The 55,944-nt window shown below is 59.8% G+C and carries 59 protein-coding genes, 2 tRNA genes and 1 pseudogene (1 of these 62 running past the window's edge); 26 read left to right on the forward strand and 36 right to left on the reverse strand.

The annotated features are described in order from the left end of the window. Positions 1 to 439: 439 nt before the first annotated feature. The 5 genes from HX814_RS11800 (at position 440) to HX814_RS11820 (ending at position 5,284) form a co-directional block, all read left to right on the forward strand. Positions 440 to 733, forward strand: coding sequence for a hypothetical protein (locus HX814_RS11800; protein ID WP_003219143.1), 294 nt, complete (start codon positions 440 to 442; stop codon positions 731 to 733). Between the two features lie 246 nt (positions 734 to 979). After that, positions 980 to 3,694 (forward strand): magnesium-translocating P-type ATPase, encoded by a 2,715-nt coding sequence (gene mgtA / locus HX814_RS11805; protein WP_102606048.1) that lies wholly within the window; start codon positions 980 to 982, stop codon positions 3,692 to 3,694. A 59-nt stretch (positions 3,695 to 3,753) separates the two neighbouring features. Next, positions 3,754 to 3,957: a hypothetical protein gene (locus tag HX814_RS11810; RefSeq protein WP_256343952.1), complete on the forward strand. Its 204-nt coding sequence runs from the start codon at positions 3,754 to 3,756 to the stop codon at positions 3,955 to 3,957. Between the two features lie 31 nt (positions 3,958 to 3,988). Then, positions 3,989 to 4,336, forward strand: coding sequence for a DUF2493 domain-containing protein (locus tag HX814_RS11815; protein WP_003217865.1), 348 nt, complete (start codon positions 3,989 to 3,991; stop codon positions 4,334 to 4,336). A gap of 144 nt (positions 4,337 to 4,480) precedes the next feature. Beyond that, positions 4,481 to 5,284 (forward strand): hypothetical protein, encoded by an 804-nt coding sequence (locus HX814_RS11820; RefSeq protein ID WP_177008535.1) that lies wholly within the window; start codon positions 4,481 to 4,483, stop codon positions 5,282 to 5,284. 156 nt (positions 5,285 to 5,440) lie between these two features. On the opposite strand, the gene HX814_RS11825 is transcribed toward HX814_RS11820, so the two are convergent. Further along, positions 5,441 to 6,160 (reverse strand): tellurite resistance TerB family protein, encoded by a 720-nt coding sequence (locus tag HX814_RS11825; protein ID WP_087693913.1) that lies wholly within the window; start codon positions 6,158 to 6,160, stop codon positions 5,441 to 5,443. 123 nt (positions 6,161 to 6,283) lie between these two features. Between HX814_RS11825 and HX814_RS11830 the strand changes: the two genes are divergently transcribed. Continuing rightward, a complete protein-coding gene (locus HX814_RS11830; RefSeq protein ID WP_134326561.1) occupies positions 6,284 to 6,811 on the forward strand; it encodes a DinB family protein in 528 nt (175 codons plus the stop codon). Position 6,812: 1 nt separating this feature from the next. Here the strand turns inward: HX814_RS11830 and HX814_RS11835 are convergent, their stop codons facing one another. Then, a complete protein-coding gene (locus tag HX814_RS11835) occupies positions 6,813 to 7,268 on the reverse strand; it encodes a GFA family protein (protein ID WP_102606044.1) in 456 nt (151 codons plus the stop codon). A 77-nt stretch (positions 7,269 to 7,345) separates the two neighbouring features. Then, positions 7,346 to 8,185, reverse strand: a complete 840-nt coding sequence (locus HX814_RS11840; RefSeq protein WP_177008536.1) for an SDR family oxidoreductase — start codon at positions 8,183 to 8,185, stop codon at positions 7,346 to 7,348. Positions 8,186 to 8,285: 100 nt separating this feature from the next. Between HX814_RS11840 and HX814_RS11845 the strand changes: the two genes are divergently transcribed. Both HX814_RS11845 and HX814_RS11850 read left to right on the forward strand, forming a co-directional pair. Further along, positions 8,286 to 9,251 (forward strand): AraC family transcriptional regulator, encoded by a 966-nt coding sequence (locus HX814_RS11845; RefSeq protein WP_177008537.1) that lies wholly within the window; start codon positions 8,286 to 8,288, stop codon positions 9,249 to 9,251. Between the two features lie 99 nt (positions 9,252 to 9,350). After that, positions 9,351 to 9,635 carry a hypothetical protein gene (locus tag HX814_RS11850; protein WP_003207761.1) on the forward strand — a complete coding sequence of 95 codons (285 nt, stop codon included), beginning with the start codon at positions 9,351 to 9,353 and terminating at the stop codon, positions 9,633 to 9,635. A gap of 1 nt (position 9,636) precedes the next feature. Here HX814_RS11850 and HX814_RS11855 read toward each other — a convergent pair whose 3' ends face one another. The 10 genes from HX814_RS11855 to deoR all read right to left on the reverse strand — a co-directional run bounded on the left by HX814_RS11855 (position 9,637) and on the right by deoR (position 19,579). Next, on the reverse strand, positions 9,637 to 10,272 hold the full coding sequence (locus HX814_RS11855; RefSeq protein ID WP_008435048.1) for a LysE family translocator: 636 nt from the start codon (positions 10,270 to 10,272) through the stop codon (positions 9,637 to 9,639). Between the two features lie 208 nt (positions 10,273 to 10,480). Continuing rightward, complete coding sequence (locus HX814_RS11860) at positions 10,481 to 10,672, reverse strand: hypothetical protein (protein ID WP_023658809.1); 192 nt, start codon at positions 10,670 to 10,672, stop codon at positions 10,481 to 10,483. Between the two features lie 87 nt (positions 10,673 to 10,759). Further along, on the reverse strand, positions 10,760 to 11,443 hold the full coding sequence (locus HX814_RS11865; RefSeq protein WP_102368995.1) for an HAD-IA family hydrolase: 684 nt from the start codon (positions 11,441 to 11,443) through the stop codon (positions 10,760 to 10,762). Between the two features lie 10 nt (positions 11,444 to 11,453). After that, positions 11,454 to 12,482, reverse strand: a complete 1,029-nt coding sequence (locus HX814_RS11870) for an ABC transporter permease (RefSeq protein WP_003207754.1) — start codon at positions 12,480 to 12,482, stop codon at positions 11,454 to 11,456. Next, positions 12,479 to 13,975 carry a sugar ABC transporter ATP-binding protein gene (locus HX814_RS11875; protein WP_003207752.1) on the reverse strand — a complete coding sequence of 499 codons (1,497 nt, stop codon included), beginning with the start codon at positions 13,973 to 13,975 and terminating at the stop codon, positions 12,479 to 12,481. Before HX814_RS11875 ends, HX814_RS11870 begins: the two co-directional genes overlap by 4 nt. Continuing rightward, entirely contained in the window at positions 13,968 to 14,954 is a 987-nt protein-coding gene (locus HX814_RS11880) for a sugar-binding transcriptional regulator (RefSeq protein ID WP_003207750.1), read from the reverse strand. The genes HX814_RS11875 and HX814_RS11880 overlap by 8 nt, the downstream gene beginning before the upstream one ends. Further along, positions 14,951 to 16,471 (reverse strand): ribulokinase, encoded by a 1,521-nt coding sequence (locus HX814_RS11885; protein WP_087693921.1) that lies wholly within the window; start codon positions 16,469 to 16,471, stop codon positions 14,951 to 14,953. The genes HX814_RS11880 and HX814_RS11885 overlap by 4 nt, the downstream gene beginning before the upstream one ends. A gap of 93 nt (positions 16,472 to 16,564) precedes the next feature. After that, a complete protein-coding gene (locus HX814_RS11890; protein ID WP_023658808.1) occupies positions 16,565 to 17,581 on the reverse strand; it encodes a galactitol-1-phosphate 5-dehydrogenase in 1,017 nt (338 codons plus the stop codon). A 93-nt stretch (positions 17,582 to 17,674) separates the two neighbouring features. Then, complete coding sequence (locus tag HX814_RS11895) at positions 17,675 to 18,649, reverse strand: substrate-binding domain-containing protein (RefSeq protein ID WP_003207745.1); 975 nt, start codon at positions 18,647 to 18,649, stop codon at positions 17,675 to 17,677. 171 nt (positions 18,650 to 18,820) lie between these two features. Further along, positions 18,821 to 19,579, reverse strand: coding sequence for a DNA-binding transcriptional repressor DeoR (gene deoR, locus HX814_RS11900; RefSeq protein WP_008435058.1), 759 nt, complete (start codon positions 19,577 to 19,579; stop codon positions 18,821 to 18,823). A 143-nt stretch (positions 19,580 to 19,722) separates the two neighbouring features. On the opposite strand from deoR, the gene deoC reads away from it, so the two are divergent. Next, on the forward strand, positions 19,723 to 20,403 hold the full coding sequence (deoC, locus tag HX814_RS11905; protein ID WP_003207741.1) for a deoxyribose-phosphate aldolase: 681 nt from the start codon (positions 19,723 to 19,725) through the stop codon (positions 20,401 to 20,403). A 138-nt stretch (positions 20,404 to 20,541) separates the two neighbouring features. Here deoC and HX814_RS11910 read toward each other — a convergent pair whose 3' ends face one another. From HX814_RS11910 to arr, 5 genes are all read right to left on the reverse strand, one after another. Continuing rightward, on the reverse strand, positions 20,542 to 20,943 hold the full coding sequence (locus tag HX814_RS11910) for a TonB family protein (protein ID WP_003207740.1): 402 nt from the start codon (positions 20,941 to 20,943) through the stop codon (positions 20,542 to 20,544). Positions 20,944 to 21,075: 132 nt separating this feature from the next. Continuing rightward, a complete protein-coding gene (locus tag HX814_RS11915) occupies positions 21,076 to 21,498 on the reverse strand; it encodes a hypothetical protein (RefSeq protein ID WP_177008538.1) in 423 nt (140 codons plus the stop codon). Between the two features lie 104 nt (positions 21,499 to 21,602). Continuing rightward, entirely contained in the window at positions 21,603 to 21,971 is a 369-nt protein-coding gene (locus HX814_RS11920; protein WP_008435061.1) for a VOC family protein, read from the reverse strand. A gap of 48 nt (positions 21,972 to 22,019) precedes the next feature. Next, positions 22,020 to 22,226: a DUF1737 domain-containing protein gene (locus tag HX814_RS11925; RefSeq protein ID WP_177008539.1), complete on the reverse strand. Its 207-nt coding sequence runs from the start codon at positions 22,224 to 22,226 to the stop codon at positions 22,020 to 22,022. Positions 22,227 to 22,297: 71 nt separating this feature from the next. Continuing rightward, entirely contained in the window at positions 22,298 to 22,714 is a 417-nt protein-coding gene (arr, locus tag HX814_RS11930; RefSeq protein WP_023658807.1) for an NAD(+)--rifampin ADP-ribosyltransferase, read from the reverse strand. A 92-nt stretch (positions 22,715 to 22,806) separates the two neighbouring features. On the opposite strand from arr, the gene HX814_RS11935 reads away from it, so the two are divergent. Further along, positions 22,807 to 23,265 (forward strand): GNAT family N-acetyltransferase, encoded by a 459-nt coding sequence (locus HX814_RS11935; protein ID WP_177008540.1) that lies wholly within the window; start codon positions 22,807 to 22,809, stop codon positions 23,263 to 23,265. A gap of 51 nt (positions 23,266 to 23,316) precedes the next feature. On the opposite strand, the gene HX814_RS11940 is transcribed toward HX814_RS11935, so the two are convergent. After that, positions 23,317 to 23,634 carry a hypothetical protein gene (locus HX814_RS11940; protein ID WP_032899360.1) on the reverse strand — a complete coding sequence of 106 codons (318 nt, stop codon included), beginning with the start codon at positions 23,632 to 23,634 and terminating at the stop codon, positions 23,317 to 23,319. A 291-nt stretch (positions 23,635 to 23,925) separates the two neighbouring features. Continuing rightward, the gene (locus HX814_RS11945) at positions 23,926 to 24,825 is read right to left on the reverse strand and encodes a LysR family transcriptional regulator (RefSeq protein ID WP_102370266.1); all 900 of its coding nucleotides are present in this window, start codon (positions 24,823 to 24,825) and stop codon (positions 23,926 to 23,928) included. A 183-nt stretch (positions 24,826 to 25,008) separates the two neighbouring features. Here HX814_RS11945 and HX814_RS11950 point away from each other — a divergent pair, with 183 nt between their 5' ends. Next, the gene (locus tag HX814_RS11950) at positions 25,009 to 26,019 is read left to right on the forward strand and encodes an NAD(P)-dependent alcohol dehydrogenase (RefSeq protein ID WP_177008541.1); all 1,011 of its coding nucleotides are present in this window, start codon (positions 25,009 to 25,011) and stop codon (positions 26,017 to 26,019) included. 251 nt (positions 26,020 to 26,270) lie between these two features. Then, positions 26,271 to 27,089, forward strand: coding sequence for an exodeoxyribonuclease III (gene xth / locus HX814_RS11955; RefSeq protein WP_102368989.1), 819 nt, complete (start codon positions 26,271 to 26,273; stop codon positions 27,087 to 27,089). A gap of 73 nt (positions 27,090 to 27,162) precedes the next feature. On the opposite strand, the gene HX814_RS11960 is transcribed toward xth, so the two are convergent. Further along, positions 27,163 to 28,191: an alpha/beta fold hydrolase gene (locus HX814_RS11960; RefSeq protein ID WP_177008542.1), complete on the reverse strand. Its 1,029-nt coding sequence runs from the start codon at positions 28,189 to 28,191 to the stop codon at positions 27,163 to 27,165. A 219-nt stretch (positions 28,192 to 28,410) separates the two neighbouring features. Here HX814_RS11960 and HX814_RS31495 point away from each other — a divergent pair, with 219 nt between their 5' ends. Both HX814_RS31495 and HX814_RS11965 read left to right on the forward strand, forming a co-directional pair. Further along, positions 28,411 to 28,545 (forward strand): hypothetical protein, encoded by a 135-nt coding sequence (locus tag HX814_RS31495; protein ID WP_023658805.1) that lies wholly within the window; start codon positions 28,411 to 28,413, stop codon positions 28,543 to 28,545. Between the two features lie 82 nt (positions 28,546 to 28,627). Then, entirely contained in the window at positions 28,628 to 29,455 is an 828-nt protein-coding gene (locus HX814_RS11965) for a hypothetical protein (protein WP_177008543.1), read from the forward strand. A gap of 165 nt (positions 29,456 to 29,620) precedes the next feature. Here HX814_RS11965 and HX814_RS11970 read toward each other — a convergent pair. Both HX814_RS11970 and HX814_RS11975 read right to left on the reverse strand, forming a co-directional pair. After that, positions 29,621 to 29,707, reverse strand: a tRNA-Leu gene (locus HX814_RS11970). Between the two features lie 822 nt (positions 29,708 to 30,529). Further along, complete coding sequence (locus HX814_RS11975; RefSeq protein ID WP_102368911.1) at positions 30,530 to 31,138, reverse strand: LysE family translocator; 609 nt, start codon at positions 31,136 to 31,138, stop codon at positions 30,530 to 30,532. Between the two features lie 216 nt (positions 31,139 to 31,354). Between HX814_RS11975 and HX814_RS11980 the strand changes: the two genes are divergently transcribed. From HX814_RS11980 to HX814_RS11990, 3 genes are read left to right on the forward strand one after another with little or no spacing between them, the layout of a single operon-like run. Continuing rightward, on the forward strand, positions 31,355 to 32,494 hold the full coding sequence (locus HX814_RS11980) for a merozoite surface protein 3b (RefSeq protein ID WP_102368910.1): 1,140 nt from the start codon (positions 31,355 to 31,357) through the stop codon (positions 32,492 to 32,494). Continuing rightward, entirely contained in the window at positions 32,494 to 33,681 is a 1,188-nt protein-coding gene (locus HX814_RS11985) for a DUF6384 family protein (RefSeq protein ID WP_177008544.1), read from the forward strand. The genes HX814_RS11980 and HX814_RS11985 overlap by 1 nt, the downstream gene beginning before the upstream one ends. 4 nt (positions 33,682 to 33,685) lie before the next feature. Continuing rightward, a complete protein-coding gene (locus HX814_RS11990) occupies positions 33,686 to 35,059 on the forward strand; it encodes a hypothetical protein (protein ID WP_177008545.1) in 1,374 nt (457 codons plus the stop codon). 34 nt (positions 35,060 to 35,093) lie between these two features. Here the strand turns inward: HX814_RS11990 and HX814_RS11995 are convergent, their stop codons facing one another. Next, positions 35,094 to 35,417 (reverse strand): helix-turn-helix domain-containing protein, encoded by a 324-nt coding sequence (locus HX814_RS11995; protein ID WP_003207700.1) that lies wholly within the window; start codon positions 35,415 to 35,417, stop codon positions 35,094 to 35,096. Positions 35,418 to 35,497: 80 nt separating this feature from the next. Further along, positions 35,498 to 36,016, reverse strand: coding sequence for a DUF1993 family protein (locus HX814_RS12000; RefSeq protein ID WP_003207698.1), 519 nt, complete (start codon positions 36,014 to 36,016; stop codon positions 35,498 to 35,500). Positions 36,017 to 36,161: 145 nt separating this feature from the next. On the opposite strand from HX814_RS12000, the gene HX814_RS12005 reads away from it, so the two are divergent. The 3 genes from HX814_RS12005 to HX814_RS12015 all read left to right on the forward strand — a co-directional run bounded on the left by HX814_RS12005 (position 36,162) and on the right by HX814_RS12015 (position 38,065). Then, on the forward strand, positions 36,162 to 37,118 hold the full coding sequence (locus HX814_RS12005) for a glycoside hydrolase family 6 protein (protein ID WP_177008546.1): 957 nt from the start codon (positions 36,162 to 36,164) through the stop codon (positions 37,116 to 37,118). Between the two features lie 6 nt (positions 37,119 to 37,124). Next, on the forward strand, positions 37,125 to 37,445 hold the full coding sequence (locus HX814_RS12010; protein ID WP_177008547.1) for a hypothetical protein: 321 nt from the start codon (positions 37,125 to 37,127) through the stop codon (positions 37,443 to 37,445). A 239-nt stretch (positions 37,446 to 37,684) separates the two neighbouring features. Further along, a complete protein-coding gene (locus HX814_RS12015; protein ID WP_003207691.1) occupies positions 37,685 to 38,065 on the forward strand; it encodes a DUF1090 family protein in 381 nt (126 codons plus the stop codon). Positions 38,066 to 38,232: 167 nt separating this feature from the next. Here HX814_RS12015 and HX814_RS12020 read toward each other — a convergent pair whose 3' ends face one another. The 3 genes from HX814_RS12020 to HX814_RS12030 all read right to left on the reverse strand — a co-directional run bounded on the left by HX814_RS12020 (position 38,233) and on the right by HX814_RS12030 (position 40,905). Then, complete coding sequence (locus HX814_RS12020) at positions 38,233 to 38,727, reverse strand: hypothetical protein (protein WP_087693941.1); 495 nt, start codon at positions 38,725 to 38,727, stop codon at positions 38,233 to 38,235. Positions 38,728 to 39,148: 421 nt separating this feature from the next. Further along, positions 39,149 to 39,685, reverse strand: coding sequence for a spore coat protein U domain-containing protein (locus HX814_RS12025; protein WP_177008548.1), 537 nt, complete (start codon positions 39,683 to 39,685; stop codon positions 39,149 to 39,151). Positions 39,686 to 39,948: 263 nt separating this feature from the next. After that, positions 39,949 to 40,905, reverse strand: coding sequence for a GlxA family transcriptional regulator (locus HX814_RS12030; protein WP_218168931.1), 957 nt, complete (start codon positions 40,903 to 40,905; stop codon positions 39,949 to 39,951). A gap of 173 nt (positions 40,906 to 41,078) precedes the next feature. On the opposite strand from HX814_RS12030, the gene HX814_RS12035 reads away from it, so the two are divergent. The 3 genes and pseudogenes from HX814_RS12035 to HX814_RS31500 all read left to right on the forward strand — a co-directional run. Beyond that, complete coding sequence (locus HX814_RS12035; RefSeq protein WP_256343953.1) at positions 41,079 to 42,011, forward strand: alpha/beta fold hydrolase; 933 nt, start codon at positions 41,079 to 41,081, stop codon at positions 42,009 to 42,011. A gap of 121 nt (positions 42,012 to 42,132) precedes the next feature. Continuing rightward, positions 42,133 to 42,471 carry a hypothetical protein gene (locus HX814_RS12040; protein ID WP_008435088.1) on the forward strand — a complete coding sequence of 113 codons (339 nt, stop codon included), beginning with the start codon at positions 42,133 to 42,135 and terminating at the stop codon, positions 42,469 to 42,471. Between the two features lie 28 nt (positions 42,472 to 42,499). Further along, positions 42,500 to 42,638 (forward strand): annotated as a pseudogene (locus HX814_RS31500) (DUF159 family protein); the annotation flags it as partial. A gap of 25 nt (positions 42,639 to 42,663) precedes the next feature. On the opposite strand, the gene HX814_RS12045 reads toward HX814_RS31500, so the two are convergent. From HX814_RS12045 to HX814_RS12065, 5 genes are all read right to left on the reverse strand, one after another. Further along, positions 42,664 to 42,846: a hypothetical protein gene (locus HX814_RS12045; RefSeq protein ID WP_023658797.1), complete on the reverse strand. Its 183-nt coding sequence runs from the start codon at positions 42,844 to 42,846 to the stop codon at positions 42,664 to 42,666. Continuing rightward, positions 42,843 to 43,994: a PepSY domain-containing protein gene (locus HX814_RS12050; protein WP_177008549.1), complete on the reverse strand. Its 1,152-nt coding sequence runs from the start codon at positions 43,992 to 43,994 to the stop codon at positions 42,843 to 42,845. The genes HX814_RS12045 and HX814_RS12050 overlap by 4 nt, the downstream gene beginning before the upstream one ends. 69 nt (positions 43,995 to 44,063) lie before the next feature. After that, positions 44,064 to 46,166: a TonB-dependent siderophore receptor gene (locus HX814_RS12055; RefSeq protein ID WP_003207678.1), complete on the reverse strand. Its 2,103-nt coding sequence runs from the start codon at positions 46,164 to 46,166 to the stop codon at positions 44,064 to 44,066. 643 nt (positions 46,167 to 46,809) lie between these two features. Continuing rightward, a tRNA-Cys gene (locus HX814_RS12060) sits at positions 46,810 to 46,883 on the reverse strand. Positions 46,884 to 47,097: 214 nt separating this feature from the next. Beyond that, the gene (locus HX814_RS12065; RefSeq protein WP_177008550.1) at positions 47,098 to 49,395 is read right to left on the reverse strand and encodes an acylase; all 2,298 of its coding nucleotides are present in this window, start codon (positions 49,393 to 49,395) and stop codon (positions 47,098 to 47,100) included. Positions 49,396 to 49,638: 243 nt separating this feature from the next. Between HX814_RS12065 and HX814_RS12070 the strand changes: the two genes are divergently transcribed. Then, complete coding sequence (locus HX814_RS12070; protein ID WP_032899365.1) at positions 49,639 to 50,016, forward strand: hypothetical protein; 378 nt, start codon at positions 49,639 to 49,641, stop codon at positions 50,014 to 50,016. A gap of 1 nt (position 50,017) precedes the next feature. Here HX814_RS12070 and HX814_RS12075 read toward each other — a convergent pair whose 3' ends face one another. Continuing rightward, positions 50,018 to 50,212: a hypothetical protein gene (locus tag HX814_RS12075; RefSeq protein WP_003207574.1), complete on the reverse strand. Its 195-nt coding sequence runs from the start codon at positions 50,210 to 50,212 to the stop codon at positions 50,018 to 50,020. 173 nt (positions 50,213 to 50,385) lie between these two features. Between HX814_RS12075 and HX814_RS12080 the strand changes: the two genes are divergently transcribed. Together HX814_RS12080 and HX814_RS12085 are read left to right on the forward strand one after the other, a co-directional pair. Further along, positions 50,386 to 50,523, forward strand: coding sequence for a hypothetical protein (locus HX814_RS12080; RefSeq protein ID WP_003207572.1), 138 nt, complete (start codon positions 50,386 to 50,388; stop codon positions 50,521 to 50,523). A 313-nt stretch (positions 50,524 to 50,836) separates the two neighbouring features. Continuing rightward, complete coding sequence (locus tag HX814_RS12085) at positions 50,837 to 54,199, forward strand: membrane-targeted effector domain-containing toxin (RefSeq protein WP_256343954.1); 3,363 nt, start codon at positions 50,837 to 50,839, stop codon at positions 54,197 to 54,199. Between the two features lie 47 nt (positions 54,200 to 54,246). Here the strand turns inward: HX814_RS12085 and HX814_RS12090 are convergent, their stop codons facing one another. Beyond that, positions 54,247 to 54,999, reverse strand: a complete 753-nt coding sequence (locus HX814_RS12090; RefSeq protein WP_172834573.1) for an ABC transporter permease — start codon at positions 54,997 to 54,999, stop codon at positions 54,247 to 54,249. 14 nt (positions 55,000 to 55,013) lie between these two features. Continuing rightward, positions 55,014 to 55,944 carry the 3' portion of an ABC transporter substrate-binding protein gene (locus HX814_RS12095; protein WP_010171568.1) on the reverse strand. It continues 269 nt past the right edge of the window, so the window shows 931 of its 1,200 coding nt (coding positions 270-1,200); its start codon lies off the right edge, out of view; it ends in the stop codon at positions 55,014 to 55,016.

Genomic DNA, 55,944 nt, shown 5'->3' on the forward strand with positions numbered 1-55,944 from the left:
GATCTTGGGCGCCCCGTTAAACCACGCTGGCCGAACGCAGGCTTCGGAACCCCGCAATAAGTTATCCGGCTATTGTTACTTCACCTGCCCGCCACACACCGGCCACTTATCAATAAGCACACTTGATATTGCAACTTCCCCCAACCTTCTATCTGAACAAACTCTGAACCAGTAACAATTTAAGTCATTAAACGTTGACATCCGGCAACTGCCTGAGTAAATTCCCCGTGCCTGCAACTCAGGGCCATTTTTCAACCTCACAAAAGAAGCCAATGGACACAGTATCTAGTCGTTGTCCGATCACCGTGAATGCGGCGAATCGGGCGCCAAACCCAGAAAAAATGACGGGACTCGCCTTTCCGGCCGAGTAAGCTGCGCTAGAGCCTGACGCTCCAACGTAACTGCCTCACCGGATGCCAGTCCGGTCCCGAGGTGTGTTATGACCTTTCAACTGATTGTTTTACCTGATCTGCGTACGCTGGCTAACGCCCTGCGTGCCAAATTGTGCCGCGAGCCCGTAGGCTTTTCCCCTACCCGCAGCACCTTTGTGACCTCATCCCCCCGCGTGTGCCCGACTCCCCGGGCACACTGGCGTATCTGCCCCACCACCGGCCACCTGGTCCAGCAATGGGATCACGCCGACCCTCAAGACCCACAGAGACGGGACGTTTCCAGCCTGGTCGCGCAAGCGAGCCTGATGCTGAGCCTCTACGTGGACGCTCGCGCGGCATAAGCCAGCTGGAAACAGCAACTTCCTGATTATCCGTTACTTGATTAGCTGGAGTTCTCTATGGACGAAGCCAGTAGTAGCCCGCTGCGCGTTAGTTAACTAACGCGCTGTTAGCGGGCCTGTAGAAAGTTACCCAACACTTTATTTAAACCGATCGCGAAGTCAGCGACTCGGCATGCTTTCGCTCGCCTGTCATCAGGTAAGTACCGGGTATGTTTTGTCGAAAAATTGGCGACAGGAGTACACACAATGAGCGCAGTAAAAAACCCGAAACTGCACAAGAAAAACGGCACGGATACCGACACCAAGCTGTCGATGCGCGCCGCCCGCGAAGCCCAGAACGGCCTCTCGGCAACCCTCGCCAATGTCCGGGCAACCAAGGATGGCCTGACCGAACTGGATGCCTCTGCTCGCCTGCAACGTGAAGGCTACAACGAGGTGGCCCACGACAAGCCGCCTCACGCCATCGTGCAATTCCTCCAGGCCCTGAACAACCCGTTCATCTACGTGCTGCTGACCCTCGGCGCCATCAGTTTCTTCACTGACTACTGGCTGCCACTGCAGGCCGGTGAAGAAGCCGACCTGACCAAGGTCATCATTATCATGACCATGGTCATGCTCAGCAGCCTGCTGCGCTTCTGGCAGGAGCATCGTTCGGCCAAGTCCGCCGAGGCCTTGAAGGCCATGGTGCGCACCACCGCCACGGTGTTGCGTCGCGAGCAAGTGGGCTCCAAGCCGACCCTGCGGGAAGTGCCGATGCGCGACCTGGTGGCCGGCGATATCGTGCAACTGTCTGCCGGCGACATGATCCCGGCCGACATCCGCCTGATCGAGTCCCGTGACCTGTTCATCAGCCAGGCCGTGCTGACCGGCGAAGCCTTGCCGGTAGAGAAGTACGACACCCTCGGGGATGTGACGCAAAAATCCGCCACGTCCACGGCGGCCGACCAGGGCAACCTGCTGGACCTGCCGAACATCTGTTTCATGGGCACCAACGTGGTCAGCGGCCGGGCGAAAGCCGTGGTGGTTGCCACCGGCCCGCGCACCTACTTTGGCTCCCTGGCGAAGGCGATTGTCGGCTCCCGGGTGCAAACCGCATTTGACCGCGGGGTGAACAGCGTCAGCTGGCTGTTGATCCGCTTCATGCTGGTAATGACGCCGATCGTGTTCTTCCTCAACGGCTTCTCCAAGGGTGACTGGAGCGACGCGTTGCTGTTCGCCCTGGCAGTGGCGGTAGGCCTCACCCCGGAAATGCTGCCGATGATCGTCAGCGCCAACCTGGCCAAGGGTGCAACCGCCATGGCCAAGCGCAAGGTGGTGGTCAAGCGCCTCAACGCGATCCAGAACTTCGGTTCGATGGACGTGCTGTGCACCGACAAGACCGGCACCCTGACCCAGGACAAGATCATCCTCGAGCACCACGTCAACGCCTTTGGCAACCGTGATGATTCGGTGCTGACCCTCGCCTGGCTCAACAGCCATCACCAGAGCGGCATGAAGAACCTGATGGACCAGGCGGTCGTACAGTTCTCAGAGCAGAATCCGAAGTTCCAGGTGCCGTTTGCCTACAGCAAGGTGGATGAGTTGCCGTTCGACTTCATCCGCCGTCGCCTGTCGATCGTGGTCAAGGACGCGCAAAACGATCACCTGCTGGTGTGCAAGGGTGCGGTCGAGGAGATGCTGAGCATTTCCACCCACGTGATGGAAGGCGACGTGGCCGTCGAGCTGGATGATCGGCGTCGCAACGAGTTGCTGGCGATTGCCCAGGACTACAACGAAGACGGCTTCCGGGTGCTGGTGCTGGCCACCCGCAACATTCCCCATGCACTCGCCCGCAAGCAGTACACCACGGCCGATGAGCGCAACCTGGTGATCCGTGGCTTCCTGACCTTCCTTGATCCACCAAAGGAAACCGCTGGCCCGGCGATCGCTGCCCTGCGCGAAATTGGCGTGGCGGTCAAAGTGCTCACCGGCGACAACGCCATCGTCACCAGCAAGATCTGCCGCCAGGTCGGCCTTGAGCCAGGCGTACCGTTGCTGGGGACGGAAATCGAAGCGATGGACGACGCCACCCTCAAGCTGCGGGTCGAGGAGCGCACGGTGTTCGCCAAGCTGACGCCGCTGCAGAAATCGCGGGTGCTCAAGACCTTGCAGTCCAACGGCCACACCGTGGGCTTCCTCGGCGACGGCATCAACGACGCTCCGGCCTTGCGGGATGCCGACGTGGGCATCTCGGTGGACAGCGCGACGGACATTGCCAAGGAATCCGCCGACATCATCCTGCTGGAAAAGAGCCTGATGGTGCTGGAAGAAGGCGTGCTGAAAGGTCGCGAGACCTTCGGCAATATCATGAAGTACCTGAACATGACCGCCAGTTCCAACTTCGGCAACGTGTTCTCGGTGCTGGTGGCCAGTGCGTTCATCCCGTTCCTGCCAATGCTGTCGATCCACCTGCTGCTGCAAAACCTGATGTACGACATCTCCCAGCTGGCCTTGCCGTGGGACAAGATGGACAAGGAATACCTGGCCAAGCCACGCAAGTGGGACGCGAAAAACATTGGCCGCTTCATGATCTGGATCGGGCCGACCTCGTCGATCTTCGACATGACCACCTTTGCCCTGATGTGGTACGTGTTCTCGGCCAACAGCGTGGAAATGCAGACCCTGTTCCAGTCCGGCTGGTTCATCGAGGGGCTGCTCTCGCAAACCCTGGTGGTGCACATGCTGCGCACCCGCAAGATCCCGTTCTTCCAGAGCAACGCCGCATGGCCGGTGATGATGATGACCTGCATCGTGATCGGGCTGGGCATCTACGTACCGTTCTCGCCGCTGGGCGCGATGGTTGGCCTGGAGCCGCTGCCACTGGCGTACTTCCCATGGCTGGTGGGCACCCTGGTCGCCTACTGCTGCGTGGCACAACTGATGAAAACCCTCTACATCCGCCGCTTCAAGCAGTGGTACTGATCAACCGCCCCTGAAAGCGCTGGCTATCGGTAGATAGCCAGTGCACGCGGAGACAGACAATGAACACACTTATGAGCTACCTCGACAACGCTGCTCGCGCGCTGCTGGTGTTCGGCCTCGCCCAGGCGGCCAAAGCGGTGATGGTGCTGGGCGTACGGCTGTACGCGCGCAACGTGCTCAGCGCCGTGGAAATGCGCTTCATGCTGGGTTTTTCCAGCAGCTTGAACAGCACCTGCATCCGCTTGCTGCGCCCGCGTCGATAAATGGCAATACGCACTACAAGGAAAGATCACCATGCGCGTCTTGATCTGTGCAGGTCGTCATTACGCCGATACAAAAATGTCCCGCCAGGTGCTGGACGCCTACCACCGCCTGCGCCCGGTGCAGGTATTGATCCACGGTGGCAGCCAGTTCCTGGGCAGCGACGTGGAAGACTGGGCCCGGGAAACCGGAGTGGATGTGGTGCGTTACCCACCCAACTGGCAACGCCATGGCAAGCAGGCCGAACGCCATCGCAACCAGTTCATGCTCACCGACAGCCGGCCCGACGTGATCATCGCGCTGCCCGGTGGCGACGACACCTCGGAACTGGTGAGCCAGGCCAGGGCCAGTGGCATCCATGTGCTGACTGTAGACAGCTGAATCAACCCTTATTGGAGTATCCAGGCATGAACGAAGAACCCCGTTGTAGCGGTACCCCGTTGCACACTTTTTTCTATTTGAAACACGGCGCGTCCCTGCCAAGTCCGGTCGGGGCGCGCCACCGGCTGTTGATCGAGGTTCACCATGTACAAGAAACACACCCCTGACGGTTTCGCCAAATACCGCAACCGCACCACCCACGTTACCTTCCATCCCCTGCCCGCCTCCAAGCTTCGGGCAGTGCGGCGCAACCTGATTTTCGTCGGCGTGACCGCGGGCATCATGCTGGTGCTCAGCCTGATGTCGAATGCCCATGCGGCCGGCGGCTCCTACGTGGTCGACGATGGCGCAATCAACGCCCCGGGCGAATGCAATGTCGACGCCTGGTTCACCGCCAACCGGCACGCGGGCTCAACCCACAGTGAAACCCTGGCGCCGGCCTGCACTTCCGCTGCCATTGCGTGGTTGCAGTGGACTGCCGCCGTGTCCCGGGCCAACCATGATGGCGACGGCGAAACCCAAGTGAATCCGCAGCTCAAGGCGCAGTTGTGGGCCCGGGAAGACCTGGGCCTGGAACTGGCCGCGTCTGCCGGCGTGCATTACGCGCTGAACCGCCAGCACTCGTTTGATGGCGCGGACTTGAATGTGCCGTTTACCTGGCAGCCCATGGAGGCCCTGCGGCTTAACTTCAACGCCGGCTGGAGCCACGCTTATAACGACGGCGACCAGACCCATCGGCCGACCTGGGGCACCGGGTTTGAATACAGCCTGATGGACTCACTGACACTGATCGCCGAACGCTACGGCCAGCAAGGCGGCGACCAGGCGTGGCAAGCCGGGCCGAGGATGCATATCGGCAAGAATGTGGACGTGGACCTGGTGGTAGGACGCAGTTTGATCGGGGATCAGCATCAATGGCTCACGACGGGTGCCACACTGCGGTTCTAACCCGCAGACGATGACCCCTGTGGCGAGGGAGCTTGCTCCCGCTGGAGTGCGAAGCGCTCCCAAAGATTCCGGGGCCGCTACGCAGCCCAGCGGGAGCAAGCTCCCTCGCCACAGCAAGCTCCCTCGCCACAGGCTTGGTATGACCGTAATAGCGATTTAAACCTGCCCCTTGGCCTGCTGCTCCAGGTGCACCTGCAACGCAGGATCAATCTTCAACTGCGCCGCCAGCTCATCCAGATAATTGCGCTCCGCGTCCCGCTGGTCATCCACCAGCAGCACACTGACCAGGTACACCTCCGACGCCACCGCCGGGTCGCCGGCAAACTCGGCAAAATCCGCCGCATTCAACGGTTTGGCCACCTCGGCATCCAGCCACGCCTGCAATTGCGGGTCATCGGTGTGCTTGCCGATCTCGGCCGAGATCATCTGCTGCTCCCGCTCATCAATCTCGCCATCCGCCTTGGCTGCCGCGATCAATGCACGCAGCACGGCGTGGCTGTGTTCTTCGACCTGCGCGCCAGACAACTGGTCAACCGTCTGCAACGCCTGCTGCGGCGCCGACGCCTGTTGCCGCTGCCAGGCCTGATACGCCTGGAACGCCATCATCCCCAACGACGCCAGCGCCGCGTAGTTGGTGCCGCCGGTGCGCCCCTGAGGCGCCGCACGGGTTCCGCCAAGCATGCCGCCCAGGCCACCGAGCAAGCCACCAAGGCCGCCACCGCCTGAAGCCGAAGCAGCGCTGCCGCCCAGCAAACCGCCAAGCAAGCCGCCCAAACCACCGAGCCCGCCCTGAGACCCGGGTGCAGCGCCGCCCTGCTGGCTGGACGAGGCCTGGCCCGCCCGCAGCAATTGTTCCAGTAGATCGCCGGTATTCATGGTGTCACCCTCCCAGGGCGCAGAGTTCCAGATCAACAACAATAGCTGCGCTGCGCGAGAACACCATGACCGCCCGGCAGGCTCGCATTATCATGGCGACGCCCCCCCATCGAGGAACCTCACGTGACCCGTACCGAGCAGATTGCCTTGATGGCGACCTATAACCAGTGGATGAACCGCAAGGTGTATGAAGCGGCCCACGGCCTGAGCGACGAAGACTTGATTGCCGACCGTGGCGCGTTCTTCGGATCGATCCTTGGCACGCTGAACCACCTCGCCCTGGGTGATCGCGTCTGGCTCAAGCGTTTCGCCGAGCATCCGGCAGGCTTTGCCGCGCTGGTACCGTTAGACGCGTTGGGGTTGCCGCCACGTCTGAATCAACTGGCCTTCGCCGATATCCGTGAACTGTCGGCCCACCGCGCCTGGCTCGACCAGCTCATCATCGACTGGGTGCAGTCGATCAGTGAGTCGGACCTGGATCAGCCCCTGCAGTACCACAACATGGCGGGCACGCCCATGAACAAGAATTTTCATGCCCTGCTCGTGCACTTCTTCAATCACCAGACCCACCACCGGGGCCAGGTGACAACGCTGCTGACCCAGGCCGGGCGCGACGTGGGCGACACCGACCTGCTGGCGCTGATGGACTAGTTCAACCGCCGCTGTACTCGGCGTACGCCTGTATCAGCGCGGGGAAACTCTCCCTCTCCGGGAGCTGCGCAAAGCTGTGCTGTGCCGGGGTAGTCGCCCACGGCAGCTTTTCACTGGTCCAGGTTTCAATGAATGGCACATAGCCGCTGGCGTCATCCAGCATGGTGGGGCGCAGGTTGATCAGATCTTCCACGCCATTGGGGCGGGAAAACATCCAACTCATGCAGTGGGGGCAGCAGTAGTGGCGGTCTACGCCATGCAACCCGCCGATCACCGGGTTGCCCTGGGTGATGGTGAATCCGTGGCTGGGGATCAGCGCGCTCAGCGAGAACGCGCTGGATGACATCTTCTGGCACCCGGTGCAGTGGCACGCCATGGTGATCAATGGTTTTTCGGTCACGGTAAAACGCACCCGGTCACAACGGCAGCCGCCTTCCTGGGACTCTTGATTGCTCATCTTCCACTCCAGTCACATTGTGTGTGTGACCGGAGGATAAACGAGCGGGTGCGTCGCGAACAGCGATGCCGGTTTCGTTACGGCACAAAGAAGTCCGTCGAAAATGCCAGGTCCTTTTGCGCTTCCAGTGCTGCCAGACGGTCGCTGAGCTGCTTGTGCATCACGGTGTAGGCGTCTGGCCCCAAGGCAATGCGCTTGGGCGCAGGGTGCTGGTCGACGCTGGCAAGCATGATCGCAACCATCTTGGCGGGGTCACCCGACGACACCGTCGTGCCGCCTTCGATCATCCGCCGTGCGTGGCTGGAAGGAGAACGGTCGTAGTCTTCCAGGCGTGGCGCCAGTTGCGCGCTGCGGTAGCGAAAACCGGTGCGGGCGCTACCGGGTTCGATGAGGGTGCAGCCGATGTTGAAACAAGCCACTTCCTCGCCCAAGGCGTCGACAAAGCCTTCAATTCCCCACTTGCTCGCATGGTACAGCGAACCACCCGGGAAAACGGCCTGCCCGCCCATGGTGGACAGTTGCAGGATCCGCCCGCCACCCTGGGCCCTGAGGTGGGGCAGCGCGGCGCGCAACAATTGAATGGAACCCAGCAGGTTGGTACCCAATTGATGCTCGATCTGCTGATCGGTCATCTCTTCTGCGGCGCCGAAAAGGCCGTAGCCTGCGTTACTGACCACCACCTCAATGGACCCCAGCGCCTTGAATGCCTGATCGACCACCCGGCGAATCGCCGGGGTATCAGTCAGATCCAACTCGGCCAGCCACAGCCTTTCGCCATGAAGCGCTCGCAGGTCCGCCATGCTCGCCAAATCCCGGACCGTGCCCGCAACGCGCTCCCCCCGTGCCAATAATTGCTCGGTCATCTCGCGTCCAAAGCCACTGTTGGCTCCGGTGATCAACCAAGTGCGTAATGTCATGATCAAACCCTCTGTAGTGACATTGGAGACCCCAGCATATTCATCCGACCTAGACGATGAATGCGCTAGACTCCAGTTTTTATAAGCAATCGTCTAAATCATGACTGATCCATTTTCCGAGTTGCTCACCTTCATGCAAGCCCGCTCCGTGATGTCCGCCGGCCTGGTGGCGGGCGGACGCTGGGCGATCGCCTTTCCACCGGCTACCCAATTGAAGTTCTGGGGCGTGTTGCGAGGGACGTGCTGGCTGAAGATCAAAGGCGAAAGCACGCCCATTGCGGTAAACGAAGGCGATGTGTTTCTACTGTCGGCCGAAAGGCCCCATGTCATGGCCAGTGACCTGAGTGCAACACCGGTGGATTTGCAACAGATCCTCGACAAGCGAGTGGGTGCCCTGGCGTATCACGGCGATGGGGATGAGTTCTTCATGATTGGCGGCAAGGTGGAACTCAGCCCTGACTCCGAACACCTGCTACGTGCAGCACTGGCGCCCTTCATCCATTTGAATGCCAGGACCCATGCGCTCGAAACACTGCATTGGTTGCTCAATCAACTGGTGCGTGAACGGGAGCATGATCGTCCGGGTGCAGCAGTGGCCTCATCGCAACTGGCGCACCTGATGTTCATCGAAATTCTGCGTTTGCATTTCGAAACCGCACCGCCGCTGTCCGGCAGTTGGCTGCGCGCCATGACCGACAAACGCCTGGCGCCGGCGCTGCGCCTTATCCATGGCGAGCCGGGCGAAACCAGGCCGTTGGAGGTACTGGCCAAGGCGTGTGCAATGTCGCGAGCCAGCTTTGCGGCCTACTTCAAGGACGTCGCCGGGGTCTCGCCGATGGCCTACCTCACCCAGTGGCGCATGCGTCTGGCAGCGCGGGCGCTGGCTGAGGGCAAACGCTCGTTGATCGAGCTCGCGCTCTCGCTGGGCTACAACTCCCAGAGCGCATTCAGCCATGCCTTCAAACGTGAGATCGGGCGCTCGCCGTTGCATTACCAGCAGGCGCTACGGGTGTCGACGGAGGCGCAATACCCTCAAACGAACGCATGGAGCAGCGAACTGTCATAAAAGACAGAGCGGTGAACATCAGCCAATGGCTGCCCCGCCCTGCCCGCGCGCATCAGCAGATTACCGATGCGACGCATCCCCCAAGAAGGAGACGCTTACATGGTCATTCACTTCAAGGTCGCCGGGCATCTTGCCTGCGGTCATCACGGCAACAACCTCCCTTCCAGCACCGAGCTGAATCGGGTCAAGTGCCGTACCTGCCGTAACACCGAAGTCTTCAAGGAAGCCCGCCGCACCCAACGCAACGCCGCTCGGCGTGCCGCGCGCAAGTCCAAAACCGCCCATGCCGCCGGTGACTGGCGCAGTGCCTGGACCCAGCGCCTGACCGACCTGCCAGGCCGTCAGCGCCTGCCACGCGGGTTCCACGGCCAGCCATTCGTTTAAGTTACGCAGCCGGGGCACGACGGTAAGCGGCCAACAGCACGCCCATCGTCATCAACAACCCACCCGCCCCACGGTTGAAATGCTGCAAATGTGCGGGCCGCAGGCGACTGAGCAAGCGTGCCCCGCATACCGCGTAGAACATCATGATGCTGACATTGAGCACGCACAGCGCCAGCAACAGGCACGCGTACTGCGGCAGTTGCGCCTGGGTGCTGTCGACGAATTGCGGCAGGAATGCCGACATGAACAACAACGCCTTGGGATTGGAAATCGCCACCAGGAAACTGCGGGTGAAAATACTCGCCGAGCGGGTGCCGCCGTCCTCACCTTCGCCCACCGATGGCAACGCCGCCTGGGGTGATCGCAACATCTGCCAGCCGATCCAGATGAGGTACGCCGAACCGATCCATTTCAGCGCCTGAAACAGCCCTTCGCTGGCCGCGAGCAGCAATCCCAGGCCACACGCCACCGCCGTCACCAGCAACGCGTCGGCCAACACCGCCCCGGCCATGCCCCAGAACGCCGCCTGCAAACCATGGCGCGAACCATTTTGCAGGGCCAACAGAACCGTCGGGCCAGGTATCGCGATAATCGCGGCGCTCATCATGACGAACAGAAATAAGGTTGCCAGGGACATGACAGGTTCCTACGGGCTGATCAGCTGCGAATCATCCCAAAATATCCTCTGTGTGGCGAGGGAGCTTGCTCCCGTTGGGCTGCGCAGCGGCCCCAAAATCCTGGGAGCGCTTCGCACTCCAGCGGGAGCAAGCTCCCTCGCCACCGGTCATGTGTTGCTCAATTGGGTGCCAATAAAAAGCCCCGGATTGACCGAGGCTGTTGAGGGCTCATGCATCATTGGCGACCGGCCTCGACCGTGCCTTGTAACCCGGTAGCGCCGCGGCATACGCCAGCGCCTGCTCACGGGAACCGAAGGATGCCAGGCGATCAGCCTTGGTACAGACGCGCCACGGGCCGCTGTTGACCTGCACGATGTCATAACCGTTGAGATGCAGCTTGTTCAGCATGGGAGTGCTCATAGTCACCTCTCTCTCCAGAGATAATCCAGGTGTTTGCCCGGTCTACCATACACCCGCTGACGACGAGGCAGCCTACCGAACGTCGAGTCAGCGGTAGGCTGGCAACCCCCATCGCGCGAGGTCAAACGCCTCCAGGCTCAGCAGTCTTCCATCCGCATGCAGGAACTTCTCCTGCGGCATCGCCGGGTCCGGGATGGCCACGGCGTACATCCCGGCCGCCTTGGCCGCAGTGATGCCAAATGGCGAATCCTCGAACACCAGGCATTCAGCGGGCGTCACTCCCAGTCGCTCGGCAGCCACCAGGAAGATATCCGGCGCCGGCTTGGCAGCGCCTACCTGAGGGTCATCGGCGGTGACGATGGCATCGAACAAGCAGAACCAGTCGCGGTGCAAGGTGGTTTTCAGTTCGAAATAGTGCCGCGACGAACTGGTACCCACCGCAATCGGCACACCGTGGGCCGACAAATGCCGCACCAGCGCCTGGGCCCCGGCCATGGCCGCCGCCTGGGGGAACCGCGCATTCATCAATGGTGTGCGTTCCTGCAAGAACGTCTCGGGGCTCATCGGCAAGCCCACGGCCTGCACGATATAGCTGGCCAGTTCATAAGCCCCCAGGCCGATGGTGTTCTGCTTCATGCTCCAGTCAAAGGTGCGGCCGTAGCGGTCGGCAATCAGTTGGGTGACTTCGGTGTAGATGCCTTCGGTGTCGAGCAGCAGGCCGTCCATGTCGAAGATCACGGCCTTGATCGGCGCGGGTAGCGGTGCATTCATCACGGTGTCCTCAGGTGCGCCCGGCGTAATGGTCGATCAAGCGGTTGAGCAAAATCGCCAGCACGATGATCACCCCGGTGATCGCCATCTGGTAGAACGAGCCCAGCCCCAGCAGGTTGAAGATATTGCGCAACACCTGCAGCAGCATCACCGCCACCGCCGTGCCTACCACGCTGCCGCGCCCGCCGAACAGGCTGGTGCCACCCAGCACCACGGCGGCAATTGCATCCAGTTCCAGGCCCTGGGCAGCGGTCGGTTGGCCGACGTGCAGGCGTGAGGTCATCAACAAGCCGGCGAATGCTGCCAGGCCGCCGCAGATGGCGAACACCGCAATCGTCACCGCCCGCACCGGCACGCCGGACAGCCGCGCAGCCTCCAGGTTGCCGCCGGTGGCCAGCACATACTCGCCAAACACCGTGTAGCGCAGCACCAGCCAGGCGATGACGGTGATCAGGATAAAGATCAGCCCCAGCACCGGAAACGCAATGCCAGCGCTGGGCCAGATGTCGATCATGGCCGAGCCGAACGAGGTGAAGCTGGCCGGCAATCCGCCAATCGGCGCACCGTCGGATGCCAGGAAGGTGGCCCCGCGCAGCGACACCAGCCCGGCCAGGGTGATGATAAAACTCGGCACCTTGCCAAACACCGTGAGGCTGCCCATCAAGGTGCCGATGGCCAGTCCCACCAGCAACGTGGCCGGCACTGCCAGCCAGCCGCTGACCTGCTGCTGCAGGAGCACCGCCACCAGGATCCCGCCGAAGGCACACAGGCTGCCCACCGACAGGTCGATATTGGCCGTAAGGATAACGAAGGTCATGCCGATGGCGATGATCCCGACAATCGCCCCCTGCTGGAACAGGTTGGCGATGTTGCCGAAGGTCAGGAAGTCGTCCGACAGGAACGTCGCCACCACCACCGCAAACAGAAAAATGAACACAAAGTTGTAGCGCATCACCCACTCCAGCACCGCACTGCGACGGCGGCTGGTAAGGGTGACGGGCTTATCGAAAACCGGGCTTGGGTTGCTTGCAATAGTCATGGTTCTACACTCGTTCTACCGATAAGGATGGCCTGGTCGATCTGGTCGCGACTGGCAGTCAAGGGGTCGAAACACAGCGCGTTGCGCCCCTCATGCATCACCCAGATGCGGTCGCAATTGACGTACAACTCGTCCAGCTCGCTGCTGGCGACCAGCACCGCCGCCCCTTCCTGCGCCAGGCTGCGGGCCAGGGCATAGAGGTCGGCCTTGGCGCCGACATCCAGGCCACGACTGGGCTCGTCCAGCAGCAACAGGCGCGCGCCGTCGATCACCCACTTGGCCATGACCACCTTCTGTTGATTGCCGCCGGAGAGCTGGCGTACCGGTTGCTCAAGGTTGTCGAGCTTGGTCTGCAAGCGCTGCAGCACCGGGCCGGCGCGGTCCTTGGCCTGGCGATGGGAGAACCAGTTCAAGTGCCGGGTATGCACCAGGCAGGCGTTGCGGTAGATCGGCGCATCCAGCAGCAGGCCTTCGGTCTTGCGGTTTTCCGGCACCAACCCGACGCCCTGGCGGATCGCCTGGCGCGAAGTTTGCGGCTGATAAGGCTGGCCAAACAGTTCAACATCGCTGTCGTTGCGCCCCACGCCAAACAAGGCTTTGAGCAACGTGCTGCGCCCTGCCCCGTTAAGCCCGGCAAGCCCGACAATTTCGCCCTGACGCACTTCCAGCCCCTGCACGTCCAGGCCCTGCTCGCCTTGCAGCCGGCGAATATTCAGCGCCAGGTTGTCCCGCGGCGCCTGACGCGGGCTGCGTTCCAGCAGGTCGCGGTGCTCGCCGACCACGGCGGCGATCAGCGCCTGGTCGTCGATCTGCGCCAGCTCGTGGGTTTGCAGGGTTCGCCCGGCACGCAGCACCGTGACCCGGTCGCCGATCTCGCGAATTTCATTCAAGCGGTGGCTGACATACAGCACCGCCACACCCGCCGCAGTGATCTCGCGAATCACCTGGAACACCCGCTTGAGTTCGGTCTCGTTCAGCGCCGCCGAAGGCTCATCCATCACCACCAGCCGGGCCTCACAGGTCAGTGCCCGGGCGATGGCCGCCAATTGCTGGTTGGCAATCGACAGGCTGCCCACCCGGTCGGAACTCGAGAAGTTGGCCCCGACCCGCAACAGTGCGGCCTTGGCCAACGCACTGCGCTTGCCCCGGGAAATAATCCCGAAGCGCTGGGGCGCATAGCCGAGCATCAGGTTCTCTTCGACGGTCATCTGCGGGATCAGGTCGAGCTCCTGATAGATCATCGCGATCCCGGCCTGGCGCGCCTGTTGCGGATTCTTCAGTTCCACCCGCCGGCCCGCCACCGACATCTCGCCGCCATCCGGGCGATGGGCGCCGGCGACGATTTTCAACAGGGTACTTTTGCCCGCGCCATTAGCGCCCAGCAGGCAATGCACCTCACCGGGCCGAACGTCGAGGGAGGCATCGGTCAGCGCCACCACATTGGGCGGAAAACGCTTGCTGACATGACGGATATCCAGGGCCAACTCACTCATGATCCTGCTCCAGCAAATAGCGGGCGGTGGCCGCGTCGGTGGCCAGCACATTGACATAGCCGGCCTTGACGCTGGCGTGGACGATGCGGTGCTTTTGCGCGCCAACGCACACGGCAATGGACCAGGCCTTGTCGCGCAAGGCGGCCAACGGCAGGCCCAGGGTGCGGGCGTCGAGTTCGGGCATCACCGGTTCACCGTCCATGCCGATAAAGCGGCCCATGATGTCGCCGACGGCGCCCAGGCGTTCCAGCTCTTCGAGCAATGGCCGGTCGATGTAACCCGACTCCATCAACACCGAATGATCAGACAACTCCCCCAGGCTGAAACACGCCACCGGCGCCTGTTGCCCGAGGCGCAATACCTGGGCGATCACCGGGTCCTGCTCCAGCGCCTCGCGGGTATGCGCATGCCCGAGAATCGCCGGCACCGGCAGCAACGTGGCCTGGCCACGGGCAGCCTGGGCGAAGCGCTCGGCGACGTTATGGCTGGACTCGCCCATCGAACGGGTATTGATCGCGCCGTTCAGCAGCACCACGTTGACCCCCTCGTTCCAGCGCGGCACCAGCCACTGGGCCATTTTGGTCAGGGTGCGGCCCCACGACACGCCGATCAGCGCCGGCATCGGCTGCAAGTTGCACAGGTAACGGGCGGCGGCCTGGGTCACCACGTTCAGCGCGGTGTCGGCATCTTCCACATCCAGCACCAATGCTTCACGCAGGCCGAAACGCCGTTGCAAGGCCACTTCCAGCTGCGGCAAGCGCGCCGAGCGAGCGACGATATCGATGCGCACCACCCCGCAATCCCGCGCCTCGCGCAGCAAGCGGCTGACTTGCCAGCGGGTCAGGCCGGTCTCTCGGGAGATATCGCTTTGGGTCTTTTCCAGGTCGTAATACAGCTTGGCCACCTGGACCATCAAGTCATCACGCTGGGAATCGGCCGACAACCGCGTGGCAAACGTTTCTTCAGGATGGGCGCTCATGCTGCCGGCCTTACGCCGAGCGTGCGGTTCGCCGGTGGCTTGCAACTGATGGGCGCGACGCTGTCGGTGGCGGCGCGATAGCGGCCCAACAGCTCGATGTATTGCTCGTGGGCGTAAGGGTCGGGCTCGATCAGCCGGCCGATGGTGGTGAAGTCGGTAGCGGCTTCCTGCAAGGTGCCGAACTCGCCGAGGGCGCAGGCGGCAGCGGCGGCGGTGCCGATCAGGGTGAGGTTGTCGTGGGGCACCATTTCGAACGGCACACCGGTGGCATCCACCGTGGCCTGCAACCACAACGGGTTCTTCTGGAAACCACCGGCGGCGACCACCCGGGTGATCTCGATGCCCTCGGAGCGCCAGGTGTGAAAGATGTTCGCCGAGCCCAGGGCAATCGCTTCCACCGAGGCGCGGTACAGGTCATGCCGGTCATGGTTCAGCGACAGGCCCATGATCGCGCCGCGCATGTCCGGTGAGCGGTACGGTGTACGGTTGCCCATCCAGTAATCGAGCACCAGCAAGCCGGTGGAGCCGGGCTGCAGTTCTGCGGCCTGGCGGATCAGGCGCTGGTGCCCGGCATCGTCGAGGCCGAACATCTTTTGCGCCAGCCAGTTGAGGATCGAACCGGCGGAGACTTGCCCGCCTTCCATCAACCATTGGCCGTCGAGCAAGGCGCCGGGGTACGGGCCCCAGATGCCCGGTACGTCGATGCGTTGCGGGGTGTGCATCAGTTGCACCACCGAGGTACCGCCGATAAACAACAGCTCGCCGGCGCCAGTGGTGCCGGCACTGAGCATTGCCATGTGGGCGTCGATTCCGCCCTGGGCCACCAGGGTGTCGCGGCTCAGGCCCAGATGATTGGCGGCATCGGCGCTCAAAGGGCCGATCCGGCCACCGACCTTGATCACTTCCTGAGGGAGTTTTTGCGCCAGTTCAGGCACGCCCAGTTCGGCGTACAATTCCACCGGAAAACGCTGCTGCAGGGTGTCGTAATTCCACTTGCAACTGGCATTCAATTGGGAGGCGACCCAGCGCCCGGTCAACTGAAAGTTGATCCAGTCCACGGCCTCGCAAATACGCTCGGCGCGCTGGTAAACCTGAGGCTCGTGCTCGGCCAGCCACATGGCCTTGGGCACCAGCCATTCCACCGCGTCACCGCCCTGGTTCATCATCGGGTGGCTGACGTGGGCCGTGCGCGCCGACTCGGCAGCGGCGCGGCAATCCATCCATAACAACGCCGGGGCCAGGGGTTGGCCGTCCGCCTGGGCAACCACCACGGTGGAGGCTGTGGTGGCGACGCACACCGCCGCCACCTGCGGGTGCCCGGCCTGGGCCATCAACTGCCGGCAGGCCTTGCCCAGCGCCGACCACCAGTCCGCCGGCGCCTGCTCGGCCCAACCCAACTGCGGGTATTGCGTGGCATACGGCGCCTCGGCGACGTGTACCAGTTTGTGGCTGTGCAGGTCATACAAACCAGCCCGCACCCCACCTGTTCCGAAATCCAGTCCCAACAACAAGGTCATCGGTAGTTCTCCTGCGTCTTGTAACAACGCTTTTTGTTTTAAGCCCGGCAACGCACAGCGTCGTCGGGCTTGGCGACACACAGCTGACGCGGCTCAGGGACGGAAAATTACCTTGGCCGCGACTTCGCTGCGATCGGCATAGCGCTTGAACATCGCCGGCAATTCATCCAGCGGCAAGTCGTGGGTAATCATGAACTGCCACTGCAATTCACCGGAAGCCAGCTTGTCGATGGAGGCCGTCCACTCATCGCCCGGGAACGGTGCCGAGAACGAGTTCCAGGCGCCGTGCAGGGAGATTTCCTGGCGCAGGAAGTGCGAGAACGTCGCAGTGCTGAGGGCCACGTCACTGGTGGGAATGCCGATAAACACCACATGCCCGCCAGCCTTGGTCAGTTGAACGGCCTGGTTGATCGAGCTGGGATGGCCTGCCGCTTCAATCACCAGTTGGCAACGGGGCAACTCGGCATCCGCCGCGCCGCTGAGCAGGGTGTGGGTGGCGCCGGCTTCGCGGGCCATGGCGAGTTTCTCTTCGGCGATGTCGATGGCGACGATGTCCTTGGCCCCCATGATCCGCAGCCACTGGATCGCAAACAGGCCGATCGGCCCGCAACCTACCACTGCCCCGCTCTGCCCGGCCTTGAAGTCGGCTTTCCAGATCGCATGCAGGGCAATCGCCGCCGGGTCCACCAGGGACGCGGCAATCGGGTCCATGCCTTGGGGCACCTTGATCAGGTTGCTCAGGGGCACATTGACGTACTCGGCATACGCGCCGTCGCGCCGGCTGCCGAAGTAATCGTAGCGCTCCGAGCGGGACGGAAAGCCTCGGGCATATTGGTCGCTGCTGACGTCCGGGATCATCGGCGGCACTGTCACCAGTTCGCCGATGGCATAGCCTTCGACACCGCTGCCGATCTCTTCGATAAAGCCTGCGAATTCATGGCCGCAAATCAGCGGCATCACATGGGCGCCCTTGCTCAGCATGCGCGGGATATCCGAGCCGCACACGCCGCAGGCGGCGACCCGAACCAGCGCGTGGCCGGCCTTGACCGCAGGTTTTGGAACATCTTCGACCCGGATATCGCCCGGTTGGTACATGACGGCAGCTTTCACAGTGAATTCCTCTGTTGAGTGACGAGTGCGTTCGAACAGGCACCTCCCGCAAGAGGTGCCCGCAAAAATCCATAGCGTGGCGGCGCAGATCCGTCAGAGCGCGCCGGGGCGGTATTCGCCGAAGGTAGAGTCATGCTTGACCTCGGCCACGTTGGCCTTGGTCACCACCTGGGTGCCGGCGTCGACAAAGTTCGGCACCGACTTGCCGGCCGCCAGGGCCCGCGCCGCCTCGATGGCGACCTCGCCCAGGTAGCGTGGGTCGTTGAGGGCGGTGGCCACGTATTGATCGCCGCTCTGGATGGCATTCAAGGCCTCGGACAAGCCGTCGATCCCGGCCACGAGGACGTCTTTCTTGCCGCTTTCGGTGAGCACTTGCAGCGCGCCCATGGCCATGTCGTCGTTATGCGCGATCACCGCCTTGAGGTCCGGGTGCGCTTGCAGCAAATCCTGCATTGCCGTGACTGCGTTGGCGCGCATGTACTCGCTGTAGGGGCCGTCGATGATCTTGAAGTCGGTGCCGGCCAAAGCGGTGTGGAAGCCCTTGCGGCGTTCTTTCATTACCGTACCGCCGGCGTCGCCCTGGATCTCGATGATCTTGCCCTTGGTCACACCGCGCTGCTTGAGCGCGGCGAGCAGCGCCTTGCCGGACAGCTCGCCCATCTCGGCATTGTTACGGCCAATGGTGGTGGCGACCGGGGCATTGATTGCGCGGTCGACGGCAATCACCGGCACCTTGGCGCGTTTGGCGGCGTCGAGGGCCGCGCCCACGGCGTCGGGGTTCACGGCATTGATGATGAGGATGTCGACCTTGCGGGTCAGCAGGTCCTGGATATCGTTGTTCTGCTTGCTGATATCGCCGTTGGCGTCGAGGAAGATCAGCTCGTCGCCGCCCTTGGCCGCTGCAGCCTTGGCGCCGTCGCGCAGTTGTACGTAGAAGGGAGATTGCAGGGTGACCTGGCTGAAACCGATCTTCAGATCCTTGGCCTGGGCGTTCAGCGCCAGCGCCGAGGCCGCGACAGCCAGTGCAAGGGCCAGCACATGAACAGGTTTACGGGCTATCTGGAGCATGGTGATTCCTATTTTTATTGTTGTCAGGATTCGGGCACGGCCTTCAGGGAGGTCGTGCTCACAAATGTGAACCGCGATCACATTTGAAAAACTATGCCTTGCTCCCGAGAGTGTCAAGGCCAATTTGTTAAATTCCGAACAAATGAAATAAAAATCACAATGCTGTTTGAGTCAGATCAGCAGGATCGCCCCGCTGTCCCTGATCACCTGCTGCTGTGCCGCCTCGAGCCCGGGGTCGCTGATCACCCGCTGGAAGTCCGACAGCTCGGCAAAGTGTGCCGCACGTACTTCGTCGAACTTGCTGTGGTCGGCCACCAGCACGCAGGTCTGCGCCCGCGCCATGACCCGGCGCTTGACCTCCACTTCGTTGAGGTTGTAGCAGGTCACACCGTGGGCGGCGCTGACGCCGGCCGCGGAAATGAACGCCCACGCCACACGGATGCCATCCAGGATGCCCGCCTCGGCATGGCTCTCGAAGACCATGTTGCGCCGATGAAAGGTGCCACCGCAGAGGATGATGGTGCAGTGGGGCTTTTGCTGGAGCTTGAGCAATACGTTGAGGGAATTGCACAGCGCGGTGAACTCCAGGTCATCCGGCAACGCCTCGATAATGAACGGCGTGGTGGTGCCGCAATCGATAAACACCGTGTCGCCGGGGCGCACCAGGCTGGCGGCCAGCACGCCGATCTGACGCTTCTCGGCGACGTGGCGCTGGTCCTGTTCGGCGACCTGGTAATCGGGCTCCGGCGGCCCGCTGCGGGTTACGTGCCCGCCCAACAGGCGCAGGCCCTGGGGGCTGTCTGCCAGGTCGCGGCGCAGGGTCATTTCCGATACGCCCAGCAATGCGGCCATGTCACGCAAGTGAATCGCCGACTCGCCCTGCAAGGCCTTGTGCATGGCCCGAAATCTTTCGCTTTTCTTTGAATCCACTGCGTTCCAACCCTCGTTGAATGCGTGCCCTTGATCAGGGCAGTCACAAATTCCATTTACAATGTTATTTATTTCACATTTAATGCATCCAACTTAACACAAACCGGCTTTTCCCAGCACCTCATCCTTACAGGACACTTGCCATGCCGACTGATCCGTTGCCGCTCGCGGCCTATATCGACCACACCCTGCTGGCCGCCGATGCTTCCCAGGCGAGCATTCGCCAACTGTGCGCCGAGGCCCGCGAGCATGGCTTCAAGTCCGTGTGCGTCAACAGCGCCAACGTGCCGCTGGCCGCCGAATGCCTGCGCGACGCCGCGCCGTTGGTCTGTGCCGTCGTCGGCTTCCCCCTGGGTGCGGGCTTGAGTGCGGCCAAGGCTTATGAGGCAAAGCTTGCGATCGAGGCCGGTGCAGGCGAGATCGACATGGTGCTGAACATCGGCTGGCTGAAGGATGGCCTGCTGGACCAGGTACGCGACGATATTGCCCAGGTGCTGGCGGCCTGCGGCGCGGTACCGCTGAAAGTCATCCTCGAGACCGGCCTGCTCGATGACCAGCAGAAAACCCATGCCTGCAGCCTGTGCCGCGAGCTGAACGTGGCGTTCGTCAAGACCTCCACCGGTTTCGGCCATGGCGGCGCGACATTGGCGGATGTGCGCCTGATGCGTGGCGTGGTGGGGGCGCAGATAGGCGTGAAGGCGTCGGGCGGCGTGCGCGACCTGGCGACGGCCCAGGCGATGATCGAAGCCGGTGCTACGCGCCTGGGCAGCAGCTCCGGGATCGCCATCGTCAGCGGCGCAAAGGCGGCCGCGGGCGCCTACTGAGTTGAGTGCAGCGCTGGCGCCCTTTCACAACCCTTTCACAGTCGGGCGCCTATGGTCATCTCAGCTCCTGGTGAAAACCTTTAAGCCCGCGCTCCCCATCGCGGGCTTTTCTTTGCCCGGAATTTATCCGCAGGTCAGCTACAGCCGGCGTGGCGGTGAGCCGGCGCAGGCCACGCCCTCCAGGCAGAATACAAACGGGGCTACCACTTGAATTTCGCCTTTGAGCAGCATTGAGGGTGGAGGCGCAGGCACTGGCGACGCCGCCGGAACGAATCGCTCCACGGCGCTGACGAACAGATCCGAACCTGTATGGCTGATGACTTTGTGGCGTATCAGGTTGCCTTTGGCGTCGACCACGAATTCAACCCTGACCAGGCCGGTCAATCCTTGCAGGCGAGCTTCTTCGGGGTACGACTTGAAGTGATTGAGGTGAGTGAGCAACTGGTATTCCCATAAGCGTTGTTCTGCCAGTTGTTCCCGGGTGGGGCCGCTCGTGCAGGCACAAAGCAGTAAGACAAGTGCGATCCAGCTGTATTTCATAAACGCAGTTCCGTTGACGTTTGGTGTGCAAGGTGAGGCTAATCAAGGCTCGGTGCGTCAGCGTGTTATCCAGGTCGAACAGAATGGCCCGTGGGTACACGAATGCTTCTTGTGGAAAACCAAATCTGCCTCTCAGGCGGTGGTACTGACGATGGAACCGGTACCGCTTCCACCGTCGGAAGTCAGTGCCTGCAACAACGCCGAAGACGCAGACTGCAATGCAGCTGCCGTTGCGGCAATCTGCGCCTGGGCGGCAGCCACGGCGGCCGCTTTGGCGTCTGCGCTTTGATTGCTGGCCTGGGCCTTTTGCATGTTTTGCTGCTGCTCTTGAAGCTGCTTTTGCAACTCCGCAATCTGCTTTTTCAGCGCCTTGACGGTGTCGGACTCCTGCGACGTGGATGCCGCCTGGCCGCCACCTGCAGCGGGCGCACTTTTGGCACCCCTGTCCGGGTTGAGACTCAAGGTTCCAGAGTCTTCGGTCTTGGAGCTATCGCTGACGCTGGCCGGACTTGGGTTGGCGGGTACTGAAGCGAGACTGCTGACGTTCGTGATCATGTCAAATATCCAATTCCGGTATCGATGTTAATTGATCGGCGCTTAAGCTGATTACTTTAACCCGTTATCGACCCTACCGAACCTGGCGACAACAGCGGACCAATTCAGCGGCAAGGTCTCGAAAAGACGTTGACCAGGCTTCCATCCGGATCACGCAGCAATACCGAAGTGTTGCCCCATGGCATGACCGTCACCGGCATCACCACGTCAGCCCGACCGATACGCAGCAGGACGGCCTCCACATCGTCCACTTGAAACTCCAGGATCGCCGAACGGTTGCTGGCGGCGACTGCCAGTCCATCGTTGTGAAGGCGGACCAGGCGCTCATCGGCTATGGCCAGGACGACGCCGTCGAGGTGAATTTCAGCGAACCCGTCAGCCAGGTGCCTTGGCTCGACAGTCGAGAGGTTGTGATAGAACTGAACGAGCCGTTCAAAGTGGTTGGTAACGAGACGAACAGACGAGAATTTCATCATTTGACCTGACAGGAGTGAGAGAACTCACCTTAATTCAAGCCCGCGTCAGTTCCTGACAGTAGTGTTCTTATCGGCGTTCCAAACCACAGCCTGTGCCACCACCACGTACTCGCCATTGAAGGTTGCCGCTGGCGAGCCGTAAAGCTGGTAACCCAGCGCAAGCGCTTCAGAGACCCGGTGACAGAAGGAGGCATCGTCCTTGCCTGTCAGGATCCGATAGGTAGGTAGGCCTTCAGGAGGGGAATTCTGCATGGGAGCACCTGCTGGAACAGTTAAGGAAAGCCACTTGACGATCGGGTGACGCCGGCTTGTGCCCGATGATATCAGTCAATGATCACGTCGCGACCCTCGGCCTTCAAGCGCGCGAGATTGTCCTTCATCTGCTGCAACCGTTCAGGCGGATGCCCGTGCCATTTCGTGACCTCCGCCACGACGCGCAAAGGGTCAGTGGAGCGATAGGAAAGCGTGGGATTGCCGGGAAACTTCTTATCCGTCACGTTGGGGTCATCCATGATTGCCCCCGTTGGCTCCACAACATAAATCCGTTCCCGCCCACTGCCGAGCGCCAGCTCAGCCCCCCAGATGGCGGCATCCAGCGTGCCCGCAAAGTAAACCCAGGACAGTGCTTTACCTTCTGTAAAGTTGGACGGGTAGCCGACGCGGATCAGATCGCCCGGCTCCAGGTCGGCCCGGGTACCGTGAAAGAACTGACGGATGAACATGCCAGCGGTATTTGACATGGGCTCGTTGCTCCGTGGATGAATGTTATGTTTGGATGCGAATGCCCCCATCGGCTGGGTTCCTCTATACCACCGCACCTCAGGAAACCGTTGTGACGAATCTGACCATACGACGCGCCAGTATCGACGACTTGCCTTTCATTGTTTTGCTGCTGGCAAATGACTCCCTGGGGGCTGTTCGAGAAGATAGCAGTCTTCCGCTTCAGAGTTCCTACACACGAGCGTTTGAGGCCATCAACGCAGACCCGAACCAGTTTCTTGCCGTCGCTGTGGCTGATGAAGAGGTGGTCGGTACTCTCCAACTTTCTTTCATTCCGAATATTTCTCATCGGGGCGCATGGCGAGCTCAAATCGAAGCCGTCCGCGTGCACGAGCGAATGCGTGGGAGCGGATTGGGCCGGCAATTCTTCGAATGGTCGTTTGAGCAAGCACGTCAGCGCCACTGCCAACTGATCCAGCTTACCTGTGATCGTACGCGGCCAGATGCTCATAGGTTTTATGAGTCCCTGGGGTTCTTGCCAACCCACACAGGCTTCAAGATGAAGCTGTGACCATTTGAGGCGAGCTGGCCCGGCGTTTGATTGCCGGGCCGGAGGGCGGAGTCAAAGCAATACAGTAGCAAGCATGCCCAAGGCGCCGAGGACAAACCCGATGAGTGCGCCACGCCCTGGTGCTTCATGGAACAGCGCCCAGACCACCACGGGCTCAAGCAGCAACAGGGAGGTGACTGAGACCACGGTGACGACCCAGATATCACCGACCGCCACGTACCCCAGCCAATACGCACCCAACAGGCAAAGCCCGGCAAAACACATCAGCACAACGGGAAGGACGAACGCCTCCCATGAACCATGCCCTGTCTGGGCAAGCCTGGCGGTTACCACCTCGCTGTAGATTGCACAAAACTCCCCCACCACCATCAACCCTAAAGCAGAAACTCCGAGTAGTTCTTTGGACATATCAAAAACTCCTTCGTATTCAACGCAATATTTTTCAGCTCCCAGCGAGCAATGCCGCTGCCCAGGAGCGTGTTGCAGTGATACGAAGCAGCCTTGAACAGGCCTGAATTACCGAAGTGCTTTTCCATGCTCATGTCCTTCAAAGGGTGAGTCTCAGCGCCCGGAAAAGGGCGCTCGCTGCGATCATACGTTCCGACAGCCCGCCTGAACAACCTGCCCCCTCTCGGTCTGCCGCGAAGTGCTTCTGCAGGATCAGTGAGCGTTGAACCAGTCGGGGTGCACAACCGGAAAGTGCTTTTTCAGCCAATCCACAAATGCATTCACCTGGGGTGCAAGATGGGATCGGCTGGGGTAAAGCACGGAAACCAGGCGCGGTGTCGGACGAAGTGCGCCGAGTACTTCAACCAGTTCTCCACTGGCGAGGTACGCCCCGACGGTAATCCCCGGTGCTTGAATAATGCCGAAGCCTGCAACGCCGCATTGAACGTATGCGTTGGACTCGTTCACGGTGATACCGCCGCGTGGAGTGTGTGGATGGTCCTCGCCCGCCATCGAGAAGTGCCAAGGCAGCGGCCTGTTGTTTTGACCCGAAAGAAAGCCGACGCACCGGTGGCCGGCAAGGTCCGCCAGGGTTTCCGGTACCCCGTAGGCCTGGAGATAACTTGCAGATGCACAGGTCACCATGATTGCGCTGCCTATTTCCCTGGCTACCAGGCTGGAATCCGGGAGATCACCGATTCGCAATACGCAATCGATGCCTTCCGCCACCAGGTCTACCCTGCGGTCGGTCACGCCGAGTGCCAGTTCGATCTCGGGAAATGCCTCGGTAAATTGCCTGAGGCTTTCCATGAACCCGTGCTGGGAAAACGCTGTGGGAATATCAATCCGAAGCCGCCCACTCAGCGTCGAGCCACTGCGGTCGAACATGGAAGTGGTTTCTGCGATGGTGGCCAGAATCTCTTTGACACGCTCGTAAAATCGTTCGCCCTCAGCCGTCAGCTTGACTTTACGCGTCGTGCGCTGGAACAGGCGCACACCCAGGGACGCCTCCAGTTCCTGAATAGTGCGCGTGACATAGGGACGGCCGGTCTGCGTCGCCTCCGCGACTTTTGTGAAGCTGCCCAACTCCGCCAGCTTGGCAAATACCTGCATCGACTGTAGAAGCGCCATACGTCTCGTCCCCGGGAAGCCGGTGAAGGGTTGATTGTTACTCTCCAGAATAACAATGCTGTTGGATTCTGCCCATTTATGCCGCGCTGCGAAACCTCAACAATGGCCCCAACAACAAGGAGGCACTTGCCTCCCCTGCCCATTCACCGTTGCTGGAGACAGAAAATGAAAGCGTGGCTTCTGAAAGATTTCGGTTTGGACAACCTGGTACAAGGGGACGCCGAGACCCCCGTCCCCAAGGCGGGAGAGCTACTGGTAAAGGTGGGGGCCGTTTCGCTGAACTTCCGGGACAAGGCCATCGTCGATGGCATCTACGAGCCCCACAAGGTGCCCAAGCCATTGATTCCCGTCAGCGACGCGGCAGGCGTTGTCGTAGCAACAGGTGACGGTGTCAGCCGTTTCGCTATTGGCGACCGGGTCAACTCGCATCTCTACTCCCGCTGGCTGGACGGCATGCCTGGGCCGGATGAACCCGACTACTGCTTCGGCTCGCCTTTGCCCGGCGGCCTGGCGCAATACATGATCATCCATGAGGACAGCGCAGTACGTGTCCCCGACAACCTGTCGGATGAGGAAGCCGCGACTCTTCCGATTGCCGCATTGACGGCCTGGTACGCGCTGGTTGATTTCGGCCAGGTCGAGGCGGGCCAAACGGTGCTGGTTCAAGGTACCGGTGGGGTTTCGGTTTTCGCTGCGCAAATCTCAACCGCCCTCGGCGCCAAGGTTATTGTCACCTCCAGTCGGGATGAAAATCTGGAGGCTATGAAAAAACTGGGGGCGGTCGCCAGTGTGAACTATCGCACGCATCCTGGCTGGGCAGAGGAAGTCCTGAAACTCACCGATGGCAAGGGCGTGGACCTGCTCCTGGACGTCGCAGGCGGAGATGGCATCAATCAATCGATCGCCGCGACCAGGGTCGGTGGACGTATCGCCCAGATCGGATTCCTGACGGGCCAGACGTCTGCATTGAACCTGATGCCGATGATATTCCGGCAAACAACCATTCGCGGCATTGCCGTAGCGCCGCGCTCATCGTTCGACCGCATGAACGCGTTCCTGAGCGAGCACAGGATTCGCCCGGTAATCGACCGTGTGTACGCCTTCGATCAAGCGCGCCAGGCATACGAACACTTGGCCAGGGGCGCCTTTGGCAAAGTGGTCATCAAGGTCGGGTAAAGTCGACCGCCGGGCGTTTCACACAGGCAGGTGATTGCTGCGGGATTTGCCCAGGCGGTTCACGAATGACACCAATGGTCGTTCAAAGACCGGTTCCTGTTATTTATGGAGCAACGCAGGTTTGGTGTAGTCGAAAAGAGGCTTTGCGACTAAACCGGTATAGGGGACATCGCCAAATGAGCAAGGGTAGGCCCCCTACCCCCACGGTGGCCGAACACCCGGCGCACCCGGCACATTGAAGGACCGACGCCATGCAGAACCTCAAGATCGCGACATTCAATGTCAACGGCATAAAGACGCGACTGCCCAACCTTCTGCAGTGGCTGGAAAAGGAGCGCCCGGACATCGTCTGCCTGCAGGAACTGAAGGCGCAAGACAACGCGTTCCCCGCTGGAGAACTTGAGGCGGCGGGCTATGGCTCATTGCACCATGGCCAGGCATCCTGGAACGGAGTGGCAATTCTCGCGCGGGATTCCGAACCTCTTTTGATCCATAAGGGCCTGCCGGGAGCCAAGGACGACTCGCAGTCTCGATACCTGGAAGCGGCTGTCCATGGCGTGATTGTCGGATGCCTGTACCTGCCCAACGGCAACCCTCAACCTGGGCCAAAATTTGATTACAAGCTCGCGTGGTTCGAGCACCTGATCTCCCACGCTGCAACACTGCAGGCCAGCGAACATCCGGTGGTCCTGGCCGGTGACTACAACGTGGTGCCCACCGACCTGGACATCTACAACACCCGCTCATGGCTCAAGGATGCCCTCCTCCAGCCAGAAAGCCGTGAGTGCTTTCAAAGGCTGCTTTCCCAGGGCTGGATCGACTCGCTGAGGCACCTGTACCCGGAAGAGCGGGTGTACACGTTTTGGGATTATTTCCGTCAGCATTGGCAGAAGAATTCCGGGCTGCGCATCGATCATCTGCTGCTCAACCCGGTACTCGCGCCGTACCTGAAAAACGTCGGCGTAGATGCATGGGTACGGGGTGAAGAGCATGCCAGTGATCATGCGCCGACGTGGATCGAGATCTCATCACGGCAAACCCGGTCAAGAAAGAAGCCAAAACGCAGTTGATCACAAGCCACGACGCAGACTATCGGCACGCGTGCCGGTCCCCGACTCACCCATCCCAAGGTGTGATCCGGGCTTACTGATGGGGCACGAATTTCGCGAGCATCAGCCAGCGACTTATGGCCGCAACGAGTTCGGTCTTGCACTCCACCGGCAGCCAATGCCCGCCAGGCAGGCTCGTCACTGTGAGGTCTGCGCAGGCCGCGCGCATTGGATCGCCCAACTGATTGCCGTTGATGGTATTCATCGGGTCGTAATCACCGTTCACAAACAGGACGGGCATGGACAGGCGGCCGCCATTGGGTGCGCGATGGGCGTATTCGATGTTGGCATCGTCGTTCAGATACCACGCGCAGGGCGTGCGGAAACCATGCTCCTCGAACGTGCGTACCAGTGCCGCGAAGTCCGTCTCGGGCCAGAGCGCCGGGTCTGGTGGGGTCGGGGGAGCCCGGTGCGCTTCGCCAAACCGCCCGCCTTTGCGGGTCACTTCGGCATTGGAGGCGACCCTGGCGATGCTTGCAGGATCGCCTCTTCGATAAATCGACGCCAGCGATGCTGCTTTGTCCGCGTCAAGATCAGCCACGGCGGACGCAAAATGCGTGTTGTAGTAGCGGTAATAGTCCCATTGGCCGTCTGGATACTGGTCGACCGGGTAAATCCCTCGGTCAACCAGCGGTATGAGCGTCGCCAGCGCGTTCGTGGAAGGAAAGTACGGAACCGAAACCAGCACAACGCCGCGGCTGCGCCAAGGTTCATGGGCGACCAGTTCACCGGCCACGACGCTGCCCCAATCGTGGCCCACCCAGATGGCGGGCGTTCCACCGAGATGGTCATGCAGCTCTGTCATGTCTGCCACGATGTTTTCAATCGTGTACGCATTGATCGCGGCCGGCGCCGAAGAGCCGCCATAGCCGCGCATATCGGGTGCGACACAGTGCCAGCCTTGGGCAGAGAACGCTTCCATCTGTGCACGCCAGATCAAACCGAGTTCGGGCCAACCATGCAGGAACATCATCAATGCCCCATCGGCAGGTCCCGATTCCAGATAATGCGTTGTGTGACGGGGCGTACTGAAGACGCGCGAAGGCAGCTTGAAAGTGGACATAGGATCTCCTCATGTCATTCCGGCGCGATGTCTCACTGTAGGTCACCTCGGGTGAATGAGCACCACTGCCCGCATATTTTCAGGTCGCGCTTATCCTGGGAGCGGGAGCAAAAGAACTAAAGCAACCACACGTCAATCAACGTTGTAGAAAATTTGAATTAGCCAGTTGCCCGGCCGGTCAAGAATTATGAACGCAGTAAATCTGACGAGGTAACAGCAATGACTATCCAGGCAGAGACACTCGTACAACTGACCGAAGCCCTGCAAGAGCGAGGCATGCATCTGGTTTCAGATGTTCACTTCACCCGCGCGCCCTATCGGCAGAATCACCTCTGGGTCTGCACCGTAGCGTAACGATCCCTTATGATGCATGCCTGCCAGAAGGTCGCCAACCGCGACAGATGGATCAATGCGAACACTCTTATGGATAAGCCCGATGCGGATCAACGTTCTGACAATTTCCCTGGCCACCTTGATGATGACCGGGTGTGCCAACCATGGCGCCAAGCCTTCGACGCACGCGCTGGCGACTCAAGATAACGTAGTTGGCATCTGGGCCATGGTTCCTCTGCGCAACGGAATTGCCAACGTGGTCGAATACAGCGCTGATGCCAAAGCCACATTGCATCCATTCAACTGCGCTGAACCCGGGAAGCACCAGGAAAAGGAAGTGAGCGACTTCAAGGTGTCCGACGATGGAAAGGTCATCCATCTCAAATCACCTTCAGACAACTTCGACCTGAAGGTCCTGGCATTCGACCCGCAGACCATGACGCTGAGCATGGATGTTTCGGATACGAGCCTGACCTTCAACTACGTAAAAGTCAGTAACGTCGCACCGCTGTGTGCCCTTTATCCAAACGCCGCCGCTGAAGCTGCGCGCAAAACCCCTTTCAAGGCCAGTGATTTTGTAGCGGATCCCGGGATACCTGCCCACTCCGGTATGGAGCGATATATTGGCAAGTGGGCAAATGACAAAGGTGAGCTGGAGGTAGAAGTCATCTTGGGTCCCAACGGCAGTGCCTACCTCTACATGGCTTCCAGCAAAAACTGGCACTTCCTGTACAACGAGGTGCATTGGGTAGGCGACGAACTGCATTTTGAAAGCTATGCCTATTCAGACCTTCCCTCTCTTTACAGCCACCCTTTCCATAAATCCAAGACCCACAGCATTCTTCAGCCGAGCGGCGACGGAGGATTACGTTATTCGATCTTTATCGATAAGCGCCGGTACGAATTTCCATTGAGCCGGGCGAAGAACTGAGGTTGAGGTAGCGCAGTACTGTTGCGATGACCGGGCGGTGCATTTGCAACGCAGAGGGCAAGGAAGCCTCGCAAACGAAGTGGATTGCGGACCTGTTGAACAATTGCCGACCGGAAACAAACAAGGGCTTGCATCAGCTTTCGCCCGCAAACCCTTGGTTTTAGATGGTGCCCGAAGCCGGAATCGAACCGGCACGCCCTTACGAGCGGGGGATTTTAAGTCCCATGCGTCTACCAGTTTCGCCATTCGGGCGGTAGCGCTATGCAGCAGGCCAAGCAGCGTTAAAAGCCCTTGAGCGTTGCAGCAGGCTAGGGAATATATAGATCAAGCCCCCTCGATGCAAGGTCGGGTGCGGGCTTTTTCAAACAATCAAGCGGCGCCCTGGCAAACAAAAAAGCTCGCCAGATCAGTCATCTACAGATTTTGCAGGCGGGAGTGGGCAATGGCGATACCGACCGCTTCACCAGGTGCCGCACCCGTGCCCCACGTGCATCAGGAAAAATAAGTCATTACCGCAATAACCACTGAAACCCAAACCAGGGTCATCAAAAACGACAGCGCAGCCAATGTCTTGCCCATTTGCCTACTCGCCCCGATGAAATCACTTCAAGGAACCCTCCCAGCGCCGCTTGAGAATAGCCACGCACGACGCAGTTCGCCTTCAACCTCCCACGAAAATCGTGGATACGATACTCCACGCAAAAGGTTAGTTCCTTCAGCAGTCCCGCCCACAAGTTACTGAGCCGCTGTTTATTCCCTGATACCCCAAAATGATCATCCCCGGCTTTCCTGCTCCTGCGGCGCCCCGGCCCATCTGATACGCTTTTTTCTTCTGCATCTGCCCCTGTATCGAAAACCGCCCTGCCCTGACAATACTCCCACTCCCGACACGCCCGTGGAGCCCGGCAGGAACCGTCCTGCCGGCCCGTTCATTTCGGAGGCCTTATGGCTAAGATGGCATTTTTCCTGTTCGGTTTTCTTGCGCTGACCATCGCAATTGGTCTGCTGGCCACCATCTCACCGGTCTAGGATCCATGGCCTGCTGACGCAAGCCGCTGGAGGTCAGAGGGCGTGTCAGCCGGCAAAAAACATCGGATACAACGACAGCACCAACAGCCCCGCCATCGACCAGTTGAACACCCGCAACCAGCGTGGCTCGCGCAGTACATTGCGCAAGCCGCTGCCACAGCCGGCCCATACGCAAACACTGGGCAAGTTCACCAGGGCAAACACGGCGGCAATCAACAGCACGTTGGTGACATAACCCTCGGCAGGCGTGTAGGTGGTGATCGCGCCCAATGCCATGACCCAGGCCTTGGGGTTGACCCACTGGAAGGCCGCCGCACCGAGAAACGTCATGGGTTTGCGCTTGTTATCGGTGTCATCGGACATCGCGCTGGACGTTGCGATTTTCCAGGCGAGGTACAGCAAATACGCCGCCCCCACATAACGCAATACGGTGTAGGCCCACGGCAACGCCTTGAACACTTCTCCCAGGCCCAGGCCCACGGCGATCACCAACAACATGAAGCCAATGCTGATGCCCAGTGCATGGGGGATCGAGCGAATAAAACCGAAGTTCACCCCGGACGCCAGCAACATGGTGTTATTGGGACCAGGGGTGATTGAGGACACAAAGGCGAACAGCGCGAAAGCTGAAAGCAGGCTTGAAGACATGAGCATGGCGCGACATCCGAACGAGTACTGTGGCCGTGACAGTAGAACGTTGCGCCAGCCTGCGCCCCGTACAGCTAGCGGTAGATACGGTCATACACTTCGTCAGGCCTGCCAACAAGCGCCCTCCAACCAAACTGCCATTGGTTTGCCTTCATTGATCGGTATACTTGCGCCCTTCTCTGCACTGCACACTGTGCTGAACACATCCTGAAAGGACACTCGATGAGCAACTACCTCGACCGCGCGCTGACGGGCCTGCGGACCCTGGGCATCAATCTTCTGCAGCCGGTTCCAGATGCACCGGTACTGGTATTGCTGGACCGCGTGGCCCAGTACGACACCGCCAAAGTCACCGCTATCGCTGCCGTGCTGCAACAGTCGACCACCTTCAACAGCGTGGTTCGCGAGCAGATTGCCGGCATGGATATCTCCACACGCTTCATGGACATCACCCAGAGCTTCACCTCAATCCGCGAAGACGCGGCCGCCATGGCCGGCTGGATGGATGACGGGCGCCTGGATACGCTGGAGAAGCTCAAGCTGAGCTGGATGAACCTGCGTCGTGGCTCGATCCCCAGCCGCTTCAGCGAGATCCGTGAAAACTACCTGCAGGTGTGCAAGTCGGCCAATGACCAGATCTCCCGGGAAACGGTGATTCTGGAAGCCTACCTGGACTTCCGCATGGCCATGAAAGCGGCCGAGGTCGATGCCCAACAAGTGCTCGCCCTGGCCGGCCAGGTCCTGGAGCAGCGTACCCAGGCGTTAAACGAGGCCAACGCCCAAGTCACGGCTGCCGAAACCCTGGCGCCGGCCGAACGCGCGGCCTTGGAATTGCGCCGTGACGAAGCCGTACGCGCGCTGCAGGACGAAGACAAGCGCTACCAGATCGTCAAGGACATCGCCGATGACCTGAAGGTCGGCTACAACACGGCCGAAATGGTCTTCGCCCGGATCAACCAGGTGCATGTGATCAAGGAGCGCCAGTACCAGCGCATGGTCTCGTTCTTCTCTACCAACGAAGTGGTGTTGACCGGCCTCGCGGTGTCGTTCACCAGCAACAGTGGACTGGCCGAAGCCACCAACACGCTGAACGCCACCACCGACGGCATCAGCAAGGGCCTTGAAGCCCTGGGCAGCACCGGCAACACCCAATTGGAAGCGGCGGTCAAGGCCAGCTATGGCTCCACCATCAAGGTCGACTCGGTGCGCGCCTTGGCCGACGCCACCCTGAGCTTCCAGACTGACATGCACGGCCTGACGGAAACCTACCGCGCTGAATCCAGCAACGCATCCCGTGACATCGCCGAAGCCGTCGAAGAGGCCAAACGCAAGTTCGCCGCATTGCTGACCAAGGCCGCTTGATGAGCGACATTCTTCTCTCCGAGCAACTCGGCGCGATGGCGCTGGTCGATCAACTGCGCCACCAGCAGATGGCGGTGGAAAAGGACTTGAGCCTGCCCCAACGCCGCGCAGAAGTGGCGGCGCGCATCCGCGAGTATTACCAGAACAACGGCATTCAATTTACCGAAGCGCAGATCGATCAGGGCGTGCGCGAATTCTTTTCCAAACGCCTGGTGTTCGAGGCCCCGGAACTGAGTGCGCTTGACCGCTTCTGGAGCAAAGTACTGCTCAGGCGGCATCGCGGCATACTCGTCATCCAGCTCATCGCGGTCACCTTGCTGGTGGTGCAATGCAGCCGGGTGATGGTCGCCAGACACGAGATCCAAGAGGCTCAAAGAGCGGCCATCGCCGTCGAGACGAACGCGGCACAAAAACAATCAGACATCGCCCACCTGAAGGCTCGCCTGAGCGCCGTGCAGCAGGACCCGGCCTATATTGAGGGCGGCGACCTGTTCAGTGCCCTGCCCCGCCTGAATACCAAGGCCGAACATGCCCTGGCCATGGTCGATACCTCCGGGGTCGATTACGCCAGTGAGCAGATCGGCGTGCTGGAGGCGTTTTTAGCCAAGGTCAAGGCAGTCCAGCCGATGACCGACCAGCTCAACGAGTTGACCCGCAAAGTCGCCGACATTCACCTGCCCGCCGCCGACAGTAAAGCGACGCGGGGCATGCAGGCCGAATTGGTCATGATCAAAGACCTCATCGGGAAATTCGAAATCGAAAAAGCCGGCGGCCAACTCAGGGCCCTGCGTGCCAACACCGAACTGATCCCCAAGGAGGTGACCATTCGGGTTGTCGACCGGCCCGGCACGCCGTCCGGTGTCGAGCGCTGCTACGACAAGGCGCTGTGTAATTCCAATCCTGGTTCGATCCAGGGCAAGAGCTGGTATTTGGTTGTCGAAGCCGTCGACCTGTCGGACAGACCGGTTCTACTGCCCACCGTCAGCAGTGAGACCGGCACCGGCGCGTGGGCCAGCCAGTTCGCTGTGCGGGTACCGCAGGCCGAATACCTGAAGGTCAAGGCCGACAAACTCGACGACGGCCACCTGACCAACCGTGTGATCGGCCGCAAGCCGGCCGGCAGGATGGAAGTCACCTACTTGAGCCAACGGACCACCGACCCGCTCGAAACGATATTGGAGTGGTGAAGACATGACGCCTGACACCCTGATCGGCATCACCGAACGTAACTCCCGCAACGCCGAGCTGAGGATTCGCACGGCCGAGCAACACCTGTCTGAACTGCTCGGCGAGCAACTGGCGCTGGAGCAGGACATTACCCAGCGCCTGGGTAAAATCGCGGCCCTGCACCTGGACCAGGGCAACACGCAGAACGAGCAAGTCGCCGCCGCCCTGAACCTGCGCCAACAGTCCCAGGACCTGCTCCACCAGCAACTGCGCGACGCTGAGCAGACCGTGGCCCAGGCGCTGGCGGGCAAGGAAAAACTGCAAGCGCGAGCCGACACCCTCGACCAGCAAGCCCGGCAATCCCTGGAACAAAACCCCGATTACGCCCGCCAGGTCGAGCAACTGGACCTGGCCCAGGCCGCCCACCGAGAACACGTCAGCGGTTATGAAGACTTGCGCCAGGAGTGCGCACTGAAGCGTCCGACCTTTGATACCAACCTGGTCTACGTCTACCTGCGCGGACACGCCTTCGGCACCGACCAATACCGGCGCAACCGCCTGAACCGCTGGATGGACAACTGGCTGGCGACTAAGGTGAACTACCTCGCCAACCGCAAGAACGAGCTGAGCCTGATCGCCCTTGGTGAGCGAAACGAGGCCTTGCAGGCCGAGCGCATCGCCCTGATCAGCACCTTGAGTGCCAGCGTCGATGCGCAACTGGCTCAGGCACGTGACCAGTTGGGACAGGCCTCAATTCAACCCGAGCTCGACACCCTGCAACGCGTAGTCGACAACGCCAAGCGCCAGGCCAATGCCATCCAGGAAAAACTCGGCAGCTACTCACGCAACGAAGACCCGCAGTACCAGCGCGCACGCCAGTTGCTCACTGACCAGTTGAAAACCCGCAGCATCGGCGAATTGATCGACCTGGCCAGCCACACCCCGGACGACGCCGACGACCTGATCGTCGAGCAACTGCAAACCCTGAACCTGCGCTTGAAAGCGGTGGTACAGCAACTGGCGGATACCCAGGAAGAGGCCGTGGTACACCAGAACAGCTACCAGCGTGCCAAAGACCTGGAGCGCAAAGTTCGCAACGATGCGTTTACCGGCCGCGATGTTTATTTTGACCTGTCGACTGACTTCGAGCGTCTGGTAGAGAGCTACATGACCCAGGGTGCAACCCTTGGCCAGGTTGTGGATGTGCTTAGCCGGGGCCTTAAAATCGTGCGCCGCAGTCAGGTAGCGGCAGGGGCGACGCGAGGCTATGTCAGCGCATCGATCAGCCCTGTCGTCCTTGGCGTCGCCACCGTCGAAAGCAGCAATAACAACACGGCCAGCTTTTCGACGTCAGGCAGTACAGGCGGCGGCAGCTTCAGGACGACCGACAGCTTCTAGCCTGGCGCGAAGCAAATCCGGGACTTCCTCGTTGCTAGCTGTCAGACAACGAGGAAGTGATCTGCGCAATCGCATCCTGATCCAGCCCGTCCAGCGTGCGGTAGTGGTTGATGATCAACGTCTCCTTGTCACTCAGGGTGGCCTGGTTGATAACCGCCCTTTCCCCCGTCAACACGTAAAGCACGTCCACGCCTTTATGCCGGATGGCAATCAGGTAATCGGACTTGGGCGCCCGCGCGCCACTTTCGTAGTGCACCTGAGCATTCGCACCCACACCGCCAATCGCACCAAACTCCTGTTGGGAGAGCCCCAGGATCTTGCGTTCCTCTTTCAGGCGGATGCCGAGTTTATCGTCCATGGCGGGTACCTCAATAAACGTGTTTAACACCCACCATACGCTTATGCGCAGGAGCGGGGTCTATTCATTCGGGTGGCTACCTATTGCGTGCGCACGAAGGCGAACATATGCGGCACGTAATCGGCCTTGCCGAGCGGCACACCGTTATGGCGAAGGATGTTATAGACGGTCATCAGGTGAAAATAGAACTGTGGAATGGCCCAATTGACCGCGTATTCGTAGGCAGTCATGTCGAAAATAGTACCGTCGGGAAGTTCTATCGAGATAGCGCGCTCGCTGCTGTCGATGAGTTCGCGATCTGCCGAGGCGAGGGCTTGCAGGGTTTGCTCGATCAACCCACGCGCCTCGCTCAGGGTTGCGGGTGTGCTCAGAACCGGCAGCGGTTGATGGGTGAGACGCTGGACCGATTCCTGGGCCTGGGTGCACGCAAACCGGATTTGCGTTGCGAGGGTGTGCATGTCGGGCGCCAGCCGCGCGCTCAGCAGGTTTCGCGGGTCATAGCCCAACTCGCCGGCATGCGCCTCGCCTTTGGACAAAAGCCCCTTGAGCGAGCGCAACATCTGCGCAAAGCAAGGGACGGTGATTACATAGGTCGACATCGTTCTTCCTTGACTGGATGCTGAGCGTGGGAGCATGCCATGGGCACGGTCTGCGCGGCTAGCCGGCAAGCTTCATGCAGCTTCACGTGACGTCAGCGGCGAGCCGACTTACCTTGGCCGCCCGCCCCTCTTACTGGTGTAGAGCGTGCTAAAGATCGCCACCCTTGCCGCCGGCTTTATCTGCCTGTCGATGCTGCCTGCTGCCCAGGCGAGTGATGGGTTCTACGTCAACCCGCAGTCCACCGCCGCACAGTGGGTCCAGCAGCACCCCGATACGCCTGCCACTGCAAGCATCCGCTCAACCATTGCCGAGGTGCCCAGTGCCCTGTGGCTGACCGGCACCAGCCAGGCCATAGGAACGCTGGCCGAGCGCGTCAATCGCTATGTAACCTCTGCCGCCAGTGCTGATAAAACACCGATTTTGGTGGCCTATAACCTGCCCCACCGCGACTGCAGCGGTGGCGCCTCGAAGGGTGGCGCACCGGCAGCGGCGGAGTACCGGGGCTGGATAGACCAACTGATCAAAGGCATTGGAGACCAGCCGGCGCTGGTTATCTTGGAGCCGGACGCACTGGCAGACCTGCAGTGCCTGGACAAGGACAAGCGCGCCGAGCGGCTGGGGCTAATCAATTACGCCGTATCGGGGTTCAACCAGCGCGCACGCCATGTCGATGTTTATCTGGACGCTGGCAATCCAGGCTGGAAATCCCCAGGCGCCATGGCCGATGCGTTGAATGCAGCCGGGGTGAAACAGATTCGGGGGTTTGCCCTGAATATCGCCAACTTCTACACCCTCGCCCAGGTGCGCAGTTATGGTGATGCCATCAATGCCAGGTTGTTAAGCGAATACGCCTATACAAAAGCCGTGGCGGTGGATACCAGCCGCAACGGCAATGGTGCGAATCCTGGAGACTGGTGCAACCCGGTGGGGCGCAGACTGGGCATGCCACCGCAAGTGCTTTCGCCACGGTTGGTTGCCCTATGGATCAAACTCCCGGGCAATTCGGACGGTGCGTCTTCGACGAAAACCGATTGTCATGAAGGCCCGGAGGCAGGCACCTTCAGTGCCGAACTGGCACTTCGCCTGATTGATGGACACTAACGGCGAATGAGCCTTGCATCACCTGGACTCATTGCTCAGGATAGCGCTCTTGAGCTGAACATCGGCAGGGAAGCAGCAGGTTACCGAGGCCGACAACACATGACACTCCATGAAGATAGCCCGCTGCACATAGAGGTGTGCCAGCGCCAGAAACACCTCTGGTTCTGGCTCCCAATTGGTCTTTTGATGGTTTTCTTGACGGTTACCTCGACGATTTTCCTGGGTACAAATCCGCCGGAATGGATGTTTGTCGCACTCAACTCTGGCTGGGCAATCGTCGCGCTGACACTGCTGGTGAAGCTATCGGGTGTTTGTTGCGCCAAGTGAAGCACCCAGGCGTTTCAGCTTGCATCGCGCATCACTCGGGCTCGTGCCCTCACCTTGATACGTCGTCAATGCCAGACAAACAACGTGAAACAACTCACATTTATGGAGTTTCACGGTTGAAGGTCAAAATTTGACCAAATATATTTCGCCCCACCCGAGCGCTCACCTCTATACGGATATTGTTCTGCGCCTGCTCGGGCCCCCGGAGATGCGCAGGCAATAAAACATTGAGGTTTGCCATGCGTCTTTCCAAACTCGCCCCAGCCGCCGCCCTGTTCAGCCTGTTCACTTTGCCCGCCCACGCCGCCGACCTGTCTGCCCTCACCGGCGCCCTGTCATCTGCCTTGGGGGGTGCCGGCAACAGCAACAACACCGTCAACGCCAACAGTGCCTCCTGCCAGCAACAGATCCGCGACCTGCAGACCAATATCAATGCGGCCAATGCCAAGGGCGATACGTTGCGCGCGACCGCGTTCCAGGCAGCACTGACACAAACCAACAAGAGCTGCAGCAACAGTACCTACAACACTCAGGCACAAGTGGACACTAACCCTCAGCGCCAGCAAAACGTGAACAAGGCTGCGGATGCGATCAACGCAATTGGCGGCTTGTTCAAGTAAGTCGGGCTGCCCTGCGAGAAGGCCCGCGATTGCGGTTTTTTCGCCCATCGTACTTACCGGCAGACAATAAAAAACCCCGTAGACGTTAATCTACGGGGTTTTCTGGTGTGGAGGATTGTCGTCCCCCTTCACCTTAGCCAATGGCCGCCGACAGCTGCCATGTTCGCTTATTTCTTGGCCCAGTTGAGGATGTACTTACCGTAAGCACCTTCAAACCCATCGACGGCAATCGAATAGGTTTCACCCTTCTTGGCTGAAAAAGTCACAGCACTGGTTACATCATTTTCCGACTGGTTATTGTTCGTGCCGGCCACCGGCATCGAATTCAGGCTCGTGCTTTTATAAACGGCAAGCACGGTGTCGAATTTTGAGCCTGTGGTATCAAATGTGAAGCTTGCGTCTTCTGGGGAAGTCCATTTGCACCAGACCGAATGGTAAGGCTTGGCAAAAGGAATATGTCCAGACTCACCAGCCTGGCTGGTGGCTAGTGTAGTGTCGCCGGCAACTGTACCTTTAACACCCTCGATAACCGTGGCTTGCGAGAAATCATCTGCGCAGCTCAGCGAGCTGCTTGTGCCGTTGAGGCCCTGATAGATCAGCGTGCCGGCTCCGAGCACGACAACAGCAATGGCTATTGGGAAAATAATGCGTGGTACGGCCATGACTCTTCCTTTTGAGGCGTATAGTTTCTGAACTGCTGCCATAGCAAGCGCAGCTTTAAATGGAAAAATGGATATCGGCTGATTAACGCCCATGAAATCATGCCATGGACGTTAAAAATGGCACATCAAGCTATAAATCTCAGGAAACAAGTGGATTTTCTCTCGACCAGCCCGCCCGCCAGAGGCCCCTCGGTCACGAGGGGTGGCGATATTAACATGATGCATGCACCTGATCATCCAACTCCTGTCATCCCGTAGATGTCTTTAGGGGTGTGAATGCGATACAGGTAGAGATCAATTTAAAAATCAATAAATCTATGCCGTCTCCCGCTCAAAAATGGAAGACGGAGTTCAAAATGGAACAGCAAATAAATCATTTCCCTTGGCATCTGAAGATTGCCGCAAGCGATATACCTCATATTCAAAACGTCAGCGTGACCGCAATCGTGTCGGTATAAGTGCCGGCCGGCAAACCCACCTTACCTGGGGATTTACCGTAAATATTCACGGTTTGCGCAACCCCGGTGCTGGCCGTGAGATTGATAGTGCCGTTGTTGGCAAGAATTTGCGTGTGGGCGGCGTCGGTGTAGATGTCATAGGGCGCAAAGTGGCCGGCACCGTCTGCCAGGGCACGCGTTCCACCGGTGGATTTGCCATCATTGGCGCCGGACGTGATGGTCAATACCGGCGAAGTACCCGCCGAGCATTGAATAGACAAAGGCGCCCCGCCGCCGCCCAGCACTTGCCCATCAGCCTCTGTATACAGGGTGTTGGCGGTACCAAAGTTCAACGCACCGAAATTCAAGCCTGTGGTGCCTCCTACGCCGTTGACCAGGCAACTATTGATCAATATCAGCGACGCACTGATTTGCCCGGTGACGGTGGTCGCGGCCTGGGAGCCGGACACCCAGGCCAGTGTTGTCAACGCCAGTAAGACTCTTGAGATAAGTCCATTCATGAAGCTCTCCTTATGACTTGCCAACCCAGCGCGCCGGTTCAGGTCCCTGAGGTGGACCCTTGACACTTGTACAAGGATGGCCGTTGCGTAGAAGGTTAGTCAGTCAGGAGGAAACTGCCAGCCCGAGGCCAAATCGCTTTCACTTGCAGGCGGTTGCCTGGAGAGCTTTTCGGCCTTGTACCCGCAGGAGTCACTGGCCAGTTTTCGCTCCGTCGCTGCACGTCAGCGAACGGGTATCGGAACCGGAAATTACAGGTAGCTCCCTATCGATGATAAGCCTTCCGGTAGGTTGTGGGGCTCACGCCCACGATCGAGAAAAAGTGCTGGCGTAACGACAGGCTTGTACCAAACCCGCAAGCGTCAGCGATCGACTCGACGCTGTGGTCGGTTGTTTCAAGTTGCAGTTGGACGGCCTTGATTCGCTCATTCGTGAGCCACTTGCCAAACGTCGAGCCGGTCAGTTGCTTGAAGTGCCGGGTGAAACTGCGTCGACTCATCGCCAGCCTCGTCGCCACCTGATCGATTGACAACGGTTGTCCCAGGTTTGCCCGAAGCCAGTCCAGCAACTGGCCGAGACGCTGGTCGCTTGCGCCTTGAGGAACAGGCTGGCTGATGAACTGGGCCTGGCCTCCGTCGCGATGGGGGGAAACCAGCAGTTGACGCGCCAACGCGTTGGCAACCCCCCGCCCATAGATCCGCCTGACGATATGAATACAGCAATCGAGCCCTGCGGCCACGCCTGCAGAGGTCAGGATTTGCTGCGCCTCGACATAGAGCACTTTGGGGTCCACTTCAATGCGTGGGAAATCTCGCGCCAGATGCGCCGCCCACGCCCAGTGCGTGGTTGCCCGCTTGTCGCACAGCAGGCCCGCATGGGCAAGCACGAACGCCCCCAGGCACAGGCCGACCACCAGCGCGCCCCGTTCATGGGCTGCCTGAAGCGTTTCGAGGAGTGCGCACGGCGGCCTTTCGGTGACGTCCCGCCAGCTGGGAATGATGACGATGTCAGCTCCTGCAACCTGGTCCAAACCATGGTCACAGTGGATCGCGAAACCGGCGTTGGTAACCAGCGCCCCCTCTTCGCCCGCGCAGACCACCAATTCAAACCAGGGCGAATCCCCCACTCGGCGATCTTTACCAAATACGAGGCACGGCACAGAAAGGTGAAAGGGGCTGATGCCGTTAAAAGCGATGACTGCAACTTTCACACTTTTTTTCATAGGGCGGGCCTGATCGAGATTGGCCCGATTCTAATGAAAAATGGTCATTGGGCCAATGGTGTGAGTTCCCGGATGCGTTCACTCTGATCGCAGCTGCATTTCACCGGGAAATGCGCAAATCAGAGCTCAGGGCCACAATGAACATCGCCACCTTTTGCACGCTGGGAGCACTTATGACCACTCTTTCGATGACCGCACCGGCACACGCCAGCGAACCGGTGCCGTCCGTCCCCTATACCACCGAGTCCACTGGCTATCATTGGTCCAGTGTGGACGGCGTGAGGGTTTTCTATCGCGAGGCCGGCCCCAGGGACGCGCCGCCCCTGGTGCTGCTCCATGGCTACCCTTCGTCCTCGCGCATGTGGGATTCGCTGATCCCGCTGCTTGCTGACCGGTATCACGTGATCGCACCCGACTACCCAGGGTTCGGCAGAAGCGACGCGCCCTCGCCCGCGACCTACACCTACACGTTTGACCATCTGGCCGACACCATGAGCAAGCTGCTCACGCAATTGCAAATCCATGAATACACCCTGTTTATGCAGGACTACGGCGGCCCGGTAGGCTTTCGGATGATCCTCAACGCGCCGCAAAAACTGCACGGCATCATCATCCAGAACGCCAATGCGTATGACGAAGGCCTGGGTGCCAAGTGGGCGAACATCGCCAAGTACTGGAAGGCTCCCGCCGAACATCCCGAACAAGTCGATGGGTTCACGGGGTACGAGGGCACGAAGCAGCGCCATCTGGGCACCAGCCCTCATCCCGAGCGTTACAACCCTGATGCCTGGGAGGACGAGTTTGCCGCCTTATCCCGTCCGGGCCAGCGGGCGATACAGTCGGCGTTGTTGCTGGACTACCAGAACAACGTAGCCTCTTACCCAAAATGGCAGCAATGGTTGAAAGACAACCAACCGCCGATGTTGGTCATGTGGGGAAAATACGACCCGTCGTTCATTGTGCCGGGGGCGATGCGCTACAAGGATGATGTGCCGGGGGCCGAGGTTCATATTCTGGACGCGGGGCATTTCGCGCTCGATGAAAAAACCGAGCAGATCGCCAGCCTGACGCGTCAGTTCATGGCGCGTATCACCGCCGGTAAATAGTAAAGAGTGGGAGGCCCGCGCCCGACTGATCGTCGGGTAACCCTGCAGTTCGTCGCCTCAAGCATTCCACTTCACTCAATCTCGAATACTGTATACACATACAGCACTCGAAATACCTCCTATGAATATCGACGAAGACACCTGCGGGTGGCTTGGCATCCCCACGCCTCTCGAAATGCACAAACAACACGCCCGGCTGCTCGAGAACGAGATCCAGGAACTGAACCTGCAACTGCGCAAGGCCCGGGCGGATATCTTCGGCCTGGTCGCGATGCTGACAGAAGCACAGGCAAAGAACGAAGAGTTTGCCGGATACCTCAGGCTGCGCGGTGCCGAAGCTGCAGCGATGAGGAAGCAGATCGCCAACCTCACCACTTCAGATCGACTCAGCACGCGCGAGGCCGAGAGGCTGCGCAGTGTGCTGAACGAACTGATGTCTCACCCGAAAACCATCGTCTAAGCTCAGGTTTCAGGTTGAGGGCTTGGCCATGTGCGGAAGACTTTCCCAGTACAGCGGCATTCACGACTTCGTCGCGGCGCTGAGCATGCAATGCCCTGGCGAACTCCGTGGGTGAGTTGCCGCTGGGAGAAAATCGACCTGCAACCGAGTGGAAGCTGACGCTGTTGATGACGGCGCTGAGGATCGCGCCAATCATCGTTTGGCTGAACGCAAACGCAGCCAAACCACCCCGACCAGCCCCAACGGCACCCCCAGGCTGAGCCATGAAAGCAGGTCATAGACGCCGTCACCGATCAGCGCCGAGAGCAATCCGAACAGGCTTAAAACAAAGAGCAACAGCGGCCAGCGAAAGATCATCCACAGTCCGCGCCTCATGATCGGCCCCCCATTTCCGGCCCGCTGGCATGCAATTCATCCAAGCGTTTTTGCAACGGTACCTTGCGACGGCTCAGCCACAGGTAGAGCCCACTGCCGAGGATGACGATGCTGATGAGATCGAGCAGCGTCCAGATGATCTTCAGCGGCACACCACCGTAATCACCAAAATGCAGCGGCTGCGAAACCAGCAAGGTTTTCACGTACAACGGCATCTCACGCATGTCGGTCAGCTCGCCGGTACTCGCATCCACCAGGGCCGGCTTGAGCAATCGCGCAGTGAGCGGCGTGGTGCCGCGCATGAACACTGCGTAATGGTGCTGGCTGCTGAACTGAGTACCGGGAAAGGCGATGAAGCTGGGCTCCATGCCTGGCGCCGCCTTACGCGCGGTATCCAGCGCTTTTTGCAACGACCCGAGGCGCTCCAGCGGCGGCGCATCCTTGTAGGGCGCGGTCATCTGCGCCAACTGGTCACTCTGCCAAAAGTCGAAAATGGGCAATGCCAGCGTATTGATCACGCCTGTCAGCCCCACCACCAACACCCAGGCGAGGGTGACGATGCCGAGCACGTTATGCAGGTCCAGCCACTTCAAGCGTGAACTGCGCCCGTTGCGCACGGTGGCAAAGTCCAGCTTGCGCATGAACGGTGTGTACACCACCACGCCGGACACCAGCGCCGCGACCAACAGCAGCCCCATGAAACCGAGAAACAGATAACCGGGCAACCCCATGAATAAATCGGTATGCAGGCGCAACATCAGGTTCATGAACCCTTCGTCTGGCGGCACCGCGGGAAATAACTCGCCAGTGCGTGTATCGAACGACTGCGAATGCCCCTCGATCGGTGGCGGCATAATGCTCGTTGCCGTGTACACCGTACCGAGCGGACTTTCCGGATCGAAACCGACAAAACGCACGACCTCCCCCGGCTGCGCCACCAATGCACTGGCAATGACGGTGTCGTAGTCGATTCGTGGTGTATCGGCGGTCAGCGGGCGCAGGGGCGGCGGCGGCTCGAAGTAGTGCTCAATCTCTTCATGAAAGATCAGTGGCAGCCCCGTCAGGCACAGCAACAACAGGAAAACGGTAGCGATCAGGCTGGTCCATTTGTGGACCAGAAACCAGATACGCAAGGTGCGTGCAGTCATGCTCGGTGGTTTTCCTTAAAGCGCCAGGCTCGCCGCGCGTCACGGGGCACAGCGAGCCCCCAGGCGGTATCAGTATTTCCAGGTAACGGAAGCTACCAGGTTACGCGGGGCGCCGTAGCTGGCGGTCGTGGCACTGTTGTACAGCGATAGCAGGTATTTGCGATCGGTGACGTTGTTCAGGTTCAGCGACGTGCTCCAGTTGCTGTCGATGTCATAGCTGGCCATGAAATCGAGCAACGCGTAGGCGTTCTGGTGGATGGCACTGTTCGTGTCGTTTTCCACTGCACTCTGCCAGCTTACCCGTGTACCGATCTTGGCTTGGGGCAAACTTGGCAAGCGATAGGTGAGCATGCCGCGCACGCTATGAGTTGGCACATACTTACGGGCCTTGTCGCCATCGTCGTTGTCGATGCGCACGTAGGTATACCCGGCGAGCACGTCCAGGCCGGGTAGCGCTTCGCCAGAGGCTTGCAGCTCTACTCCGTGACTCTTGTAATCCATGGGGTCGTAAACGGACCGGCCACCCACCAGGCCGACATACTCCGCGACATTCTGCTGTTCGGTCTTGAACGCCGCGGCGGTGACGTTGAGGCGGTCATCCAGCAAACTGCCCTTCACACCGGCTTCCATGCTTTTGCCTTCAAGCGGAGCAAGCAGTTTGCCGTCCCTGCCCAGGTTGTACTGAGCGCTGTAGATTTTCGTCCAGCTGCCATACACGCTCCACTGCTTGTCCAGGTCGTAGACCAGGCCGGTGTAAGGCGTCACCTTGCCATGTGCGCGGGTGTAGTAGTCGGAACCATAGCTGTCGCCGGAAGCGTCCAGGCTGATCATCCGCGCGCCGGCGATCCAGTGAAGATCATCGGCCAGACTGAATCGGGCACCGGCGTACACGCTTTTCTGAGTGTCCGTGAAATTCTGCGTATTGGCGTCGCTGGTAAACAGGAACGACGGATGCGCCAGATTGCCCGCCAGCACATCCGAGAATGAAACGTCGTAGTAGCCATCTGCAGCCGCATCGTATTCCCGGGCCTTCTGATGGGTGCGGCCATAGGCGGCACCGAGGGTCAACTCATGCTCTCGGCCAAACAGGCTGAACGGGCCGGAGACCTTGGCCTCGCCCAGCAACTGATGAGCCTCGCTGGTGGTATTGGCGGCAAACACTGAGGCGTCATCACCGCTGACCCCGGCGACATACATCATGTTGGTGTCTTGCTTTTCGGTGATGCCCGTGGCGGTGACCGTAGCGTTCCAGCCGTTGCCAAAATCATGCTTGAGCTCAGCGAATGTGCGCTGGGTACGCAGGTTCCAATAGGTCCATGGCTGGCCGATGCTGGAGCTGCGGCTGCCATAGTGAATGGCGTTGCCATCGTTATCCACCAACGGCAAGTTACCCCAGGTGCTGCCGTTTGAATTGCTGTCGTGCTGGGAGAAACCCACGGTTACGGTGTCGGCATCGGACACATCGAACGCCAACAGCCCGGCAGCGACGTTGCGCTCATGGCTGTATCGATCCATCCACGAGTTGCCCTTGTCGTGGGAGTAAATGAAGCGGCCGCGTACGTTGCCGGTATCCGTCAACGGCCCGGAAACGTCCACGTCCACACGACGGCCATCCCATGAGCTGACGCTGGTATCGATTTGCGCCTGGAAGGTCTCGGTCGGACGTTTGCGTACGAAATTGACCGTGGCCGACGGGTTGCCAGCCCCGCTCATCAAACCATTGGCGCCATGCAGGATGTCGATCTGCTCGAACTCGGCCAAGTCCTGATCACCGACCAATACGGTTCCCACGAAGGGCATGCCCACGCCATCGTATTCAAAGTTGTTGATATCGAAGCCGCGCGAGGTGAATTCCGTACGATCGGTTTCGGTTTGCTCCACGGTCACCGAGGGCGCAGCACGCAGCGCATCCTTGATGCCCGTAATCTTGAAGTCATCCAGGGCTTGCCGAGTGATGGTGGTCACGGCCTGCGGGGTTTCCTTGTCCGTCAAGCCCAGACGGGTAGTGCTGGACGACGGGTTGCTTTTGTAGCCCACGGTTGGACCGTCAATAGGTTCACTACTCGCTTCGATCTGGGTAGTCGGCAACGTCAAGTCTTCGGTGGCGTGAACGAGGGACGCAGCGCTGCAAGCGCCAGCAAGCAACAGACTGGCAGAAAAGTGATGTTTCAAAACGAGGATTCCTACGACGAGTGGGTCAAGCGCGTTAACATTTCGAGAATGCTAATAGGAATCTAACTCAATTACAAAGTTATGTCGGACATTTTTTTCACATTTCGAAACATTTACCGTCGGGTACATTTGGCTACATTTTGGCGTTTCAAAATGAGGAGGTGCGGAACACTGAAGATTCGCCCTTGAGGAGGTTTCGGCCGCGGCTCAGGCCGCGAGATTGAATGAGGGCGACTGATTCTGCACCGAGTGGCTCCGACTCCACATCGAGCCATGTACTACCCAGTAGATTCGTCGGGAGCTGAAGCTGATGAAGCGCGAAGGCCTGTCAGCAACCTCACTCCAGTAAGAACCCATCCGCACACTCCTTTTTTATGGGCACAAGGGTATTCACATGCCTCAGAAAGAAGGTTCAGGAACAGCGTCTGACCGAGATTGGCTGGGGAGCCAGGGCGCTAGTACCGTAGTCGTGGAAGGAATCACCGGGGTCAATTCATGAACTCCGGCCGAAGACCGCAAAGAAGATTGATGCCTGCGTTGGAGCTATCGCTAAACGGCAAAATGGAAAAGATCCGGGGGGCGGCTCTTTTTTTCGAGCTCAATAAAAAACCCCGTAGACGTTAATCTACGGGGTTTCTAAGAGTGGAGGCCGAGGTCGGAATCGAACCGGCGTAGGCGGATTTGCAATCCGCTGCATAACCATTTTGCTACTCGGCCTCAAACGATCAATGCCTTACAACCGACATTCACCGCATACAAACTTGAGTGGGCTATGTGAAGCTTGCCTCTACTCTATCGCATTGAAAACATTGAAGTTTTTAATGCTTCAGTGCGTTCGATGGGCGCAATTATGTACTCATTTGCCAGGGCTTGCAACCCCTTGATTTCAAAAAATATTCTCTCAAGGGGCAGGCATTCCTGGTGGGCTACCCTACCGCCCGGCTTCTTCCTTGTCACGGATAACCTGCAATTGATACTGCGGGTCCGCCTTGATCTGCTGTTCGGTAAACGGCAGCGGGCTGAGTTTTTTCTCGGAAAACGCCTGGGTCTGGTCCTTGAAGTATTTCGACGCGGGGTCGCTGGACAAGGAGAATGCCAGCACACCTTCGGCATTGGGCCCCTTCTCGTCGAACGTCACGATCTGCAAGTAGCTGCTGCCGCTGACTACCTCGCGCTTGCCATCGGCCCGAGGCACGCTTTGCATGGCGTTATAAACGCCCAGCTCTTGCGGGCCGCCGTGGATCGGTGTCTGGCCCGAGACCTGAATATCACCCCAGCGGCTGTCCGCCGTCAGCCCGCGCTTGGCCACGTCGGCGGCTGACGCGAGCATCGCTTCATGCAGTGCCTTGGCCACGTTTGCCCGATCGACCGCCAGCCCACGTGGTGTGGTCAGGGGTTGTGCCGGATCGAAACCCACCTTCCACGCGTCCGGCGCTTGCGCCAGTTGCTCCGCCAGGTTGATGAAGTGCACCAGGCCCAGGCCGCTGTCGAGGTTGGCGCGCTGGTCCCAGTTTTTCAGGCTGTCGCACACCGATTTCACGCTGGCATCGGCACCCGCGCAGAACTTCAGCAAGTCCGGCATCACCTGGCTGGCAAGATACACCTGGTTGTCCATGACCATATTCTGCAGGTCGGCGACCTTGATCGGTTGCTTGTCGAGCTCCTGCAAGCGTTGCAAGGCAAAGCGCGCACGCGGGCCCAAGCCGATCTTGTCCTGGCTGATAACGGGCGAGAATCCGGTCAAGGGTGCCTTGGGGTTGACCAGCCAGGCCGAGTCATTGGAGTGCTGCACGTAGTCGGTGCGCTCCAGTTGCGGCAGTTGCTCGGCGGGGAAGATCCCGGCCTGGGCGGCACGCGGGTCCACGTCCCAGGCGCAGGCGCTGCGAGAGCCGTCGAGCATGATGAATTGCAGCCCGACCCGTGGGTCACTGCACTGTGCGAGCTTTTTCGCGCTGACGTTCGGCACCACCGACAGGTTCATGTACAGGCTTTGACCCTGGTCATCCGCTGCCACCGTGTTGACCCACGGGATACCTTGCAGGGTGTGTACCGAGGTTTGCAGTTCCTTGAGGTTCGCTGCGCGGTTCATCGCGTACCACTGTTGCAGCACACGGTCGTTGCCCAGGTTGGCATCCCGCAGGCTGAAGGCATATTTGGCGTCCCAGTCGAGTTTGCCCGGCCATTGCACGATGGGGCCGAACTGCGAGCTGTAGACCGTGCGGGACTGTTCCCGGGTACCGCCGTCGGCAGTTTTTACCGCTACCTTGATCGTGGTTTTATCCATGGGCACGGACTTGCCGTCCAGCAAATAGCGAGTCGGGTCCTTGGGGTCCAGAGTCAGGCGATACAGGGTGAAGTGCTTGGACGTATCAACGGTGTGCGTCCACGCAACGTGCTGGTTGAAGCCGATATTGATCACCGGCAGGCCCGGCAACGCAGCGCCCATCACATCCAGCTGGCCGGGGATGGTCAGGTGCATCTCGTAGAAACGCATGCCGCCCACCCACGGAAAATGCGGGTTGGCCAGCAGCATGCCGCGGCCGTTGAACGAACGGTCACGCCCCACCGCCACCGCGTTGCTGCCACGGTCCAGGGCGTAACGTTGCTGGTTGGCCGCCGCGACCTCAAACGCCTTGCTGTCCACCTGGGCGACGGTGTTGGGCGGCGTGGCCCCCACCAGGGCCTCGGCAAATTGCCCGACGCCACCTTCCACCAGCAGCCGGCGGGTCAGCTTGACCAGGTCTTCGGCCGTGATCGGCCGTACCCAAGCCGCCTGGCACTGCGCCGGCAAACCCTGGGCAGTGCGCTCCTTGAGGTAGTGGTTGTAACCGGCAACATACCCTTCAATGCGCTGCTGCATCGCCGGGGGCTGGGCCTTCCAGAATGCCGCAACGGCCTGGGGGGTGTTCAGCCAGGTGAAGAACACGTCGTTGGCAAGGTTGTTACGCCCTTCCAGGGTCGCCTGTTCGGGACCAAAGTACCTGGCACGCTCGCCATTGACCGTCACCACTTCATTGGCCAGCAGGCACAGGTTGTCCTGGGCATAGGCATAACCGATGCCGAAACCCAGCCCACGCTCATCGTTGGCCCGGATATGCGGGACACCAAAGCTGGTGCGACGGATCTCGGCGGTGGCCTGTTGCTCCTGCACCCGCGCCGTGGCCGAAAGACTCAGCCCCAGCAACGCCCCTGCCACACACATCCTGAACAACCCGTTGGAAATAATCACGCAGACTCCACAGCCAAATTAAACACCGCGACGAGGGACAGCTTCGCCAACACCTCAGTTAAGACGTAAATACCGGGAATAATTTTAGCAGCCGCAGGCGTTTATTCGGACAGGTCGGTATGTCTCCAGGATGTTACCGACAAAATTTCTACATCCCCCGCTTCATGATTTGTGCAGCTCGTACGTCTTATTAACTAAGAGCGCCATCATTTTCCTGATCAGGCTCTGATAAGGAGTTTCTGCATGTACAACTCGCAACTGCCCACGGAAGGACACTCACCCATGCATGACGGAGGTTTTGCCACCGGCAACCAGGCGTTCGGCAAGGCGCCGGAACATGGCAACCAGCGTATTCGTCATTTGCTCAAATGCTTTGGCCTGCGCACCAGCCTGATCCGGCTGAAGGTCATCGACGCCCTGCTGACCGCCGCCGACAACCAGCGCACCCTCGGCGTGCGCGGCGTGCACAGCCATTTGCTGGAGCTGGGCATCCCGTTGTCGTTTCTCAGTGTGCGCGAGGTGCTCAAGCGCCTGTGCACCGAAGGCGTGATCACCCTGAACGCCGACAAGAGCTACAGCCTGCACGAGCAGGCTGCCAAAGTCCTGGAAGGCCGGGCCTGACTCAAAGGTTAGGCTTGACCTTGCGACGCATCACACCGTTGATCACCACCACGGTTACCGCTACCGCAATCGCGATGTACTGGAACGTCTTTTCGCTGATGACCCCGTTGTTCTGCAAGTAGGACAGGCCAAACATCGTCCCCAGCACCAGCAGGGAGATCAGAATCGAGTATTTCAAACGTTGCTTTTGGGTCATGACGGGTTCCTGAAGCTAAAAAATTGTGTCCACTTTGTATCGACTACCACACCAAGCACATACCTATTAGCGGGGATGGATTGGGGTCGGCGGGGTCTCATGTTACAGGCGATGAAAAACTTTGGCTTGCCCAACGCCTGATTGAACCTGAGAGCCCCCTAGAGGATTTTGAAATGCTTCGTCGAATCACACTGCTGATTCCCTTGCTGATCATGTTGAGCATGAGCGGCTGCATTATTTTCCCCCACGGCGGCGGCGGTTGGCATGACCATCGCTACAGCGAAGGCGGACCGGGGTATTACCATCGCTGATCGGTCATCCGTACATTTTCTGACATCTTGAACACTTTACAGGCGGAGCCATTCCCCCTGCTTCCGACACTCAGCAAGAGCGTCCAGGAAGCAGGGAGGTTTTCCTGAAAGGCGCATTCCTGAATGAGCGTGCCTAAAGGTGTTCACGATGATAGTCAGCAACTCGGTTCCTTCCTCCACTGCATACCCACCACCGCCCCCTCCTCCGATACCACTCCCCGATATACCGTCATACCCCGATGAAATATTGCAAAGCGCAACGGACATTCCGGACCCCGCGGCTGACACACCGCCCCCCAATGGCCCGAAAGCCTTGGAGACCGCGCTGGCTGACCGAAAAAACTGGCAGGCACTGGCGCAGCAGCTCACTCATGTCGCCACGTTGGCAGGACCGAACGCGCCGTTTCTGGTGGTGCGATCTGCGCTGGGAAGCACGCTGATGGACCTCGCGCCCAACTCTTCTTACCCCCCAAATAGTGCTAACGCCGTGAGTCTTGCAAACTTTCTCAAGGCTATGGGCCTGCCCGAGCCAACCACCCATGATGAGCTGCTGACCCTGGCGCGCACATCGCTGACACGTTCCCACCCCCATCCATGGGGAAATCTGGGCGGCGCCTTGTCCTGGCCCCTGCCCTTGAGCACACCTCAGCAGAACGAACTGCTCACCGCCGCCAGAGAACATGCCGCTGGCCCTCCGGATGTTCAGCAAGCAAGCCAGCAGCGGGGGCTCCTGGAGTTTCTGAACGGTAACCTGCCGCTCTCCAGCGACGCCTCGAGCGATCCGGCCAAAACGCTGGAAGCCCTCATCCGTTCCCCCCGAGGCCAGGCGCTGGGAGAGGCCTTGCAGACCAAACTGGAGAGCATTCCGACTGATAGCAGTGTGAATGATCACGTACTGGCGGCCATCAACCTCGATCTGGATCAGGAATCCATCACCCAACCGCATCGCAACAAAGTGGCCGGATTCGACCTGTCACATAAACAATATTGGGGCAAACCCACCTCGGCGATCGTCGCCGGCCTGCGCGAGCACTTGAGTGATACCGGCAAAACCTCACCTGCCAACGCCTCGCTGGGTACGCATCTGCTGTTGATGCGGGCGGCGCCGCAGTTGCTGATCAAGGATATTCCCGACAGCGTGGTCTACGGCAGCCTGGCCTGGGCCAACCTGTGCATCGCGGCGGCCGCCATCGAAGCCAGGTCCCCTGGCAGCGTAGCGAACATGAGTTTTGCCGAAGTGATGATCGCCGCCGACTCAAGTGGGCCCGCGCCCGAAGCTGCCCAAACTGCGGCATTGTTGGACTGGGCCGTGGTCAATGGGGTGCTTGAGGCGAAAGACGACACGCTTTACGAAAAACCAGACATTGATACCGCCATGGACGCGTTCAACTATCAATTGGGCAAGCTGAAACACGCCTCCGGCTTGCTTGACACCCCGATGCCCAGCCGCAAGCAGATGGCGCTGGACCTGCTCAAGGAAAAATTTGGCGAAGGCGTCCCCTTTGAAGAGAAGGTGTTGCTCAAGCCCAACAAAACCGCCAACAAGACGATCCCCACTCGCGGCCCTTATTCCATGCTGGACCTGACCATGCAAGGCGAGAAAATAACGGCATCAGACTGGGAGCTCAAACCTGGAACGCATGGCGTCGACCTTGATGCCTTCGCCACCTTTACCCATGGCCCCGGCTTTAAAGTCCCCGACACCTTTGACAGAGCCATTAGCCAGACCATAAGCGACTATAAAACCGTCAAGAAATATTCCATCTTGAATGCCTTCGCCAACCTTCCACCGGAGGACAAAGAAAACTTGCGGTTAGGAAAGCTGAACTTCTACAAAGAAAAATCCTACAGAGTCAGCTGGACACCATTCGCGGGAGAAACCCTCTTCCATACAAGCAAAAAAATACTGGTCACCACAAAACACCAGAACAAGCCGTCCACCTATGAGTTCGATACCGAAAAAGGCAGCATCAGGAAAGTCAGCAACGCAGTTATCACGCGCCAGGACCAGAAGATCGCCAACGAAGTAACCCGAATAGAAGAGTTCTCCACCTTCGATGCCAAGCGCGACTATATAAAGCAAGAGAACCCGCTCGAGGGATCCAATCCCAACCTGTTCAGGAATTTCCGGGCGGAGTACCTTGCGGATTCAATCGTCGAGGGGCTCGATCTGGAAACCGTCAGGCAACAAGCGGCCGGAAGTACGCCGGATGAGCATAGAAGGACGGTCGCCAGCACCATCGGCAACTTTTTTCTCGACCTTGTTCCGCTCAGGTCGGCCATCGTCAACTTCAGTAATGGCAACTATAAAGATGGGTTCTCTGACCTGGCATTTGATGCGTTCGGCTTTCTCACGGCAGGTGCAGGCGTCGCCGCGAAGGTCGGAAAAACCCTGAGCACTGCCAGCAGCGCGGCCAGCAAAGCCCTCAAGCTGAGCAAGATTTTCGGGGTTACCGCACTCTCGGAACTCAATCCGCTGAGCGGACTTGGCGACCTGGTAGTCGGCGCGGGAAAACTCGCCATCGACGGCGCAAACGCAGCCACCCAGGGCTTGAAAACGCTCAAGGGTACAGCGAGCAACAGGGAGCTTGCCGCCGCCGGCACTCGATATGACGCAGCCGCTACCGGCTCATTCCAGATGGGCGAGCAGACGGTCGAGGGCAGCGCGGTGCAGATCAAGGGCAAGTGGTACGCTTTCGACGCACAAAAGCACCAGCCATACGGCAGCCCCCTGCAAGCGCTCAGTAGCGCTGATACGCTGGAGCCCTCCCCCAACGCCTATGCCTCTTCGAGCAAGAGCACTCACCGGTTTAACCCGATAAACACCGTCAACCGCCCACCTCCAATCAGGAAGCCGTTACCCGAGGGCCAATACGTGGAAAGTTTGAAAGGCAGGCTCGAATCATCCCATTTCAAATCCGACACACGCCAGGCAACGCTGGATAAGTTTCGGGTGGAAATGGAGGATTATTACGATGCGATAAAAGACGGAGGCCTTCCGCCGCGCCCTACAATCCCCGATGTTCCCGTACCGATCCCCGCAGCCGATCTGATCACAAAGGCATTGAAAGCATCAAACGGCGTGGTGTTTGGAGAGTCTCACTCGCAGATGGCCAGCTTTAAAATGCTGTTCGACAACGTCGATACGCTAAAAAACCAGGGTGTAAAAAAAGTCTACTTCGAAGGGTATATCGACTACATCGGTGGCCCCGTTGATGATGGAATCGGAATGCTCGGAAACAGCAACACTCGCCGCACGAATCCAACACTGGAGCAACTCAAGAAAAAATTTGAAGACAATGGAATAGAGCTTTTACCCCTCGATCACTATTATCTGACGCGACATAGACACGACAAATCCCGTGATCGCACCCGGACTGGCGTCAACTCTGAAAAGCGGCTCAAGGAGTTCAACTACTACGCTGCGGAAACCATCCAGGCAAACTCGGGCACCGAAAAGTGGGTCGCGTTAGTGGGGAGCGCGCACATGAACACCTCCGAAGGTGTTCCGGGCCTGGCGGAACTGACGGAAAGCATCGGCATCGGGGTTTTTGACAACAGGAACATGACCCACAGCAGCATCGGGCTTAAAGCAAAAAACCCTGCGCCAGACCCGAACCGGCCATTACAGCCCAACGATATTCCAGGCGACCTGCGCATCTACGTGAAACCCTGAGCACATCGCAAAGGCCCGGAAAGCCTCCGAGCCTTTGCATGAGGTGTTCACCCTCCATGCACCCAGCGCTGATGCAACCAGCGCGCAAACGCATCCAGGGCAAACCCCAACAAGCCGATCAGCAGCACCATCGCCATCAGCTCCGAGTAGGCCAGCCGGTCGCGAGTGTCGAGGATGTAATAACCCAGCCCGGCACTGACCCCGAGCATCTCGCACGGCACCAGCACGATCCACAGGATCCCGATGGCCAGGCGCACGCCGGTCAGCACGTGCCCCATCACCCCGGGAATAATCACCCGGCGCAAGGTTTCCCAGCGCGTGGCGCTCAGGCTCTTGCTCAGTTGCAACCAGCGCGGATCGAGCTGACGCACACCCGCCGCCGTATTCAGCAGAATCGGCCACACCGCTGCGAACGCCAGCAGGAAGTAGATCGGCTGGTCGCCCACGCCCATCAACATCACCACGATGGGCATCCACGACAGCGGCGAGATCATCCGCAGAAACTGGAACGCCGGCGTGGTCGCCGCCTCCAGCTTGCGCGAACTACCCACCAGCAAGCCCAGCGGTACACCAATCAGCAATGCCAGGAACAGCCCGACGAAGATCCGCTTGAGGCTCACGGCTATGTTCAGGTACAGCTCGCTGCGGCCCAGCAACTCCCACAGGCTGGCGAGGGTCGCCGACAGCGAAAACCGCGCAGACAAACCGTCCGCGCTGCCAAAGACCTTCACCCCCAGCCACCAGAGCAACAACAACCCCGCCAACCCGCTCAAGCCAAGCAACCAGCCCGGCAACCCCAAGGTTTTGCCGTTGTTCAAACGCCAATCTCCTCGTTTCGCTCAAAGCCCTCAGGCAAGCCGAAGGTCTTCATGCCGCCCACCGCCGCGATCGCATTGCGCACGAAGCGGTCGTCCACCAGGTCCTTGGCGACAAACGCGGGGTCCAGGTCGGCGAGGAATTTCTTGTCGCCCTCGATCAGCGTGTCTTTCAGGCGGCGTACCAGTTCCTCGGTGTAGCTGGGGAATGGATACGGCTGGAAGTCGATGCGGTGCTCGTCCCAGTTGGCGTGCTGGATCGCGCCGTCAGCCAGGTAAGCCGCACGGTCGCTGGCAGCCGGCGCCAGGACTTTGCGCAGCACTGGTTCGGCATGCGGGGTGTAGCGGTTCTCGCCGTCCTTGGACAGCAGCTTCACCGCCTCTTCACGGTTGTCACGGGTCCAGACCTGGGCCTTGACGATCGCATTCACCACCTTCTGCGACCATTCCGGGCGGTTGGTCAGGTCATGCTCGTGCATGAACACCACGCAGCACGCATGGTTGCGCCACACATCGCCGGTAAAGCGCTGTACGCGGCCCACGTTGAGGTTTTCCGCCAGGGCGTTGAACGGCTCGGCGACGATGTAGCCGTCGATGCGCTTGCTGGCCAGGGCCGGCGGCATGTCCGAGGGCGGCAACACGATCAGGTTGACCTCGTTGGCGGCAATCGCACTCCCGGCGGCGCGGGCCACCGGGGTCAGGCCGTTGTCGCGGAACAGCTGCTGCACCACCACGTTGTGAATCGAGTACCAGAACGGAATCGCCACCGACTTGCCGCCCAGTTGCTTCACGTCGGTAATGCCCGGCGACACGGTCAAGCCCGAGCCACCCACATGGTTCCAGGCCACGACCTTGGCCGGGACCTTGCTGCCATACCGCGCCCATACGGTCATCGGCGACAGCAGGTGAATCACGTTGACCTGCCCGGAA

This window comes from Pseudomonas sp. C8002, assembly GCF_013385765.1.
GTDB lineage: Bacteria > Pseudomonadota > Gammaproteobacteria > Pseudomonadales > Pseudomonadaceae > Aquipseudomonas.

Coding starts and splice junctions, on each gene's coding strand:
- HX814_RS11810 (WP_256343952.1), top strand. CDS start 3,754: ATGAACACACTTATGAGCTACCTCGACAACGCTGCTCGCGCGCTGCTG.
- mgtA (WP_102606048.1), top strand. CDS start 980: ATGAGCGCAGTAAAAAACCCGAAACTGCACAAGAAAAACGGCACGGAT.
- HX814_RS12050 (WP_177008549.1), bottom strand. CDS start 43,994: ATGACTGCACGCACCTTGCGTATCTGGTTTCTGGTCCACAAATGGACC.
- HX814_RS11985 (WP_177008544.1), top strand. CDS start 32,494: ATGAGCGACATTCTTCTCTCCGAGCAACTCGGCGCGATGGCGCTGGTC.
- HX814_RS11980 (WP_102368910.1), top strand. CDS start 31,355: ATGAGCAACTACCTCGACCGCGCGCTGACGGGCCTGCGGACCCTGGGC.
- deoC (WP_003207741.1), top strand. CDS start 19,723: ATGCCGACTGATCCGTTGCCGCTCGCGGCCTATATCGACCACACCCTG.
- HX814_RS12035 (WP_256343953.1), top strand. CDS start 41,079: ATGACCACTCTTTCGATGACCGCACCGGCACACGCCAGCGAACCGGTG.
- HX814_RS12000 (WP_003207698.1), bottom strand. CDS start 36,016: ATGTCGACCTATGTAATCACCGTCCCTTGCTTTGCGCAGATGTTGCGC.
- HX814_RS11945 (WP_102370266.1), bottom strand. CDS start 24,825: ATGCAGGTATTTGCCAAGCTGGCGGAGTTGGGCAGCTTCACAAAAGTC.
- arr (WP_023658807.1), bottom strand. CDS start 22,714: ATGTCAAATACCGCTGGCATGTTCATCCGTCAGTTCTTTCACGGTACC.
- HX814_RS12045 (WP_023658797.1), bottom strand. CDS start 42,846: ATGAGGCGCGGACTGTGGATGATCTTTCGCTGGCCGCTGTTGCTCTTT.
- HX814_RS11835 (WP_102606044.1), bottom strand. CDS start 7,268: ATGAGCAATCAAGAGTCCCAGGAAGGCGGCTGCCGTTGTGACCGGGTG.
- HX814_RS12010 (WP_177008547.1), top strand. CDS start 37,125: ATGAGCCTTGCATCACCTGGACTCATTGCTCAGGATAGCGCTCTTGAG.
- HX814_RS31495 (WP_023658805.1), top strand. CDS start 28,411: ATGACTATCCAGGCAGAGACACTCGTACAACTGACCGAAGCCCTGCAA.
- HX814_RS11990 (WP_177008545.1), top strand. CDS start 33,686: ATGACGCCTGACACCCTGATCGGCATCACCGAACGTAACTCCCGCAAC.
- HX814_RS11885 (WP_087693921.1), bottom strand. CDS start 16,471: ATGACCTTGTTGTTGGGACTGGATTTCGGAACAGGTGGGGTGCGGGCT.
- HX814_RS11815 (WP_003217865.1), top strand. CDS start 3,989: ATGCGCGTCTTGATCTGTGCAGGTCGTCATTACGCCGATACAAAAATG.
- HX814_RS11940 (WP_032899360.1), bottom strand. CDS start 23,634: ATGGTGGTGGGGGAGTTTTGTGCAATCTACAGCGAGGTGGTAACCGCC.
- HX814_RS11875 (WP_003207752.1), bottom strand. CDS start 13,975: ATGAGTGAGTTGGCCCTGGATATCCGTCATGTCAGCAAGCGTTTTCCG.
- HX814_RS11960 (WP_177008542.1), bottom strand. CDS start 28,191: ATGTCCACTTTCAAGCTGCCTTCGCGCGTCTTCAGTACGCCCCGTCAC.
- HX814_RS12080 (WP_003207572.1), top strand. CDS start 50,386: ATGCTTCGTCGAATCACACTGCTGATTCCCTTGCTGATCATGTTGAGC.
- xth (WP_102368989.1), top strand. CDS start 26,271: ATGCAGAACCTCAAGATCGCGACATTCAATGTCAACGGCATAAAGACG.
- HX814_RS11975 (WP_102368911.1), bottom strand. CDS start 31,138: ATGCTCATGTCTTCAAGCCTGCTTTCAGCTTTCGCGCTGTTCGCCTTT.
- HX814_RS11825 (WP_087693913.1), bottom strand. CDS start 6,160: ATGAATACCGGCGATCTACTGGAACAATTGCTGCGGGCGGGCCAGGCC.
- HX814_RS11920 (WP_008435061.1), bottom strand. CDS start 21,971: ATGAAATTCTCGTCTGTTCGTCTCGTTACCAACCACTTTGAACGGCTC.
- HX814_RS11910 (WP_003207740.1), bottom strand. CDS start 20,943: ATGAAATACAGCTGGATCGCACTTGTCTTACTGCTTTGTGCCTGCACG.
- HX814_RS11860 (WP_023658809.1), bottom strand. CDS start 10,672: ATGAGCACTCCCATGCTGAACAAGCTGCATCTCAACGGTTATGACATC.
- HX814_RS11840 (WP_177008536.1), bottom strand. CDS start 8,185: ATGACATTACGCACTTGGTTGATCACCGGAGCCAACAGTGGCTTTGGA.
- HX814_RS11865 (WP_102368995.1), bottom strand. CDS start 11,443: ATGAATGCACCGCTACCCGCGCCGATCAAGGCCGTGATCTTCGACATG.
- HX814_RS11925 (WP_177008539.1), bottom strand. CDS start 22,226: ATGCAGAATTCCCCTCCTGAAGGCCTACCTACCTATCGGATCCTGACA.
- HX814_RS11995 (WP_003207700.1), bottom strand. CDS start 35,417: ATGGACGATAAACTCGGCATCCGCCTGAAAGAGGAACGCAAGATCCTG.
- HX814_RS11800 (WP_003219143.1), top strand. CDS start 440: ATGACCTTTCAACTGATTGTTTTACCTGATCTGCGTACGCTGGCTAAC.
- HX814_RS11820 (WP_177008535.1), top strand. CDS start 4,481: ATGTACAAGAAACACACCCCTGACGGTTTCGCCAAATACCGCAACCGC.
- HX814_RS12040 (WP_008435088.1), top strand. CDS start 42,133: ATGAATATCGACGAAGACACCTGCGGGTGGCTTGGCATCCCCACGCCT.
- HX814_RS11880 (WP_003207750.1), bottom strand. CDS start 14,954: ATGAGCGCCCATCCTGAAGAAACGTTTGCCACGCGGTTGTCGGCCGAT.
- HX814_RS12070 (WP_032899365.1), top strand. CDS start 49,639: ATGTACAACTCGCAACTGCCCACGGAAGGACACTCACCCATGCATGAC.
- HX814_RS11895 (WP_003207745.1), bottom strand. CDS start 18,649: ATGCTCCAGATAGCCCGTAAACCTGTTCATGTGCTGGCCCTTGCACTG.
- HX814_RS11850 (WP_003207761.1), top strand. CDS start 9,351: ATGGTCATTCACTTCAAGGTCGCCGGGCATCTTGCCTGCGGTCATCAC.
- HX814_RS11965 (WP_177008543.1), top strand. CDS start 28,628: ATGCGGATCAACGTTCTGACAATTTCCCTGGCCACCTTGATGATGACC.
- HX814_RS12025 (WP_177008548.1), bottom strand. CDS start 39,685: ATGAATGGACTTATCTCAAGAGTCTTACTGGCGTTGACAACACTGGCC.
- HX814_RS12015 (WP_003207691.1), top strand. CDS start 37,685: ATGCGTCTTTCCAAACTCGCCCCAGCCGCCGCCCTGTTCAGCCTGTTC.
- HX814_RS11845 (WP_177008537.1), top strand. CDS start 8,286: ATGACTGATCCATTTTCCGAGTTGCTCACCTTCATGCAAGCCCGCTCC.
- HX814_RS12075 (WP_003207574.1), bottom strand. CDS start 50,212: ATGACCCAAAAGCAACGTTTGAAATACTCGATTCTGATCTCCCTGCTG.
- HX814_RS11870 (WP_003207754.1), bottom strand. CDS start 12,482: ATGACTATTGCAAGCAACCCAAGCCCGGTTTTCGATAAGCCCGTCACC.
- HX814_RS11855 (WP_008435048.1), bottom strand. CDS start 10,272: ATGTCCCTGGCAACCTTATTTCTGTTCGTCATGATGAGCGCCGCGATT.
- HX814_RS12020 (WP_087693941.1), bottom strand. CDS start 38,727: ATGGCCGTACCACGCATTATTTTCCCAATAGCCATTGCTGTTGTCGTG.
- HX814_RS12030 (WP_218168931.1), bottom strand. CDS start 40,905: ATGAAAAAAAGTGTGAAAGTTGCAGTCATCGCTTTTAACGGCATCAGC.
- HX814_RS11915 (WP_177008538.1), bottom strand. CDS start 21,498: ATGATCACGAACGTCAGCAGTCTCGCTTCAGTACCCGCCAACCCAAGT.
- HX814_RS11950 (WP_177008541.1), top strand. CDS start 25,009: ATGAAAGCGTGGCTTCTGAAAGATTTCGGTTTGGACAACCTGGTACAA.